The organism is Pseudomonas gingeri (genome assembly GCF_013385425.1).
GTDB lineage: Bacteria > Pseudomonadota > Gammaproteobacteria > Pseudomonadales > Pseudomonadaceae > Aquipseudomonas > Aquipseudomonas gingeri_D.
The window spans coordinates 267,661-322,537 of record NZ_JACAQA010000009.1 but is presented as its reverse complement, the minus strand read 5'-3'; the positions used below and the strand labels follow the sequence as shown (position 1 = coordinate 322,537).

General features: G+C 61.7%; 56 protein-coding genes and 1 pseudogene (2 of these 57 running past the window's edge). 31 read left to right on the top strand and 26 right to left on the bottom strand.

All coding sequences use genetic code 11. The features are described 5' to 3' along the window. Window positions 1-694, bottom strand: partial view of a type IV pilus twitching motility protein PilT gene (locus HX830_RS15190; protein WP_103494437.1) — the 5' portion only. 341 nt of this gene lie to the left of the window's left edge; 694 of the gene's 1,035 nt are visible here — the first part of the coding sequence; it begins with the start codon at window positions 692-694; the stop codon falls past the left edge of the window. 56 nt (window positions 695-750) lie between these two features. On the opposite strand from HX830_RS15190, the gene HX830_RS15185 reads away from it, so the two are divergent. The 9 genes from HX830_RS15185 to HX830_RS15145 all read left to right on the top strand — a co-directional run bounded on the left by HX830_RS15185 (window position 751) and on the right by HX830_RS15145 (window position 7,329). Continuing rightward, on the top strand, window positions 751-1,437 hold the full coding sequence (locus HX830_RS15185; RefSeq protein WP_152736823.1) for a YggS family pyridoxal phosphate-dependent enzyme: 687 nt from the start codon (window positions 751-753) through the stop codon (window positions 1,435-1,437). Window positions 1,438-1,470: 33 nt separating this feature from the next. After that, window positions 1,471-2,289 (top strand): pyrroline-5-carboxylate reductase, encoded by an 819-nt coding sequence (gene proC / locus HX830_RS15180; RefSeq protein WP_103494439.1) that lies wholly within the window; start codon window positions 1,471-1,473, stop codon window positions 2,287-2,289. A gap of 18 nt (window positions 2,290-2,307) precedes the next feature. Then, complete coding sequence (locus HX830_RS15175) at window positions 2,308-2,898, top strand: YggT family protein (RefSeq protein ID WP_103494440.1); 591 nt, start codon at window positions 2,308-2,310, stop codon at window positions 2,896-2,898. A gap of 77 nt (window positions 2,899-2,975) precedes the next feature. Beyond that, complete coding sequence (gene metX, locus HX830_RS15170) at window positions 2,976-4,115, top strand: homoserine O-succinyltransferase MetX (RefSeq protein WP_103494441.1); 1,140 nt, start codon at window positions 2,976-2,978, stop codon at window positions 4,113-4,115. A 7-nt stretch (window positions 4,116-4,122) separates the two neighbouring features. Then, a complete protein-coding gene (gene metW / locus HX830_RS15165; protein ID WP_103494442.1) occupies window positions 4,123-4,743 on the top strand; it encodes a methionine biosynthesis protein MetW in 621 nt (206 codons plus the stop codon). A 26-nt stretch (window positions 4,744-4,769) separates the two neighbouring features. Next, entirely contained in the window at window positions 4,770-5,204 is a 435-nt protein-coding gene (locus HX830_RS15160; RefSeq protein ID WP_177100992.1) for a DUF4426 domain-containing protein, read from the top strand. Continuing rightward, the gene (gene rdgB, locus HX830_RS15155; protein WP_103494444.1) at window positions 5,201-5,797 is read left to right on the top strand and encodes an RdgB/HAM1 family non-canonical purine NTP pyrophosphatase; all 597 of its coding nucleotides are present in this window, start codon (window positions 5,201-5,203) and stop codon (window positions 5,795-5,797) included. The genes HX830_RS15160 and rdgB overlap by 4 nt, the downstream gene beginning before the upstream one ends. Then, the gene (gene hemW / locus HX830_RS15150; protein WP_371317515.1) at window positions 5,794-6,996 is read left to right on the top strand and encodes a radical SAM family heme chaperone HemW; all 1,203 of its coding nucleotides are present in this window, start codon (window positions 5,794-5,796) and stop codon (window positions 6,994-6,996) included. Before rdgB ends, hemW begins: the two co-directional genes overlap by 4 nt. 9 nt (window positions 6,997-7,005) lie before the next feature. Continuing rightward, entirely contained in the window at window positions 7,006-7,329 is a 324-nt protein-coding gene (locus HX830_RS15145; protein WP_060781995.1) for a DUF3392 domain-containing protein, read from the top strand. Window positions 7,330-7,356: 27 nt separating this feature from the next. Here the strand turns inward: HX830_RS15145 and trmB are convergent, their stop codons facing one another. The 4 genes from trmB to HX830_RS15125 form a co-directional block, all read right to left on the bottom strand. After that, a complete protein-coding gene (gene trmB, locus HX830_RS15140; protein ID WP_103494446.1) occupies window positions 7,357-8,082 on the bottom strand; it encodes a tRNA (guanosine(46)-N7)-methyltransferase TrmB in 726 nt (241 codons plus the stop codon). 9 nt (window positions 8,083-8,091) lie between these two features. After that, window positions 8,092-8,886, bottom strand: a complete 795-nt coding sequence (locus tag HX830_RS15135) for a thiazole synthase (RefSeq protein ID WP_100944605.1) — start codon at window positions 8,884-8,886, stop codon at window positions 8,092-8,094. A 65-nt stretch (window positions 8,887-8,951) separates the two neighbouring features. Then, window positions 8,952-9,152, bottom strand: a complete 201-nt coding sequence (gene thiS, locus HX830_RS15130) for a sulfur carrier protein ThiS (RefSeq protein ID WP_100944604.1) — start codon at window positions 9,150-9,152, stop codon at window positions 8,952-8,954. Between the two features lie 87 nt (window positions 9,153-9,239). Further along, complete coding sequence (locus HX830_RS15125) at window positions 9,240-9,617, bottom strand: DUF423 domain-containing protein (protein WP_177100990.1); 378 nt, start codon at window positions 9,615-9,617, stop codon at window positions 9,240-9,242. 70 nt (window positions 9,618-9,687) lie between these two features. Between HX830_RS15125 and mtgA the strand changes: the two genes are divergently transcribed. Beyond that, window positions 9,688-10,410: a monofunctional biosynthetic peptidoglycan transglycosylase gene (mtgA, locus tag HX830_RS15120; protein WP_103494448.1), complete on the top strand. Its 723-nt coding sequence runs from the start codon at window positions 9,688-9,690 to the stop codon at window positions 10,408-10,410. A gap of 187 nt (window positions 10,411-10,597) precedes the next feature. Here mtgA and rpoH read toward each other — a convergent pair whose 3' ends face one another. From rpoH to ftsY, 4 genes are all read right to left on the bottom strand, one after another. Next, window positions 10,598-11,452 carry an RNA polymerase sigma factor RpoH gene (gene rpoH, locus HX830_RS15115; protein ID WP_100944601.1) on the bottom strand — a complete coding sequence of 285 codons (855 nt, stop codon included), beginning with the start codon at window positions 11,450-11,452 and terminating at the stop codon, window positions 10,598-10,600. A 129-nt stretch (window positions 11,453-11,581) separates the two neighbouring features. Next, complete coding sequence (ftsX, locus tag HX830_RS15110) at window positions 11,582-12,604, bottom strand: permease-like cell division protein FtsX (RefSeq protein ID WP_152736814.1); 1,023 nt, start codon at window positions 12,602-12,604, stop codon at window positions 11,582-11,584. Beyond that, window positions 12,601-13,272, bottom strand: coding sequence for a cell division ATP-binding protein FtsE (gene ftsE, locus HX830_RS15105; RefSeq protein ID WP_100944599.1), 672 nt, complete (start codon window positions 13,270-13,272; stop codon window positions 12,601-12,603). Before ftsE ends, ftsX begins: the two co-directional genes overlap by 4 nt. Then, a complete protein-coding gene (gene ftsY / locus HX830_RS15100; RefSeq protein WP_177100988.1) occupies window positions 13,269-14,747 on the bottom strand; it encodes a signal recognition particle-docking protein FtsY in 1,479 nt (492 codons plus the stop codon). Before ftsY ends, ftsE begins: the two co-directional genes overlap by 4 nt. A gap of 174 nt (window positions 14,748-14,921) precedes the next feature. Here ftsY and HX830_RS15095 point away from each other — a divergent pair, with 174 nt between their 5' ends. The 6 genes from HX830_RS15095 (at window position 14,922) to HX830_RS15070 (ending at window position 22,424) form a co-directional block, all read left to right on the top strand. Next, window positions 14,922-16,274, top strand: coding sequence for a M16 family metallopeptidase (locus HX830_RS15095; protein ID WP_103494451.1), 1,353 nt, complete (start codon window positions 14,922-14,924; stop codon window positions 16,272-16,274). Next, a complete protein-coding gene (locus HX830_RS15090; RefSeq protein WP_152736812.1) occupies window positions 16,271-17,761 on the top strand; it encodes a M16 family metallopeptidase in 1,491 nt (496 codons plus the stop codon). Before HX830_RS15095 ends, HX830_RS15090 begins: the two co-directional genes overlap by 4 nt. Further along, the gene (gene rsmD, locus HX830_RS15085; protein ID WP_152736811.1) at window positions 17,761-18,375 is read left to right on the top strand and encodes a 16S rRNA (guanine(966)-N(2))-methyltransferase RsmD; all 615 of its coding nucleotides are present in this window, start codon (window positions 17,761-17,763) and stop codon (window positions 18,373-18,375) included. Before HX830_RS15090 ends, rsmD begins: the two co-directional genes overlap by 1 nt. A gap of 112 nt (window positions 18,376-18,487) precedes the next feature. Then, window positions 18,488-19,834 (top strand): M16 family metallopeptidase, encoded by a 1,347-nt coding sequence (locus HX830_RS15080; protein WP_152736810.1) that lies wholly within the window; start codon window positions 18,488-18,490, stop codon window positions 19,832-19,834. After that, window positions 19,827-21,290 carry a M16 family metallopeptidase gene (locus tag HX830_RS15075; protein WP_152736809.1) on the top strand — a complete coding sequence of 488 codons (1,464 nt, stop codon included), beginning with the start codon at window positions 19,827-19,829 and terminating at the stop codon, window positions 21,288-21,290. The genes HX830_RS15080 and HX830_RS15075 overlap by 8 nt, the downstream gene beginning before the upstream one ends. A 36-nt stretch (window positions 21,291-21,326) precedes the next feature. After that, complete coding sequence (locus HX830_RS15070) at window positions 21,327-22,424, top strand: hydrolase (protein ID WP_370868265.1); 1,098 nt, start codon at window positions 21,327-21,329, stop codon at window positions 22,422-22,424. Window positions 22,425-22,451: 27 nt separating this feature from the next. Here the strand turns inward: HX830_RS15070 and HX830_RS15065 are convergent, their stop codons facing one another. The 3 genes from HX830_RS15065 to HX830_RS15055 all read right to left on the bottom strand — a co-directional run bounded on the left by HX830_RS15065 (window position 22,452) and on the right by HX830_RS15055 (window position 24,632). Beyond that, on the bottom strand, window positions 22,452-22,883 hold the full coding sequence (locus tag HX830_RS15065; protein WP_152736808.1) for a hypothetical protein: 432 nt from the start codon (window positions 22,881-22,883) through the stop codon (window positions 22,452-22,454). Window positions 22,884-22,958: 75 nt separating this feature from the next. Beyond that, window positions 22,959-23,813 (bottom strand): sulfurtransferase, encoded by an 855-nt coding sequence (locus tag HX830_RS15060; protein ID WP_177100986.1) that lies wholly within the window; start codon window positions 23,811-23,813, stop codon window positions 22,959-22,961. A 147-nt stretch (window positions 23,814-23,960) separates the two neighbouring features. Beyond that, entirely contained in the window at window positions 23,961-24,632 is a 672-nt protein-coding gene (locus HX830_RS15055; RefSeq protein WP_152736805.1) for a TetR/AcrR family transcriptional regulator, read from the bottom strand. A 174-nt stretch (window positions 24,633-24,806) separates the two neighbouring features. On the opposite strand from HX830_RS15055, the gene HX830_RS15050 reads away from it, so the two are divergent. From HX830_RS15050 to HX830_RS15030, 5 genes are all read left to right on the top strand, one after another. Then, complete coding sequence (locus HX830_RS15050; protein WP_152736804.1) at window positions 24,807-26,237, top strand: coniferyl aldehyde dehydrogenase; 1,431 nt, start codon at window positions 24,807-24,809, stop codon at window positions 26,235-26,237. 28 nt (window positions 26,238-26,265) lie between these two features. Continuing rightward, entirely contained in the window at window positions 26,266-26,808 is a 543-nt protein-coding gene (locus HX830_RS15045) for a twin-arginine translocation pathway signal protein (RefSeq protein WP_152736803.1), read from the top strand. A gap of 50 nt (window positions 26,809-26,858) precedes the next feature. Further along, a complete protein-coding gene (locus HX830_RS15040; protein ID WP_152736802.1) occupies window positions 26,859-28,454 on the top strand; it encodes a GMC family oxidoreductase in 1,596 nt (531 codons plus the stop codon). Window positions 28,455-28,571: 117 nt separating this feature from the next. Then, window positions 28,572-29,051, top strand: a complete 480-nt coding sequence (gene coaD / locus HX830_RS15035) for a pantetheine-phosphate adenylyltransferase (protein ID WP_100944586.1) — start codon at window positions 28,572-28,574, stop codon at window positions 29,049-29,051. Between the two features lie 135 nt (window positions 29,052-29,186). Next, window positions 29,187-29,438 carry a YfhL family 4Fe-4S dicluster ferredoxin gene (locus HX830_RS15030; protein ID WP_103494464.1) on the top strand — a complete coding sequence of 84 codons (252 nt, stop codon included), beginning with the start codon at window positions 29,187-29,189 and terminating at the stop codon, window positions 29,436-29,438. A 168-nt stretch (window positions 29,439-29,606) separates the two neighbouring features. Here HX830_RS15030 and HX830_RS15025 read toward each other — a convergent pair whose 3' ends face one another. From HX830_RS15025 to HX830_RS15015, 3 genes are all read right to left on the bottom strand, one after another. Continuing rightward, window positions 29,607-29,945, bottom strand: coding sequence for a multidrug transporter (locus HX830_RS15025; protein WP_152736801.1), 339 nt, complete (start codon window positions 29,943-29,945; stop codon window positions 29,607-29,609). A 69-nt stretch (window positions 29,946-30,014) separates the two neighbouring features. Beyond that, on the bottom strand, window positions 30,015-30,827 hold the full coding sequence (mutM, locus tag HX830_RS15020) for a bifunctional DNA-formamidopyrimidine glycosylase/DNA-(apurinic or apyrimidinic site) lyase (RefSeq protein WP_100944583.1): 813 nt from the start codon (window positions 30,825-30,827) through the stop codon (window positions 30,015-30,017). Window positions 30,828-30,876: 49 nt separating this feature from the next. Next, the gene (locus tag HX830_RS15015; protein WP_177101023.1) at window positions 30,877-31,689 is read right to left on the bottom strand and encodes an HDOD domain-containing protein; all 813 of its coding nucleotides are present in this window, start codon (window positions 31,687-31,689) and stop codon (window positions 30,877-30,879) included. Between the two features lie 199 nt (window positions 31,690-31,888). On the opposite strand from HX830_RS15015, the gene HX830_RS15010 reads away from it, so the two are divergent. From HX830_RS15010 to ilvD, 7 genes and pseudogenes are all read left to right on the top strand, one after another. Continuing rightward, on the top strand, window positions 31,889-33,085 hold the full coding sequence (locus tag HX830_RS15010) for a class I SAM-dependent rRNA methyltransferase (protein WP_152736799.1): 1,197 nt from the start codon (window positions 31,889-31,891) through the stop codon (window positions 33,083-33,085). A 451-nt stretch (window positions 33,086-33,536) separates the two neighbouring features. Then, a complete protein-coding gene (locus HX830_RS15005; RefSeq protein WP_177100984.1) occupies window positions 33,537-34,622 on the top strand; it encodes a SagB family peptide dehydrogenase in 1,086 nt (361 codons plus the stop codon). Then, complete coding sequence (locus tag HX830_RS15000) at window positions 34,619-35,584, top strand: diiron oxygenase (protein ID WP_177100982.1); 966 nt, start codon at window positions 34,619-34,621, stop codon at window positions 35,582-35,584. The genes HX830_RS15005 and HX830_RS15000 overlap by 4 nt, the downstream gene beginning before the upstream one ends. Then, window positions 35,577-36,788: a multidrug effflux MFS transporter gene (locus tag HX830_RS14995; protein WP_152736796.1), complete on the top strand. Its 1,212-nt coding sequence runs from the start codon at window positions 35,577-35,579 to the stop codon at window positions 36,786-36,788. The genes HX830_RS15000 and HX830_RS14995 overlap by 8 nt, the downstream gene beginning before the upstream one ends. A 65-nt stretch (window positions 36,789-36,853) precedes the next feature. Beyond that, window positions 36,854-36,958: pseudogene (locus tag HX830_RS32495) on the top strand (RlmI/RlmK family 23S rRNA methyltransferase); the annotation flags it as partial. 142 nt (window positions 36,959-37,100) lie between these two features. Next, a complete protein-coding gene (locus HX830_RS14990; RefSeq protein ID WP_152736795.1) occupies window positions 37,101-37,559 on the top strand; it encodes an REP-associated tyrosine transposase in 459 nt (152 codons plus the stop codon). A gap of 389 nt (window positions 37,560-37,948) precedes the next feature. Further along, entirely contained in the window at window positions 37,949-39,790 is a 1,842-nt protein-coding gene (gene ilvD / locus HX830_RS14985) for a dihydroxy-acid dehydratase (RefSeq protein ID WP_152736793.1), read from the top strand. 80 nt (window positions 39,791-39,870) lie between these two features. Here the strand turns inward: ilvD and HX830_RS14980 are convergent, their stop codons facing one another. Next, window positions 39,871-40,509: a hypothetical protein gene (locus tag HX830_RS14980; RefSeq protein ID WP_152736792.1), complete on the bottom strand. Its 639-nt coding sequence runs from the start codon at window positions 40,507-40,509 to the stop codon at window positions 39,871-39,873. Window positions 40,510-40,975: 466 nt separating this feature from the next. Here HX830_RS14980 and HX830_RS14975 point away from each other — a divergent pair, with 466 nt between their 5' ends. Beyond that, window positions 40,976-42,367, top strand: coding sequence for an L-cystine transporter (locus HX830_RS14975; protein ID WP_177100980.1), 1,392 nt, complete (start codon window positions 40,976-40,978; stop codon window positions 42,365-42,367). Window positions 42,368-42,534: 167 nt separating this feature from the next. Here HX830_RS14975 and HX830_RS14970 read toward each other — a convergent pair whose 3' ends face one another. Next, the gene (locus HX830_RS14970; RefSeq protein WP_103494485.1) at window positions 42,535-43,047 is read right to left on the bottom strand and encodes a dihydrofolate reductase; all 513 of its coding nucleotides are present in this window, start codon (window positions 43,045-43,047) and stop codon (window positions 42,535-42,537) included. Window positions 43,048-43,187: 140 nt separating this feature from the next. Between HX830_RS14970 and HX830_RS14965 the strand changes: the two genes are divergently transcribed. Both HX830_RS14965 and HX830_RS14960 read left to right on the top strand, forming a co-directional pair. Further along, window positions 43,188-44,567 carry a DUF2868 domain-containing protein gene (locus HX830_RS14965; protein WP_177100978.1) on the top strand — a complete coding sequence of 460 codons (1,380 nt, stop codon included), beginning with the start codon at window positions 43,188-43,190 and terminating at the stop codon, window positions 44,565-44,567. Further along, complete coding sequence (locus tag HX830_RS14960; RefSeq protein WP_177100976.1) at window positions 44,560-45,933, top strand: DUF3482 domain-containing protein; 1,374 nt, start codon at window positions 44,560-44,562, stop codon at window positions 45,931-45,933. The genes HX830_RS14965 and HX830_RS14960 overlap by 8 nt, the downstream gene beginning before the upstream one ends. Window positions 45,934-45,943: 10 nt before the next feature. Here HX830_RS14960 and HX830_RS14955 read toward each other — a convergent pair whose 3' ends face one another. From HX830_RS14955 to HX830_RS14915, 9 genes are all read right to left on the bottom strand, one after another. Beyond that, the gene (locus HX830_RS14955) at window positions 45,944-46,480 is read right to left on the bottom strand and encodes a hypothetical protein (protein WP_177100974.1); all 537 of its coding nucleotides are present in this window, start codon (window positions 46,478-46,480) and stop codon (window positions 45,944-45,946) included. A gap of 117 nt (window positions 46,481-46,597) precedes the next feature. After that, on the bottom strand, window positions 46,598-47,986 hold the full coding sequence (locus HX830_RS14950) for an efflux transporter outer membrane subunit (protein WP_177100972.1): 1,389 nt from the start codon (window positions 47,984-47,986) through the stop codon (window positions 46,598-46,600). Then, window positions 47,983-48,993: a hypothetical protein gene (locus HX830_RS14945; protein ID WP_177100970.1), complete on the bottom strand. Its 1,011-nt coding sequence runs from the start codon at window positions 48,991-48,993 to the stop codon at window positions 47,983-47,985. The genes HX830_RS14950 and HX830_RS14945 overlap by 4 nt, the downstream gene beginning before the upstream one ends. Continuing rightward, a complete protein-coding gene (locus HX830_RS14940) occupies window positions 48,990-51,155 on the bottom strand; it encodes a peptidase domain-containing ABC transporter (protein WP_177100968.1) in 2,166 nt (721 codons plus the stop codon). The genes HX830_RS14945 and HX830_RS14940 overlap by 4 nt, the downstream gene beginning before the upstream one ends. Next, complete coding sequence (locus HX830_RS14935) at window positions 51,152-52,432, bottom strand: HlyD family secretion protein (protein ID WP_248764294.1); 1,281 nt, start codon at window positions 52,430-52,432, stop codon at window positions 51,152-51,154. The genes HX830_RS14940 and HX830_RS14935 overlap by 4 nt, the downstream gene beginning before the upstream one ends. Window positions 52,433-52,626: 194 nt before the next feature. Continuing rightward, entirely contained in the window at window positions 52,627-52,779 is a 153-nt protein-coding gene (locus tag HX830_RS14930; protein ID WP_177100966.1) for a hypothetical protein, read from the bottom strand. A gap of 211 nt (window positions 52,780-52,990) precedes the next feature. Further along, window positions 52,991-53,554 carry a phosphonate degradation HD-domain oxygenase gene (locus tag HX830_RS14925; RefSeq protein ID WP_177100964.1) on the bottom strand — a complete coding sequence of 188 codons (564 nt, stop codon included), beginning with the start codon at window positions 53,552-53,554 and terminating at the stop codon, window positions 52,991-52,993. Beyond that, window positions 53,551-54,687 (bottom strand): TIGR03364 family FAD-dependent oxidoreductase, encoded by a 1,137-nt coding sequence (locus tag HX830_RS14920; RefSeq protein WP_177100962.1) that lies wholly within the window; start codon window positions 54,685-54,687, stop codon window positions 53,551-53,553. Before HX830_RS14920 ends, HX830_RS14925 begins: the two co-directional genes overlap by 4 nt. 148 nt (window positions 54,688-54,835) lie before the next feature. Continuing rightward, window positions 54,836-54,877 carry the end of a putative 2-aminoethylphosphonate ABC transporter substrate-binding protein gene (locus HX830_RS14915; protein ID WP_152736783.1) on the bottom strand. 981 nt of this gene lie beyond the right edge of the window, so 42 of the gene's 1,023 nt are visible here — the last part of the coding sequence; the start codon falls outside the window, past its right edge; the stop codon is at window positions 54,836-54,838.

The window sequence follows — 54,877 nt, the reverse complement described above, 5'->3', positions numbered from 1 at the left end:
AGGTGGTGTGCAGCGTGCCGAACACCAGGTGACCGGTTTCCGCGGCGGTCAGCGCCAGGCGGATGGTTTCCAGGTCGCGCATCTCGCCCACCAGGATCACGTCCGGGTCCTCCCGCAGGGCCGAACGCAGGGCCGCGGAGAAACTCTGGGTGTCGCGGTGCACTTCACGCTGGTTGACCAGGCATTTCTTCGACTCGTGGACAAATTCGATCGGGTCCTCGATGGTCAGGATATGGTGATGCTTGTTGTTGTTCAGGTGGTCGATCATCGCCGCCAGGGTGGTCGACTTGCCCGAACCGGTCGGCCCGGTCACCAGCACCAGCCCGCGCGGCACCTCGGTGATCTTGCGGAACACCTCGCCCATGCCCAGGTCGCTCATGGTCAGGACTTTCGAGGGAATGGTGCGGAACACCGCGCCCGACCCGCGGTTGTGGTTGAAGGCGTTGACCCGGAAGCGCGCCACGCCCGGCACTTCGAAGGAGAAGTCGGTCTCCAGGAACTCCTCGTAGTCCTTGCGCTGGCGGTCGTTCATGATGTCGTAGATCAGGTCGTGGACCTGCTTGTGGTCCAGCGCCGGCAGGTTGATCCGCCGTACATCGCCGTCGACCCGGATCATCGGCGGCAGGCCCGCCGAGAGGTGCAAGTCCGACGCGCCCTGTTTGGCGCTAAAGGCCAGCAGCTCGGTGATATCCATGAGGCTCCCCAATACAGGTAGAATGCCGCAGACTTTTGACCTGCTGGCGAATTTGAATGACCACGATAGCAGACAACATCACCACCGTTGCAGCCCGCATCGCTGCCGCCGCACAGGCCGCCGGCCGCGACAGCGCCAGCATCGGCCTGCTCGCCGTGAGCAAGACCAAGCCCGCCGCCGCCGTGCGCGAAGCCCATGCCGCGGGCCTGCGGGACTTCGGCGAGAATTACCTGCAGGAAGCCCTGGGCAAACAGGCCGAATTGACCGACCTGCCCTTGTGCTGGCACTTCATCGGCCCCATTCAATCGAACAAGACTCGCGCCATCGCCGAGCATTTCGATTGGGTGCACTCCGTGGATCGCCTGAAAATCGCACAACGCCTGTCCGAACAGCGCCCGGCTGACCTGGCGCCGTTGAATATCTGCATCCAGGTCAATGTCAGCGGCGAGGCCAGCAAGTCCGGCTGCACCCCGGCCGACCTGCCGGCCCTGGCCGCGGCCATCAGCGCCTTGCCGAACCTGAAGCTGCGCGGGCTGATGGCGATCCCCGAACCGACCGAAGAGCGTGCCGAACAAGACGCCGCGTTCGCCACCGTGCGGACTTTGCAAGACAGCCTCAACCTGCCGCTCGACACACTTTCCATGGGCATGAGCCACGATCTCGAGTCGGCCATTGCCCAAGGCGCCACCTGGGTGCGGATCGGTACCGCGCTGTTTGGCGCCCGCGATTATGGCCAGGCCTGACATGGCCTCACACACTCGTCTTAAGGATCCGTCATGAGCAAGAATCGAATCACTTTCATCGGCGCCGGCAACATGGCGGCCAGCCTGATCGGCGGCCTGCGTGCCGAGGGCCTGGACGCCGCGCTGATTCGCGCCAGCGATCCCGGTGCCGAGACCCGCGCCCGGGTCCAGGCCGAACACGGTATTGAAGTGTTTGCCGACAACGCCGAGGCCATCCTCGGCGCGGATGTGGTGGTGCTGGCGGTCAAGCCGCAAGCCATGAAGGCCGTGTGCGAAGCCTTGCGTCCCAGCCTGAAGCCCCATCAACTGGTGGTGTCGATTGCCGCCGGTATCACCTGCGCGAGCATGAACCGCTGGCTGGGCGAGCAGCCGATCGTGCGCTGCATGCCGAACACCCCGGCGCTGCTGCGCCAGGGCGTCAGCGGCCTGTTCGCCACTGCGCAGGTGTCCGCCGAACAGCGCCAACAGGCGCAAACCCTGCTGTCGGCCGTCGGCAGTGCCTTCTGGCTGGACGAAGAACAGCAACTGGACGCGGTGACCGCTGTGTCCGGCAGCGGCCCGGCGTACTTCTTCCTGCTGATCGAAGCCATGACCGCCGCCGGCGAGAAACTCGGCCTGCCCCGTGACATCGCCAGCCAACTGACCCTGAAGACCGCCCTGGGTGCCGCCCATATGGCCGTCTCCAGTGACGTCGAGGCCGCCGAGCTGCGCCGTCGCGTGACCTCGCCGGCCGGCACCACGGAAGCCGCGATCAAGACGTTCCAGGCCGGCGGCTTCGAAGCCCTGGTAGAAAAGGCGCTTGGCGCCGCCGCCCACCGTTCGGCCGAAATGGCCGAGCAACTCGGTCAGTAATCCTCGAGGGAACCCTTAATGTTTGCATTCAATAGCGCTGCCATTTTTGTCATTCAAACCCTGGGCAGCCTGTATCTGTTGGTGATCCTGCTGCGTTTCATCCTGCAACTGGTCCGGGCCAACTTCTACAACCCGCTCTGCCAGTTCACCGTGAAAGCCACGCAACCCCTGCTCAAGCCCCTGCGCCGGATCATTCCAAGCCTGTTCGGCCTGGACATGTCCTCGCTGGTGCTGGCGATTGTCGTGCAGATGCTGCTGATGGCGGTGATCCTGCTGCTCAGCTACGGCGTCACCGGCAATATCGCCTACCTGCTGATCTGGGCGGTCATCGGCATCACCTCGCTGTTCCTCAAGGTGTTCTTCTTCGCCATGATCATCAGCGTGATCCTCTCCTGGGTCGCGCCCGGCAGCCATAGCCCGGCGGCCGAGCTGGTATTCCAGATCAGCGAACCGGCCCTGGCGCCGTTCCGCAAGATCGTGCCGAACCTGGGTGGCCTGGATATCTCGCCGATCCTGGCGTTCCTGGTGATCCAGTTGATCCAGAGCTATGTGATTCCGCCGCTGGCGGTCATGAGCGGCATGCCGGAAGTGCTGTTCCGCTTGATCTGATCAACTGTGGGAGCGGCGCTTGCCGCTGCTCCCCCCGCTCATTAGACTTACGCCTCATTCAAGCGTGAGCAGGGTCGATGTCCACTGTCTTTCCCCACGATTCCGTCGGGCTGGTCGTGCCGCAAACAGCACATTTCAGCGAGCCCCTGGCCCTGGCCTGCGGCCGTTCCCTGCCGGCCTACGACCTGATCTACGAAACCTACGGCACCCTCAATCCCGCGGCGAGCAACGCCGTACTGATCTGCCATGCCCTTTCCGGCCATCACCACGCCGCCGGTTTCCACAGCCCCGACGAGCGCAAGCCCGGCTGGTGGGACAGCTGCATCGGCCCCGGCAAGCCCATCGACACCAACAAGTTCTTTGTCGTCAGCCTGAACAACCTTGGCGGCTGCAACGGCTCCACCGGCCCGAGCAGCATCAACCCCGAGACCGGCCGCCCCTTCGGCGCCGATTTCCCGGTGCTGACCGTGGAAGACTGGGTCCACAGCCAGGCCCACCTCGCCGACCGCCTGGGCATCGGCCAATGGGCCGCGGTGATCGGCGGCAGCCTGGGCGGCATGCAGGCCATGCAATGGAGCATCACCTTCCCCGATCGCGTACGCCATTGCGTCGCCATCGCCTCGGCCCCCAAATTGTCGGCGCAGAACATCGCCTTCAACGAAGTGGCGCGCCAGGCAATCCTCACCGATCCGGAATTCCACGGCGGCTCGTTCCAGGAAAAAGGCGTGATCCCCAAGCGTGGCCTGATGCTGGCGCGCATGGTCGGGCACATCACCTACCTGTCCGATGACTCCATGGGCGAGAAATTCGGCCGCGGCCTCAAGAGCGAAAAGCTCAACTACGACTTCCACAGCGTGGAGTTCCAGGTCGAGAGCTACCTGCGTTACCAGGGCGAGGAGTTTTCCGGGCGTTTTGACGCCAACACCTACCTGTTGATGACCAAGGCCCTGGACTACTTCGACCCGGCAGCCAACTTCAACGATGACCTGGCGCGAACCTTCGCCGGTGCCACGGCCCGCTTCTGCGTGATGTCCTTCACCACCGACTGGCGTTTTTCGCCGGCCCGCTCGCGGGAAATCGTCGATGCACTGATGGCCGCGCGCAAGGACGTCTGCTACCTGGAAATCGACGCACCACAAGGCCATGACGCCTTCCTGATCCCGATCCCGCGTTACCTGCAGGCGTTCGGCAACTACATGAACCGAATTACGCTGTGAGGACGCCATGAGAGCCGACCTGGAAATCATCCAAGACTGGATCCCCGCCGGCAGCCGCGTGCTCGACCTCGGCTGCGGCGACGGCGAACTGCTGGCCTGGCTGCGGGACAACAAGCAGGTCACCGGCTACGGCCTGGAAAACGACCCGGAGAACATCGCCACCTGCGTGGCCAAGGGCATCAACGTCATCGAGCAGGACCTGGACAAGGGCCTCGGCAACTTTGCCAGCAACAGCTTCGATATCGTGGTCATGACCCAGGCCCTGCAAGCCGTGCACTACCCGGACAAGATCCTCGACGAAATGCTCCGGGTCGGGCGCCAGTGCATCATCACCTTCCCCAACTTCGGTCACTGGCGCTGCCGCTGGTACCTGGCGAGCAAGGGTCGGATGCCGGTTTCGGAATTCCTCCCGTACACCTGGTACAACACGCCGAACATCCACTTCTGCACCTTCGAGGACTTCGAGGCACTGTGCCGCGAGCGGACCGCCAAGGTGATCAACCGGCTTGCCGTGGATCAACAGCACCGCCATGGGTGGGCCAGTAAGCTATGGCCTAATCTATTAGGTGAGATCGGCATTTATCGCGTCAGCAGCCCAGGTCTCAGCGATCACCAGATCGCGGTATAAACCGCACTGCCTCGAGGAGAATGATCATGCTGCGTTCAATTGTGTTTCTGGTGGCGGCCTGCTTCGGCGTCACGGCCATGGCCGCCGATGCCATCAAGAGCGAGCGCCAGGAAGTCTTCGGTGACCTCACCGTGCACTACAACACCTTCAACTCTACCTATATTCAACCGGACACTGCCCAGCGTGCGGAGTTGGTACGCAGCAAGGACCAGGGTGTGATCAACATCTCGGTGGCCAAGGCCGGCAAACCGCTGGTCGCCCAGGTCAGCGGCAATGTGAAGGACCTGACCGGCAAGAGCGTCACACTGAACTTCAAGCAGATTACCGAGCAGGGCGCCGTCTACTACCTGGCGCAATACCCGGTACCGCAGCAGGAAAACCGCATCTTCGAAATCACCGTCACCGCCGGCGGTGATGCCCACACTTTCAGCTTCAATCAGGAACTTTTCCCAGGCGAATGATGAACTTCAGCCAACTGGTACTGGCCAGCCACAACGCCGGCAAACTCAAAGAACTCCAGGCCATGCTCGGTGGGTCGGTGCAACTGCGCTCGATCGGTGAGTTCAGCAGCGTCGAGCCGGAAGAAACCGGCTTGTCGTTCGTCGAAAACGCCATCCTGAAAGCCCGTAATGCGTCACGCATTTCCGGCCTGCCGGCGCTGGCCGACGATTCCGGGCTGGCAGTGGACTTCCTCGGTGGCGCGCCGGGTATCTATTCGGCCCGCTATGCCGATGGCCAGGGCGATGCGGCGAACAACGCCAAGCTGCTCGAGGCCCTGAAGGACGTCCCCACCGCCGAGCGCGGCGCGCAGTTCGTCTGCGTGCTGGCCTTGGTGCGGCATGCCGATGACCCGCTGCCGATTCTCTGCGAAGGCCTGTGGCACGGGCGCATCCTCACCGCCGCCAGCGGCGAGCACGGTTTTGGCTACGATCCGCTGTTCTGGGTGCCGGAGCGTGACTGCTCCAGCGCTGAACTGGGTCCGGTCGAGAAAAACCAGCTCAGCCACCGCGCCCGCGCCATGGCCCTGTTGCGCCAGCGCCTGGGCCTGAAATGACCCAGCCCCACGTAGCGCCGCCGCTGATCCACGGCAGCGCGCCAATCCCTCGGGCGGCCATGGCGCAGTTGCCGCCCCTGGCGCTGTATATCCATATCCCCTGGTGCGTGCGCAAATGCCCGTATTGCGATTTCAACTCCCATGCCGCCAGCCCGGTGCTGCCGGAAGAGGAGTATGTCGACGCACTGCTGGCCGACCTCGACCAGGACCTGCACGCGGTGTATGGCCGTGAATTGAGTTCGATCTTCTTCGGTGGCGGCACGCCCAGCCTGTTCAGCGCCCCGGCGCTGGGGCGTTTGCTCAAGGGCGTCGAGGCGCGTATTCCGTTTGCCGGCGATATCGAAATCACCCTGGAAGCCAACCCCGGGACCTTCGAACAGGAAAAATTCATCGCCTATCGCCAGTTGGGCATCAATCGGCTGTCCATCGGCATCCAGAGTTTCCAGGAAGACAAGCTCAAGGCCCTCGGCCGCATCCATACCGGCGGCGAAGCCGTGCGGGCGGCGGATATGGCGCGCCAGGCCGGGTTCGACAACTTCAACCTGGACCTGATGCACGGTTTGCCGGACCAGTCCCTGGAAGATGCCCTGGCTGATCTGCGCCAGGCCATTGCCTTGAAGCCCACGCACCTGTCCTGGTACCAGCTCACCCTGGAGCCGAACACGGTGTTCTGGAACCAGCCGCCGACCCTGCCGGAAGACGACACCCTGTGGGATATCCAGGAAGCCGGCCAGGCGCTGTTGGCCGAGCACGGTTACGCCCAGTACGAAGTTTCGGCCTATGCCCAGCCCGGACGGGCGGCGCGGCACAACCTCAATTACTGGAGCTTCGGTGATTTCATCGGTATCGGTGCCGGTGCCCATGGCAAGCTCAGCCACCCGGACGGGCGCATCGTCCGGACCTGGAAAACCCGCCTGCCGAAGGACTACCTGAACCCGGCCAAGGCCTTCCAGGCCGGGGAGAAAGCCCTGGCCAACGAAGAGCTGCCGTTCGAGTTCCTGATGAATGCCCTGCGCCTGACCGAGGGCGTTGACGCCGTCTTGTTTGCGCAACGTACCGGGCTTAGTCTCGACAGCTTGAACGAAGCACGCGCCGAGGCCGAACAAAGTGGCCTGTTGCGGGTCGAACCGTCACGCCTGGCGGCCACCGACCGCGGGCAGCTGTTTCTCAACGACCTGCTGCAATACTTTTTGACCTAAGGAAACCCCATGGACCTGGTACTCGACCTGCTCGCCACGGTATCGCGTTGGAGCCGCAGCAACCTGTCGGAAATCGCCCTGGCGCTGGTGGGCTGCCTGCTGGTGCTGTTTGGCGCGGATATCAAGGGTTGGATCGATCAACGCCTGGGCAGCATTGCCGGTGCCTTGCGCGTACCGCTGCTGGCCCTGCTGTGCATGATCGGCAGCGGCGCGGCCTTGATCTACGCCACGCCCTGGGTGGTGCGCGGCTTGAGCCAGTTCAACAACTACAGCCTGGCGCCGGTGTTGTTGGTGGTGCTGGTATTGATCGGGGTGGTGGCGGATCGGCGCTGATTGGAACGCGCTTCACCGCCATCGGCCTCAGGCCAGTTTCTCGAACTTCAGGTCCCACACCCCGTGTCCCAGTCGTTCGCCACGGCGTTCGAACTTGGTGATCGGGCGTTCGGCCGGACGCGGCACGCATTTGCCGTCTTCGGCCAGGTTGCGATAACCCGGGGCGACGCTCATCACTTCCAGCATGTATTCGGCATACGGCTCCCAGTCGGTGGCCATATGCAAGATCCCGCCGACCTTCAGCTTGCTGCGCACCAGCTCGGCAAAGGACGCCTGGACGATACGCCGCTTGTGATGGCGGCTCTTGTGCCACGGATCCGGGAAAAACAGCATCAGCCGGTCCAGACTGTTGTCCGCCACACAGCGGTTGAGCACTTCAATGGCATCGCAGTCGTAGACCCGCAGGTTTTTCAAACCCTGGGTCAACACGCCATTGAGCAGCGCCCCAACACCCGGACGGTGCACTTCCACACCGATAAAATCCTGCTCGGGTGCCGCCGCCGCCATCTCCAGCAGGGAATGCCCCATGCCGAAGCCGATTTCCAGCGAGCGCGGTGCCGAGCGACCAAACACCTGGTCGAAATCCACCGGCGCATCGGCCAGCGGCAGGACGAACAGCGGCGTGCCCTGCTCCAGGCCCTTCTGCTGGCCTTCGGTCATGCGCCCGGCGCGCATCACGAAACTCTTGATACGGCGGTGTTGGCGCTCTTCGCCTTCTTCCGGCTGGATTGGCGTGTCGTTCGATTCAGTCATCAAAGGCTCTTACTTGATCAGACCATCCAGCGGCGAGGAAGCGCTGGCATAGAGTTTTTTCGGCATGCGACCGGCGAGGTAGGCCAGGCGACCAGCAACGATGGCGTGTTTCATGGCCTCGGCCATCAGGATCGGCTGCTGGGCGTGGGCGATGGCCGAGTTCATCAGCACCGCCTCGCAACCCAGTTCCATGGCGATGGTGGCGTCGGAGGCGGTGCCGACACCGGCATCCACCAGCACCGGGATCTTGGCTTCTTCGAGGATGATCTGCAGGTTGTACGGGTTGCAGATCCCCAGGCCCGTGCCGATCAGGCCGGCCAGCGGCATGACCGCGATACAGCCGATTTCCGCCAGTTGCCGGGCGATGATCGGATCATCGCTGGTGTAGACCATCACGTCGAAACCTTCCTTGACCAGCACTTCGGCGGCCTTGAGGGTTTCGATCACGTTGGGGAACAGGGTTTTCTGGTCGGCCAGGACTTCCAGCTTCACCAGGTTGTGGCCGTCCAGCAGCTCACGGGCCAGGCGGCAGGTGCGCACGGCTTCGATGGCGTCGTAGCAACCGGCGGTATTCGGCAGGATGGTGTAGCGATCCGGCGGCAGGATATCCAGCAGGTTAGGTTCGCCCGGGTTCTGCCCCAGATTGGTCCGGCGCACCGCCACGGTGACGATCTCGGCCCCCGAGGCCTCGATGGCCAGGCGGGTTTCTTCCATGTCGCGGTATTTGCCGGTACCCACCAAAAGACGGGACTGATAGGTACGGCCGGCCAGCACGAAGGGCTTGTCGCTGCGAACAGTGCTCATTCGGAAATCCTCTTGAAAGGTTGAGGGCTTGCAGGGTGGATCAGGGCGTGGGACTGCAGGGGCGATTAACCGCCACCGATAGCGTGTACCACTTCGACCTGATCGCCTTCACGCAGGGCGGTGTCGGCATGCTGGCTGCGCGGGACGATATCCAGGTTCAGCTCCACCGCCACCCGCCGCCCGACCAGGTCGAGCCGGGCCAGCAACGCCGCGACGGTCTCGCCATCGGGCAGTTCAAAGGGTTCACCGTTCAATTGAATGCGCATGCGCCGGGCTGCCATCATTTTTAGGGGTCAGCATTCTAGCCCGATCAGTCCGGGCGACCCAAGCCATTCGTCGACCTGGCGCTCAGCTCAAGCCGCCTGCAGGCGCCAGGCGGCCAGACCGAGGCAGAACCAGCCGATCAGGAAGCCCAGGCCGCCGAACGGGGTGATGATGCCCAGCTTGCTCACACCGGTCAGGGTCAACAGATACAGGCTGCCGGAGAACAGGATAATCCCGAAGGCGAACGACAGGCCGGCCCAGGTGACCAGACGCCCCGGAATATGGGTCGCCAGCAGCGCCACGCCGAACAGCGCGAGGGCGTGCACCAGCTGATAGGTCACCCCGGTGTGGAAGATCGCCAGGTACTCCGAGCTCAGGCGGTCTTTCAGGCCGTGGGCGGCAAAGGCACCGAGGGCGACGCCGGTAAAACCGAAAAAGGCGGCCAGCAGCAAAAAACCACGCAACATGACGAACTCCATTCAGGGGGCACAGGGTCTGTATAATGGCCCGCTCCCACGCCCCGGCCAAGCCATCTCTATGTTGTCATTCCTTTTCCGCCGCCTCGTCACCGTCCTGAAATGGTTCGCCATCGGCAGTGTGTTGCTGGTGCTGCTGTTTCGTTGGGTGCCGCCGCCCGGGACCGCGCTGATGGTCGAACGCAAGATCGAGTCCTGGACCGATGGCGAGCCCATTGACCTGCAACGCAGCTGGCGCCCGTGGGAACAGATCTCCGACGAGTTGAAAGTGGCGGTAATGGCCGGCGAGGACCAGAAATTCCCCGAGCACTGGGGGTTCGACTTTGATGCGATCCAAGCTGCGTTTGAACACAACGAGCGCGGCGGTTCGATTCGCGGCGCCAGCACCTTGAGCCAGCAGGTGTCGAAGAACCTGTTTCTGTGGTCGGGGCGCAGTTATTTGCGTAAAGGGCTGGAGGCCTGGTTTACCGCGCTGATCGAACTGACGTGGCCCAAGCAGCGGATTCTCGAGGTGTACCTGAACAGCGTGGAATGGGACGACGGCGTGTTCGGCGCGGAAGCGGCGGCGCGGCATCACTTCGGCGTGAGCGCGGCGGGCTTGTCGCGCCAGCAGGCCAGCCTGCTGGCGGCGGTGCTGCCCAATCCGCGGGAATGGAGCGCCAGTCACCCGAGCACCTACGTGGCACGCCGGGCGGGCTGGATTCGCCAGCAGATGAGCCAGTTGGGTGGGGATGAGTACCTGAGCGGGCTGAACAACTCGCGCAAGGCACCCTGGGCGTTGTGATCTCCAGGACCTGATCGCGAGCAAGCTTGCTCCTAACAGTGTTGGCGGCGAGCCACAATGTTGTGAACGAGGCTGGCCCTGTAGGAGCAAGCTTGCTCGCGATGAGGCCTGTCCAGACGCCGAAAATTTCGAACGTCGAAACAAAAACGCCCCGATCAGATCGGGGCGTTTTTTATTGCTTCAGCACTTAAGCGGCAATCGACAACTTCAGCTTGTTCATCGCGCTCTTTTCCAGCTGGCGAATCCGCTCGGCCGAAACGTTGTACTTCTGCGCCAGGTCGTGCAGCGTGGCTTTCTCTTCCGCCAACCAGCGCTGGTAGAGAATGTCGCGGCTGCGCTCGTCGAGCACTTCCAGGGCTTCATGCAGGTTGCTGTTGGAGTTTTCGCTCCAATCGGCATCCTCCAGCTGACGCGCCGGGTCATACCGGTGGTCTTCCAGGTAGTTGGCCGGAGACTGGAAGGCACTGTCGTCGTCGGCTTCCGCCGCCGGGTCGAAGGCCATGTCCTGGCCGGTCAGCCGGCTTTCCATCTCGCGCACTTCACGGGGTTCCACGCCGAGGCTTTCAGCCACGCGGTGGACTTCCTCGTTGTTCAGCCAGGCCAGACGCTTTTTCTGGCTACGCAGGTTGAAGAACAGCTTGCGCTGGGCCTTGGTAGTGGCCACTTTCACAATGCGCCAGTTGCGCAGGATGAACTCGTGGATTTCCGCCTTGATCCAGTGCACGGCAAACGACACCAGGCGCACACCCATTTCCGGGTTGAAGCGCTTCACGGCCTTCATCAGGCCGACGTTGCCTTCCTGGATCAGGTCAGCCTGGGCCAGCCCGTAGCCGGAATAGCTACGGGCGATATGGACGACAAAACGCAGGTGGGCGAGCACCATCTGCCGAGCCGCCCCAAGATCCTGCTCATAATAGAGACTCTCGGCCAGTTCACGCTCCTGCTCCGGCGTCAGCAAGGGAATGCTGTTCACCGTGTTCACGTAGGCTTCCAGGTTCGCACCCGGGACCAACGCGTAGACAGGTTGCAAAGAAGTGGTCATACGAAAAAACCTCCGACTCACATAACTCGTGCAGTGATGCACTGCGAAAATTGACCGGGAACCGTAGGACAAGTTCCCTAAACCACCAATACGGTCAATACAAACGAAACCACATTAATCTGACATTAACTACTTCGGTGCCAGCTCACGTAAATGCCGTGCGACCGCAATCCAAGCACCGATATACCCCAAGAGCACCGCCCCAAGCAACAATGACAGACCATCGGCCACCGGCACACCGGCCAGGGAAAAGTCGCTGCCGTAGAGACCGGCCAGCCCGACCACCGCGTCATTCAGCCAGTTCAGGCCGTAAGCCAGCACTCCCCAGGACAAAAACCCGGCACCAAAGCCATAAAGCGCGCCCATATAGAGAAAAGGCCTACGCACATAGCTATCAGTGCCGCCGACCAGTTTAATCACTTCGATCTCGGTGCGGCGGTTTTCAATATGAAGACGAATGGTATTGCCTATCACCAAAAGTAATGCCGACACCAGCAGCACCGTCAGGCCGAAGACAAACCGGTCGCCCAGCTTGAGAATAGCCGCCAGACGCTCGACCCAGACCAGGTCCAGTTGCGCCTGTTGCACCTTGGGCAACTCGGCCAGGCGCTGGCGCAGGGCTTCCAATGTCGCCTTGTCGACTTCGTTCGGCGTCACCAGCACCACCCCCGGCAGGGGGTTCTGCGGCAATTCCTTGAGGGCTTCGCCCAGGCCCGACTGCTGCTGGAACTCGTCCAGGGCCTTTTCCTTGCTGATGTACTCGGCATCCGCGACGCCGGGCATGGCCTTGATCTGTTCGCTGAGGTGCGCGCCTTCGGTCGGGCTGGCATCCAGTTGCAGGTACAGGGAGATCTGCGCCGCGCGCTGCCAGGAGCCACCCAGTCGCTCGACATTGTTCAGCAGCAGCGACAAGCCCATGGGCAGGCTCAGGGCCACGGCCATCACCAGGCAGGTAAAGAAGCTGCCGATCGGCTGCTTGCCCAGGCGGCGCAGGCTGTCCAACAGGCTGGCGCGATGGCTTTCGATCCAGGCGCTGAGCAGGGTGCCGAAGTCCGGACCGTCGTCTTCGTTGCGTTTTTTCTTCGGCGGCTGCGGGTCGCTGGCTTTCGGGGCCACGCGTTCGGCTACCTTGGGGCTGCGAGTCGCACTCATTCGCCTGCCTCCCCGTCGCCGATCAATCGGCCGCGTTGCAGGGTCAGCATGCGGTGGCGCATGCGGGCGATCAGGGCCAGGTCGTGGCTGGCGATCAGCACGCTGGTGCCCAGGCGGTTGATGTCTTCGAACACGCCCATGATTTCCGCCGCCAGGCGCGGGTCGAGGTTACCGGTGGGTTCGTCCGCCAGCAGCAAGGCCGGGCGATGGACGATGGCACGGGCAATACCGACGCGCTGTTGCTGGCCGGTGGAAAGATCGCCGGGGTAGAGGTCGGTCTTGTCCGAGAGCGCCACGCGCTCCAGGGCCGAATCCACCCGCTTGACGATCTCGGCCTTGGACAGGCCGAGGATCTGCAACGGCAAGGCGACGTTGTTGAACACCGTGCGATCGAACAGCAACTGGTGGTTCTGGAACACCACGCCGATCTGCCGGCGCAGGAACGGAATCTGCGCGTTGCTGATCTGGCCCAGGTCCTGCCCGGCCAGCAGCAGCTTGCCGGTGGTCGGACGCTCCATCGCCAGCAGCAGGCGCAACAGGGTACTTTTGCCCGCGCCGGAATGCCCGGTCACGAACAGGAATTCACCACGACGCACCCGAAAGCTCAGTTCATGCAAGCCGACATGACCGTTCGGATAGCGCTTACCGACCTGTTCGAAACGAATCATGAATGCTCCCGCTCCGCGAAAAGGGCCTGGACAAAGGGTTCGGCTTCGAAGGTACGCAGATCATCGATCCCTTCACCGACGCCGATGTAACGAATCGGCAGGCCAAACTGCTTGGCCAGGGCAAAGATCACCCCGCCCTTGGCGGTCCCATCGAGCTTAGTCAATGCCAGGCCGGTAAGCTGGACCGTCTGGTTGAATTGCTTGGCCTGGTTGATGGCGTTCTGCCCAGTCCCGGCGTCGAGCACCAGCAGCACTTCGTGGGGCGCCTCTACGTCGAGCTTGGCGATCACCCGACGGACCTTCTTCAGTTCTTCCATCAGATTGTCTTTGGTGTGCAGGCGACCGGCGGTGTCGGCGATCAGCACGTCGATACCGCGGGCCTTGGCCGCCTGTACCGCATCGAAGATTACCGAAGCCGAATCGGCACCGGTGTGCTGGGCGATGACCGGAATCTGGTTGCGCTCACCCCACACCTGCAGTTGCTCCACCGCCGCCGCGCGGAAGGTATCGCCCGCCGCCAGCATGACCTTCTTGCCTTCAAGCTGCAGCTTCTTCGCCAGTTTGCCGATGGTGGTGGTCTTGCCGGCGCCGTTGACGCCCACTACCAGGATCACGAAGGGTTTGTGCTGCGAATCGATCTTCAGCGGCTGTTCGACCGGCTTGAGCATCGCGGTCAGCTCGGCCTGCAACGAGGCGTAGAGCGCGTCGCTGTCGGTCAACTGCTTGCGGGCGACTTTCTGGGTCAGGCTCTGGATGATCACCGAGGTGGCTTCAACGCCCACGTCGGCGGTCAGCAGGCGGGTTTCCAGCTCTTCGAGCAGGTCGTCGTCAATGGCCTTCTTGCCCAGGAACAGGCTGGCCATACCTTCGCCAATGCTGGCGCTGGTCTTGGACAGGCCCTGTTTGAGGCGGGTAAAGAAGCCGACCTTGGTCTCTTCGGAAACGGGCTTGGCCGGTTCGGCAGTCACCGGTTCAGCCACCGCAACCGGCGCCGGAACAACCACAGGCGCCACGACCGGCGCGGGTGCCGGGACTGGTGCAGGTGCAGAGACTGGAGCTGGAGCTTCGACAATCGGCGCAATGACCGGCGCTGGCACCGGTCCGGCGATGAACGGTTCAGGTGCGGCCACTTCAGCGACCGGCGCAACAGCCGTCAGCGGGATCGGCGGGGTGATATGCGGTGCCTGAACATCCTCGACCAGAGCCACCGGCTCCTCGGCCACGGGCAGGCTCGGCCAGGGCTCATGTACCGGGGCAACCGGCGCGACGGCCGGCGTTTCAACCACCGGCACGCTGAACGGCAACGGCTCGGCAGCCACCGGCAGTGCCTCGCTCACTGGCGCGGGCGTGGCCTCGGGGGTCGGTTGTGGCTGTTCGACGACGGCTTCCTGCGGTTTTTTACGCAGCCAGCCGAACAGGCTTTTTTTCTCGCCAGCCGGGGCTGGGGTCTTCTTGTCGTCGTTGGAACCAAACATGGAGGACGGCTATCTCACGGTAGCGACGCGCCAAGGTGGCGCTTCGGCAAATAATATTCTGATGCGCAACAGACTGCCTTTTGACCAGATTGTTCGCGCGCAACGCAGTATCCTAGCACCTCCTCGCCCGCCGACGCTAAGATCACGCGGGCCGTACTACAGGTTTGAAAACGAATGAATGCTCTAGCCCGCCGTGCCGCTGGCCTGTTGCTCAGCACGCTTTGCCTACCCCTGGCCGCCTTGGCCGCCGACCCGCAACCGACCCACGAATTCACCCTCGACAACGGTTTGAAGGTCGTCGTGCGCGAGGATCACCGCGCGCCCGTGGTGGTCTCGCAGATCTGGTACAAGGTCGGCTCGAGCTACGAAACCCCGGGCCAGACCGGCCTGTCCCACGCCCTGGAACACATGATGTTCAAGGGCAGCTCCAAGGTCGGCCCGGGCGAAGCCTCGCTGATCCTGCGGGACCTCGGTGCCGAAGAAAACGCGTTCACCAGCGACGACTACACCGCCTATTACCAGGTCCTGGCCCGCGACCGCCTGGGCGTGGCCCTGGAACTGGAAGCCGACCGCATGGCCAGCCTGCGCCTGCCGGCCGACGAGTTCAGCCGGGAAATCGAAGTGATCAAGGAGGAGCGCCGCCTGCGCACCGACGACAAGCCCATGGGCAAGGCCTTCGAGCGCTTCAAGGCGATGGCCTATCCGGCCAGTGGCTACCACACGCCGACCATCGGCTGGATGGCCGACCTCGACCGCATGAAGGTCGAAGAGCTGCGCCACTGGTACCAATCCTGGTATGTACCGAACAACGCCACCCTGGTGGTGGTCGGCGACGTCACCCCGGATGAAGTCAAAACCCTGGCCCAACGCTATTTCGGCGCCATCCCCCGGCGTGACACACCGCCGGCGAAGATCCCGCGGGAACTCGACGAGCCCGGCGAACGCCTGATCACCCTGCATGTGAAGACCCAGTTGCCGAGCCTGATGCTCGCCTTCAACGTGCCGAGCTTCGCCACCGCCGAAGACAAGCGTTCGGTCACCGCCCTGCGCCTGATCGCCGCCCTGCTCGACGGCGGCTACAGTGCGCGCCTGCCGTCGCAACTGGAGCGTGGCGAAGAGCTGATCTCCGGCGGCTCGTCGAGCTACGACGCCTACACCCGTGGCGACACCCTGTTCCTGCTTTCGGCCACCCCCAACAGCCAGAAGAAAAAAACCCTGGCCGACACCGAGGCCGGCCTCTGGCGCCTGCTCGACCAACTGAAAACCCAGGCACCGAGCGCCGAAGAGCTGGAACGCGTACGTGCCCAGGTGATCGCCGGCCTGGTCTACGAACGTGACTCCATCACCAGCCAGGCCAGCGCCATCGGCATCCTGGAAACCGTCGGCCTGTCCTGGAAAATGATGGACACCGAACTGGCCGACCTGCAAAGCGTCACGCCGCAGGATCTGCAGAAAGCCGCCCGTACCTATTTCACCCGCGAGCGCCTCAGCGTCGCCCATGTATTGCCCGAGGAGAGCGCCCAATGAGTCAGTCCAAGGGGCCACGTTTCGCCCTGCTCGCCCTGACCCTCGCCGTCGCGGCGGGCGGTATCGGCTTTTATCTGTTCGATGCGCGTAATACCCAGGCCAGCCAGGCCCTGGACGCGGCCAAGTCCGGCCACAAGCTGCAATCGCTGGCGGAGCTGGACGGCAAGGCGCCGGCGCACCGCAGCCTGAACGTACAGACCTGGAAAACCGCCGAAGGCGCCAAGGTGCTGTTCGTCGAAGCCCATGAACTGCCGATGTTCAACCTGAACCTGACCTTCGCCGCCGGCAGCAGCCAGGACGGCAACGCCGCCGGCCTCGCCGCGCTGACCAACGCCATGCTCAATGAAGGCGTGGCCGGCAAGGACGTCGGTGCCATTGCCCAGGGCTTCGAAGGCCTCGGGGCTGACTTCGGCAACGGTTCCTACAAGGACATGGCGATTGCTTCGCTGCGCAGCCTCAGCGCCCCGGACAAACGCGAGCCGGCGCTGAAGCTGTTCGCCGAGGTGGTGGGCAAGCCGACCTTCCCTGCCAACTCCCTGGCGCGGATCAAGAACCAGTTGCTGGCCGGTTTCGAATACCAGAAGCAGAACCCCGGCAAGCTGGCGAGCCTGGACCTGTCCAAGCGCCTGTATGGCGATCACCCCTACGCGCACCCGAGCGAAGGTACGGCACAGAGCATTCCGCCGATTACCCTGGAACAGCTGCGCGCCTTCCATGCCAAGGCCTACGCGGCCGGCAACGTGGTGATCGCGCTGGTCGGCGATCTGTCCCGCAGCGAAGCCGAAGGCATCGCCAGCCAGGTCTCCGCCGCCCTGCCCAAGGGCCCGGCCTTGCCGAAGATCGCCCAGCCGGCTGAACCGAAAGCCAGCGTCGGGCATATCGAGTTCCCGTCCAAGCAGACCACCATCCTGATGGCCCAACAGGGCATCGACCGCACCGACCCGGACTACGCAGCCCTGTCCCTGGGCAACCAGATCCTCGGCGGCGGCGGTTTCGGCACCCGCCTGATGAGCGAAGTGCGGGAAAAACGCGGCCTGACCTATGGTGTCTATTCGGGCTTCTCGCCGATGCAGGTCCGGGGTCCGTTCCAGATCAACCTGCAAACCCGCGCCGAAATGAGCGAAGGCACGCTCAAACTGGTGGACGACGTGGTCGCCGACTACCTGAAAAACGGCCCGACCCAGAAGGAAGTCGACGACGCCAAGCGCGAAATGTCCGGCAGCTTTCCGCTTTCCAATGCGAGCAACAGCAGCATCGTCGGCCAGTTGGGCCTGATGGGTTTCTATGACCTGCCACTCGATTACCTGGAAAACTTCGTGCAACAAACCCAGGCGCTGACCGTCGAGCAGATCAAGTCCGCCATGAACAAACACCTGAGTGTCGACAAGATGATCGTCGTCACCGCAGGGCCCACGGTGCCGCAAAAGCCCCTGCCGCCACCGACTGACAAACCCGCCGAGCAGCCGCTCGGGGTTCCGGAGCATTAATGGCCAGCCCATCGCGTCCCAGCAAGAAACCCGCTCACCCCCATAACGGTGTGAATCAACTGCGTATCATCGGTGGCGAATGGCGCAGCCGACGCCTGAGCTTCCCGGATGTCCCGGGGCTGCGGCCGACCCCGGACCGGGTGCGCGAAACCCTGTTCAACTGGCTGGCGCCCTATGTCGCCGGGGCCAAGGTGCTCGACCCGTTCGCCGGTAGCGGCGCCTTGTTCCTCGAGGCCCTGTCCCGTGGCGCGGCCATGGGCCAGGCACTGGACGCCAGCAACCTGGCGGTGGCCAACCTGCGCGAACACCTGGGCACCCTGCGTTGCAGCGTCGGCCAGGTGCAGACCGCCGACGCCATGCGCTACCTGGAAACCCAGGCGGCCACGGCCTTCGACCTGGTGTTCCTCGACCCGCCGTTCAACCAGAACCTGCTGCCCGGCATCTGCGCCCTGCTGGAAGAACGCCAGTGGCTGGCCGACGACGCGTGGGTCTACACCGAAAGCGAAAACGCCCCCTCGGGCCTCGGCCTGCCGGGCAACTGGCGCCTGCACCGCGAGCAGAAGTCCGGGCGGGTCCACTACGCGCTGTGGCAGCGCAGCATAGCCAGCCAATAACCTGAGCGGCGGTTCGAGCCAAGCCTCAGACCGCCGTCACTATCCCGCTACCGCCAGCCCCTCCGTCATCCGGATCAAGGTGTTCCTTTGCAGCTCAAAAGGCCCCCGAAGGATGAAATGCCCCTACCCACGATGTGCACTCGGCCTGCTTTTCCTGCCGGTCATCGCCCTCGCCACCCCCTTGCCCAGCACCCACGAGCTGATGCTCGACAACGGTTTGAAAATCATCGTGCGCGAAGATCATCGAGCCCCCGTCGTGGCGGCCCAGCTCTGGTACAAAGTCGGCTCCAGTCACGAACCACCGGGTGAATCAGGGCTTTCCCATGCCCTGGAACACCTGTTGTTCCAGGGCAGCAGCAAAGTCTGCCCCGGCCAGGCGTTCGAGATCATGGAACGCCTGGGCGCGCGGATCAACGCCTTCACCAACCATGACAGCACCACCTACGAATACCTGATGCCACGCCATGCCCTGGGCGTCGCGCTGGAAATCATGGCCGACCAGATGAGCACCGCCCGACTTTCGCCAGCCGCCTTCCGGCGTGAAATCGAGGTGATCAAAAACGAGCGGCTGCAGAACGTCGATGACACCCCAGGGACACTGCTCGACGAGAAGATGCGCAGCATCGCCTTTACCACCAGCGGCTATCGCACCTCGACCATCGGCTGGCTACACGACCTGCAACGCATGAACGCCCAACAACTGCAACGCTGGTACGCCACCTGGTACGCGCCGAACAACGCCACCCTGGTGGTGGTCGGCGATATCACCCCCGGGGAGGTCGAAACCCTGGCCCGGCGCTACTTCGCCGACCTGCCCGGCCGAACGCTGCCAGAGACCAAGCCCCCACTGGAGCTGAACGAGCCGGGCGAGCGACGGATCATGCTCCAGACCCGTAATGAGTTTCCCAGCCTGATCATGGCGTTCAACGTGCCCAGCCTGGTCACCGCCGCCGATCCGCATACCGCGCACACCTTGCGCCTGCTCAACGAACTGCTTGGCGTCGGCTCCGGCTCGCGGCTTTTCAGGGAGTTGAAGTTCCATGAAGAGCTGGTCACCCGGGCTCACTCGCGCTATGAGGCCTTCAACCGGGGAGACGCCTTGTTGAAGATCGTCGTCGACCTGGACACTCTGAAAAATCCCAGCCTGGACGACCTTCAGACACGTCTGTGGCAACTGCTCGACGAGCTCAAACGCTCACCTGTCAGCGCCCAGGAGCTGGAGCGCGCGCGCACCCGGATAATGGCGAAACGCGTCTTTGCCCTCGACTCCCTGGAAAACCAGGCGCAGAAACTCGGCGGCCTGGAAAGCGTCGGCCTGTCGTGGCCCCTGGAGGAACTGGAAGAAGAACAACTGAAAGCCGTCACGCCCCTGGATATTCAACGCGCCGCGCAAACCTACTTCACCCACGAGCGACTCAGCGTTGCCCTGGCCAGCCCCGGGAAAACCCACCATGAATAAGACTAACCTGGTGTTATCGAGCGTTCTGCTGACATTCATCTGCACCCCTGCCACCCCCGGGCCGAGGGCATCCGCTGGCGGCGAGCTGTCGACCGTCAATCCCCTGCAATCGCTGAGCGCGGTCCAGTACCTGGCCCCCACCCCCACCACCCGCCTTGTTCGCGGCTGGAAAACCCTCAGCGGGAGCAAGGTGCTCTTCGTTGAAACCCATGGCCTGCCCTTGCTCGATGTGGCCGTGAGCTTTGCCGCCGGCAGCCGTTATGACGGCGAGCAACCCGGCTTGGCGGCCATGGCCCTGAGCCTGCTCAACGAAGGGTCGGAGGGCAAGGATGTCGACACCATCCTGACCGCGTTCGACAGCCTGGGGGTGAAGCTGGGCAATGGCATTGACCGCGACCATGGCTTTTTCACCCTGCGCAGTCTCAGCGACGAAGCTGTCCGCACACCGGCCCTGCAGTTGTTGAGCGAAGTGTTGAGCAAACCCAGCTTCACCCGCGACGCCATCCGCCGGGTCAAGAGCGAGATCATCGACCGGCAAATGCGCGAGGATGTCGCCATCGACACCTGGATCAGTCATCGCTTTGCACCGCCGCTCTACCCACGGCACCCGTATGCCCAGCCTCTCTATGGCACTCGGGAAAGTATCGGGGAAATCACTGCCGAGCAGCTGCGCAGCTTTCACAGCAAGGCTTACAGCGCGGGCAACGCCATTATCCTGCTGGTCGGTGATCTCTCATTGGAGCAGGCACAGAGCATCAGCGTGAAGATTTCCGACGCTTTGCCCAAAGGTCCGGCATTGCCACCCACCGCCAGCGCCCGGCCTGAAGACAGTGTCGTCGGTACCTTCCATATCGAACAGCCGACCACCCTGATTCATCTGGATTTCGCCCAGATCGCTCCGCCCCGGAATCATCCCGATTACGTCGCCCTCTACGTGGCCAGCCTGATTTTTGGCGGCGGCTTCGACAGCCGCCTGATGAAAGTCCTGCGCGAACAGCACGGCGTCACCTATTCGGCTGAGGCCCAACTCAAGAACTGGCAAGCCCGGGGCCCGTTCCATATCAACCTCTCGACCCCTCCCGAATACCGCGAAGCCGTTATCCGGCGGGTCAAGCGGATGTTCGAACAACTCCTGAAAGACGGCCCGACCGAGCAGGAACTGCAGAACATCAAGCTGAGCCTGCGCGGTGACATGGCCCTGAATGGCGCCAGCAATGCGGATATCCTCCAGGCGCTGCTGGTGATCGCGCGTCACGACCTGCCACTGAGCCTGACGGACTACGCCGAACAGGCCCAGCAACTGACCCGCGAAATGATCAGGACGGCCTTGAACAAGCACTTTGATGCCGAGAGCTGGGTGGTGACCAGCACCGGCCCGAGCGTCGCCCAGCAAGCGTTGCCCGATCTCCAGGTGCGGGGACCCAGTTGCCAGCCTCGCGCCCTGCCGCCCGGATAAAAAGCTGCGGCAATGGACAGGACTGTGGCAATTTAGATGCATCGCACGCACAAGCGTGGCCGCCATGGCGACTTGCTGATGGCAGCACCCGACCTGTCCATTCCCACTTCGAGACTCGCTGCGTTGCCGCCATTTTCCCAGCCCACTCATTTACCGGGTTTCACCCCTGCCACAGGCCTGGGCAACCCACACCTGCAGACCTTGTGGGGGCCGCTCTGGCGCAAGACCGTCCACCTTGACCGTCGGCGTGAACGCCTGTGGCTTGACGATGGCGACTTCCTCGACCTTGACTGGCACGGCCCGCATGCCGCCGAGACGCCGTTGGTGCTGATCCTCCACGGGCTCACCGGTTCGTCGAACTCGCCTTATGTCGCCGGCCTGCAACAGGCGCTGGGCAACCAGGGCTGGGCCAGCGTGGCGCTGAACTGGCGGGGCTGTTCGGGAGAGCCCAATCTACTGGCGCGCAGCTATCACTCCGGGGCCAGCGAAGACCTGGCAGCCACGATCGCCCACCTCAAGGCCCAACGCCCGCTGGCGCCGCTCTATGCCGTCGGCTACTCCCTGGGTGGCAACGTGCTGCTCAAGCATCTGGGGGAAAGTGGCCAGGACAGTGGCCTGCAAGGCGCCGTGGCGGTGTCGGTGCCGTTTCGCCTGGACCAGTGCGCCGACCGCATCGGCCAGGGCTTTTCGCGGCTCTACCAGGCGCATTTCATGCGCGAGATGGTGGCCTATATCAAGAACAAGCAGCGCCAGTTCCAGCATGACGGGCGGATCGAGGGCCTGGCGACCCTGAGCGACCTGGGACCGCTGACCGGCATGCGCACCTTCTGGGATTTCGATGGCCGGGTCACCGCACCATTGCACGGTTTTGCCGATGCCCAGGATTATTATCGCCGCGCCTCCAGCCGCTATTTCCTTGGAGCGATTCGCACCCCGACGCTGATTATCCAGGCCAAGGACGACCCCTTCGTGTTTCCCCACAGCCTGCCGGAGCCTGACGAATTGGCACCGGGCATCCAGTTCGAATTGCAGGCCAAGGGCGGGCATGTGGGGTTTGTCGACGGCTCGCTGGGCAAGCCGACTTACTATCTGGAGAGGCGCATTCCACAATGGCTGGCCGATAGGCAATATTGAGCGGAATGCGCGATGCCTTTCTATCGATCAGGCATATTCGTGGTAGCTGACAGCGCCAAGCGGCGTGGCGATATCATTCACGAGTGGCACCAGCACTTGCCCATCCGAATAGCCATCTGGCTGATCCTCGACCCAGGCAAAAACTTCGGCTTCGAGTTCCGCATCCACCAGCCAGTCTTCCAGCATTTCAATCTCACGGTCTTGCAAGGACGCTTTTTTGTCCAGCAGCACACTACGGCCCAGCGCGAGCATCTTGTGATGGGTATTGTTCGCCAGGGTTTCAAAGTGTTTGGCGAGAGGTTCCATCTGCCCGCTGTATCGTGGCTCGGCAGGGGTTCGCGCCCCTGCCGATTCGTCCATTTCCTCTACCGACCTCGGATCGAGTTGATTATTCAACACGGCCTGTCCCATAAAAATCTCCTGTATCCGTTCTATCAAAGAGGTTTCTACAGCGTGCATCGCTCCACGCTCATGGGGATTAAGCCGGTTACGGAGTCCGGCCTGTAGGTAGATAAATCTCGGCCGCCGGGATAATCAGTCGCCCGTCGCCACCGCTCGCTGCGGATCGGTAATCCACTCGCTCCAGGACCCGGCATACAACGTCCCCAACGGATAACCCGCCAGGCACAGGGCAAACAGGTTATGACACGCCGTCACCCCGGAGCCGCAATACGCCACCAGTTCCCGTGGCGAGCGATCCCCCAGCTTGGCGGCGAAACGCTGCTTGAGCTGTTCCGCAGGCAGAAAACGCCCATCCGCGTCCAGGTTCTCGTTGAACGCCGCACACTGTGCGCCGGGAATATGGCCGGCCACCGGATCGATCGGCTCCACTTCACCACGGAAACGCGGCAGGGCACGGGCGTCCAGCAGGGTCATCGACGGTTGCCCGAGGCGCTGCTGCAAGTCTTCGACGCTGATCTGCAGCGCCGCGTCCGGCGTCCCCTCGAAGGTTCCACGACCGGCGGTGGGTGGATTCAGGCTCAGTGGCTGACCGGCCGCATGCCAGGCTTTCAACCCGCCATCGAGCAGGAACACACCGTCGCGCTTGCCCAGCCAGGCCAGCAGCCACCAGGCCCGGGCGGCGTACATGCCCGGGCCATCGTCATAGAGCACGACCTCGCTGTTGGCACTGATACCCCAGGCCCGCAGGCGCTCGACCAGGGCCACCGGATCCGGGAGCGGATGACGCCCGGTCAGCCCCTTGATCACCGGGCCACTCAGGTCCCGCTCCAGATCGGCGTGGTGTGCGCCTTCGATATGCCCCTGGGCATAACTGCGCTGCCCGTAATCCGGGTCATCAAGGGCAAAACGGCAATCCAGGATCACCAACCCGGGCCGGGCCTGGCGTTCGGCCAGTTGCCGGGGGCTGATCAGCTGCGCAAGGGACATGGCGAACGCCTCCTAAGTGAAGTGAATACAAAACAATTGTAGGAGCGAGCTTGCTCGCGATGGTGGTCCAGGCGCCGCGGGGTGCCAGGACGCCCGCGTCATCGTTGACGTCCATCGCGAGCAAGCTTGCTCCTACAACACCATAACCTAGCTTCCCTCATCCAGGGCCTGGGCCAACGGCACATAAAACTCACTGAGCAACTTGTCCACCGCCGCCCGCGACTGCGCGGTGACAAAACCCGACTCCAGCACCAGCACCTGATAGACCCCACGCTTGATCGATTCTTCGCTCAGGTGATGGGCATTCTCGCGGGTAGTGCTCAGGAAACGCACCCAGGAGGTCAGGATAATCCAGGCATTGAGGGTCAGGGCCTCGATCTGCACGGCATCCATCCCCAGGATCCCGGCCGCGACAAAACCCGCGTAGATCGCCTGGCCCTGGATCAGGCAGCGCTGGGAAAAACGTCGGTAACGGGCGGCCAGTTCGGCATCGCTTTCCAGCAGATGTTCAAGATCACGGTGCAGGAAGCGATAACGCCACATCGCCGCGAGCAAGGCCTTGAGGTAGAAACGCTTGTCGTCGATGGTCGCGGCGCGACCCTGGGGCGGGCGCAGAAAACTGTCGACCAGGGCTTCGTACTCGGCAAACAGCACGGCGATGATCGCCTGCTTGTTGGGGAAGTGGTAGTAGAGGTTGCCCGGAGAAATGTCCATGTGCGCCGCGATATGGTTGGTGCTGACACTGCGCTCGCCCTGCAGATTGAACAGATCCAGGCTGTTCTGGACGATACGCTCGCTGGTTTTTATTCGAGGGGCCATGACTTCAGCTTTACTTCCAGAAGACGGTATCGGCCATCTTACGGCCTATCCGGCCGCGGATAAATCGCCATGATTCTCAGCCGCTATCAGAACGCACAGGCACTCCCTGTTGACTTTCTGGAGCATTAGCTCTAAACATTTGTTTAAAAATAAAATCACACACCGGAGCGCGCCATGTCTGCCGAAATAGCCTATCTGCAGGAGTCTCAGCAGCAACTGGACCAACTCCAGCGCCAGTTTCAAGCGCAGCGCCAGGCTTACGCCGCGCACCCCATGCCTCCCGCCGAGCAACGCCGGCAATGGCTCGACAGCCTGCGCCAACTGCTCAGCGACGAACGCCAGGCGCTGATCGACGCCATCAGCCAGGACTTCGGCAACCGCAGCGCCGATGAAACCCTGCTCGGCGAACTCATGCCCAGCCTGCACGGCATCCAGCATGCCCGCCGCCACCTCAAGGGCTGGATGAAACCGTCGCGCCGTCGGGTCGGGCTGGCCTTCCAGCCGGCCTCGGCCAAAGTCGTCTATCAACCATTGGGAGTGGTCGGCGTGATCGTGCCCTGGAACTACCCGCTGTTCCTCAGCGTCGGCCCACTGGTGGGCGCGTTGGCGGCGGGTAACCGGGTGATGCTCAAGCTCAGCGAGTCGACCCCGGCCACCGGCCTGTTGCTCAAGGAACTGCTGGGCCGGGTATTCCCGGAAGACCAGGTGTGCGTGGTACTCGGCGAAGCCGAGATCGGCATGGCCTTTTCCAAGCTGCCGTTCGATCACCTGCTGTTCACCGGTGCCACCAGCATCGGCCGACACGTGATGCGCGCGGCGGCGGAAAACCTGACCCCGGTGACCCTGGAACTGGGCGGCAAGTCGCCGGCCATCGTCTCCCAGGACGTGCCCCTCAAGGACGCCGCCGAACGCATCGCCTTCGGCAAGACCCTCAACGCCGGCCAGACCTGCGTGGCGCCGGACTACGTGCTGGTGCCGGAAGATCGGGTCGGGTCCTTCGTCGAAGCCTACCGACAGGCAGTGCGCGGCTTTTATCCGACCCTGGTCGACAACCCGGACTACACCAGCATCATCAACGACCGCCAACTGACACGGCTCAACGGCTACCTCAGCGATGCCACCAGCAAGGGCGCGCTGCTGATTCCGCTGTTCGACCAGGGCCAGGGTCGGCGCATGGGCCACAGCCTGCTGCTGAACGTCAGCGATGAGATGACCCTGATGCAGGACGAGATCTTCGGCCCGTTGCTGCCCATCGTGCCGTACAAGGGCCTGGATGAGGCCTTTGCCTACATCAATAACCGGCCTCGCCCCCTGGCGCTCTACTACTTCGGCTATAACAAGGCCGAACAGCAACGGGTGCTCGATGAAACCCATTCCGGCGGCGTCTGCCTGAATGACACCCTGCTCCATGTGCCCCAGGAAGACCTGCCCTTTGGCGGCATCGGCCCCTCGGGCATGGGCCATTACCATGGCCACGAAGGTTTCCTGACTTTCAGCAAGGCCAAGGGCGTGCTGACCAAGCAGCGCTTCAACGCGGCGCGGCTGATCTATCCGCCCTACGGCAAATCGATCCAGAAACTGATCCAGAAACTCTTCGTTCGTTGATGTTCCACTGCCCAGGTGAATAACAAGAATGCCAAGCCTGTCTGAATCCCCCGAACTGAGCCGTCGCGGCGTGCTGAAACTCGGTCTCTGCGCCGGCGCCTTCCTCAGCAGCGCCGGGCTTGTCGCCAGCCTCAGCGGCTGCTCGGCCGGCCATCCGGCCAGCGGTTTTACCGTGTTGCAGGCCAATGACCTGCCGTTTTTGCAGGCGCTGATCCCGGTGATGCTCGAAGGCGCTGTCGCCGCCGAGAAAATCCCCGCCGCCATCGACCAGACCCTGGCGAGCCTGGACTACAGCCTCGACCACCTGTCGCCGGAAATGCTCAAGCTGACCCGGCAACTGTTCGACGTCCTCGGCATGGGCATCACCCGTGGGCCGCTGACCGGCATCTGGGGCAGTTGGGAAAATGCCAGCAATGCGCAGATCCACGGCTTTCTCAAGCGCTGGGAAAACAGCTACCTGAGCCTGCTGCGCATGGGCCACGCGTCACTGCTGCAACTGGTGATGATGGCTTGGTACAACCGCGCCGAAGCCTGGGCGCACTGCGGTTATCCAGGCCCACCGAAAGTCTGATCCTTGTAGATGCCCGGTTTCTGACAAAACAACAATAAAAGAGGCTGCACATGCCCGTACCCGATCTGTTTCGCGAAGGCCTGGCCCGAGGCTGGAAAACCTACAACGGCTCTCGCCTGGAGCAGGACCTGACGCTGGAGGCCGATGTCGCCATTATCGGCAGCGGCGCGGGCGGCGGCACCACCGCCGAAATCCTCAGCGCCGCCGGCTACAAGGTCCTGCTGATCGAAGAAGGCCCGCTGAAAACCAGCAGCGACTTCAAGATGCTCGAAGACCAGGCCTACACCAGCCTCTACCAGGAAGGCATCGGCCGCATGAGCAAGGACGGCGCCATTACCATCCTCCAGGGCCGCGCCGTCGGCGGTACCACACTGATCAACTGGACCTCGAGCTTCCGCACTCCGGACCAGACCCTCGAACACTGGGCCAAAGAGCACAACGTCAAGGGCCATGGCAGCGCCGAGATGGCGCCCTGGTTCGAGAAAATGGAACAGCGCCTGGGTGTCGCCCCCTGGGTCATGCCGCCCAACGCCAACAACGACGTGATCCGCAACGGCTGCGAAGCCCTCGGCTACAGTTGGAAAGTCATCCCGCGCAACGTGCGCGGCTGCTGGAACCTGGGTTACTGCGGCATGGGCTGCCCGACCAACGCCAAGCAGTCGATGCTGGTCACCACCATCCCGGCAACCCTGGAGAAAGGCGGCGAGCTGCTCTATCTGGCCCGGGCCGAACGCTTGCAGATCGAAGGCGATCAGGTCACCGGCCTGCTCTGCGTGGCGATGGACGAACGTTGCGTGGCCCCCAATGGCCGGACAATCCAGGTCAAGGCCCGGCATTACGTGCTGGCGGGCGGCGGCATCAACAGCCCGGGACTGCTGTTGCGCTCCAAGGCACCGGATCCCAGCGGCCAACTGGGCAAACGGACCTTCCTGCACCTGGTGAATTTCTCCGCTGGGCAGTTTTCCGAAGTCATCAATCCGTTTTACGGCGCGCCCCAGTCGATCTATTCCGACCATTTCCAGTGGAATGCCGGCGTCACCGGGCCGATGTCCTACAAACTCGAAGTCCCGCCCCTGCAACCGGCCCTGGCCAGCACCCTGCTGGGCGGCTTCGGCACGCAAAACGCCCTGCGCATGCAACAACTGCCGCATACCCACATGATGCTGGCGCTGATGCGCGACGGTTTCCACCCGGACAGTCCCGGCGGCAGCGTGGAACTGCGCGGCGACGGCACGCCGGTGCTCGACTATCAGGTATCGGCCTATGCCTGGGACGGCCTGCGCCGGGCGTACCACAGCATGGCCGAGATCCAGTTCGCGGCGGGCGCCAAGTCGGTGCTGCCGCTGCACGCCGATGCCGACTACGTGAATACCCTGGCCAAGGCCCGGGAACTGATCGACGAACTGAGCCTGGAGCTGTACCGCACGCGCCTGGGCAGCGCCCACGTCATGGGCGGTTGCGCCATGGGCGAAGAGGCGAAAAGCGCGGTCACCGATAGCCTCGGACGCCACCATCAGTTGCGCAATCTGTCGGTCCACGACGGCTCGCTGTTCCCCACCAGCATAGGCGCCAACCCACAGCTTTCGGTTTATGGTCTGACAGCCAAGCTGGCGACAGCCCTCGCGGAGCGCTTGAAAAACCCGTGAAAAAGAGGACTATTCGTCGCGTCTATAGTGCTTTCTTCCCGGTATCCTGACTTGGCCGACCGGAAAGGCTGCGATACCATCCGACTCCCCTAAACGGATACCCGCCAGGACGACGCGATGAACCGAGTGTTGTACCCAGGTACCTTCGACCCGATTACCAAGGGTCATGGCGACTTGGTCGAGCGCGCCGCGCGCCTGTTCGACCACGTGATCATCGCCGTGGCAGCCAGCCCGAAGAAGAACCCGCTGTTCCCCCTGGAGCAACGTGTGGAGTTGGCCCGCGAGGTCACCCAGCACCTGCCCAACGTGGAAGTGGTGGGGTTTTCCACCCTGCTGGCGCATTTTGCCAAGGAACAGAACGCCAATGTCTTCCTGCGTGGCCTGCGCGCCGTGTCGGACTTCGAATACGAGTTCCAGCTGGCAAACATGAACCGTCAGTTGGCTCCGGACGTCGAGAGTCTGTTCCTCACGCCGTCGGAGCGTTATTCATTCATTTCGTCGACCCTGGTCCGGGAAATCGCGGCCCTGGGCGGCGATATCACCAAGTTTGTCCACCCGGCGGTGGCCGACGCACTGACCCTGCGCTTCAAGAAATAACGCCGGGCGCAGGCACTGTCGAGGCTGGCTATTGCGGCCGCCTCGACGGGCGCGCGTGCACTGCGCGCGCCAATGCGGCACAATTGGCGCATTAGTTTTCATGTTGCCCGGCCTGCCGCCCGGGCCGGAGTGCCCATGTCCCTGATCATCACCGACGATTGCATCAACTGCGACGTCTGCGAACCCGAGTGCCCGAACGCCGCTATTTCCCAAGGCGAAGAGATCTACGTGATCGACCCGAACCTGTGTACCCAGTGTGTCGGCCATTACGACGAGCCGCAATGCCAGCAGGTCTGCCCGGTGGACTGTATCCCACTGGATGAAGCCCATCCGGAAACCGAAGATGAGTTGATGATCAAATACCGGAAGATCACCGGTAAGGCTTGAGCATTGTAGCGAATCCAAGGCCCTTTTCGCGGGCAAGCTCCGCTCCCACAGGTTTTGTGTCATACACAATATTTAGTCTTGGCTCAGATATTGTGGGAGCGGAGCTTGCCCGCGAAAGGGCCATCACTGACGCCGCAGCCAGCAAGGGCTGTACCGGGCGCCAGCAGATTACTGGTCGCCGTCAAACCCTTCCGCCGTGCAACCCAGGCAACGGGCAAAGGCCGCTTTCCCGGGGGCGAGCACCAGTGATTTGCCGGCCTTGCCCATGCCGTCGACACCACCGAATGCGGTAAACGGCAACGACACCACAAACACCGCCGTACCCACCAGGGTCGCGCCCACCAGCAAGGGACGGGCGATGATCAGGTCGGCGATCATCGCGTAGGCCGGTGGGTTCTGGATCGAGTAGGTCGGGTCGCCACTGGTACCATCGTCCGCCAGCACCGGCAACGCCTGCAGACCAAAACTCAGGGCCACAACCAGGGCCAGGGTGCGAAACGGGTTCATGGCACTATCCTTCAACAAAGCAATGGATGGCAAAGTCTTAACTATAACAGCGTCCGCACGCTTGTCAGGTCAGCTCTGACAACGCGGGCAGTACACGCTGGCCCGCTGCCCCAGACGAATCTCACGCAAGACAGTGCCACAGACCTTGCAATGCTCGCCACCACGCCCGTAGACGAAGAGTTCCTGCTGGAAATAGCCGGGTTGGCCGTCGCCGCCGATAAAGTCGCGCAAGGTGGTGCCGCCCCGTTCGATGGCCGCTGCCAGGATGCGTTTGATCTCGATCGCCAGCGCCAGGTAGCGCCCTCGGGAAATACTCCCGGCCTCGCGGCGCGGGTCGATGCCGGCGGCGAACAGCGCCTCGGTCGCATAGATATTGCCGACCCCCACCACCACCGCGTTATCCATGATGAACGGCTTCACCGCCATGGAACGCTTGCGCGACAGCTGGAACAGCCGCTCGCCGTCGAACAGCTCGGTCAGCGGCTCCGGCCCCAGGCGCGCGAGCAATTCGTGATTGAGCGGGTCCAGGCTCCAGAGCATCGCACCGAAACGCCGTGGGTCGGTGTAGCGCAAGGCCAACCCGGATTCCAGCTCGATATCCACATGCTCGTGCTTGGCCGCCGGCAAGCCGGCTTCCACCAGGCGCAGGTTGCCCGACATGCCCAGGTGACTGATCAGGGTCCCGACCTCGGCATTGATCAACAGGTATTTGGCCCGCCGCTCCACCAGCACGATGCGCTGCCCGGACAGGCGCACATCGAGGTCTTCCGGGATCGGCCAGCGCAACCGACGGTCGCGCACGATCACACGGCTGACCCGCTGGCCTTCCAGATGGGGCGCAATACCGCGCCGGGTGGTTTCGACTTCAGGTAATTCAGGCATGGCGGCCCCAGGTCAGGCAATAACGGGCTCGGCGACGACGCTCGGACGCTTAGTGAGTACCGAGTTCGCGGATGTTCTCTCTGAGGTTCTCGAAGTCATAGTCGGACAGGCCGACATAATCGAGCACCAGATGGCCGATGGCGTTCCATTCGTGGTCTTCGGCTTCGTTGCCCAGCACCCGATGGGACGCACAGATATGTTCAGCCATTTTCAGGATGGCCAGCAGGTTCTTCAACTGGCTGTTGCGGGTCGATTCGTCGCTGAAGATCGCCAGGGCATTGTGGTGATTGGCGATGGCGTTGGTCACATGCTCCGGCAGGCGCCAGGATTTGGCCGTGTAGTAGCCGACCACCGCATGGTTGGTGTTCAACTCGGCGTTTTCCGTGTCCACCACGCGCTGCTCCGGGCTGGCATTGGCGTAGGCCCGCTCCAGCACCGCCATATAGTTGGGGAAACGCTTGATCATCAGCGGAATGCCGCAATCGTGGAACAGCCCCAGGGCATAGGACTCATCGACCGCCTGGGCGCCGGTACGCTTGGCCAGGGTCAGGCTGGTCATGGCCACGTCCTGGGCGGTGTCCCAGAAACGATTGAGGGTGACGATGGTTTCATCAGCCATCTCACCCTTGATCGATTGCGCGTTGATCAGGTTGATGATCGAGCGACTGCCCAGCAGATTCACCGCGCGCTGGATCGAGGCGATCTTGTTCGACAGGCCGTAGTAAGGCGAGTTGACGATTTTCAGCAGCGCGCCGGAGAGCCCCGGGTCCTGGCTGATCAGCCGGGCGATCACCTCCAGATCCGGGTCAGGCATGTACTGCTCCATCTGCAAATCCACCATGATTTGCGGCTGGGGAGGCACGCTAATGCCTTGCAGGGCCTGCTGGATCTGTTCAGGTGAAAGTTCTTGGGACATGGGTACACACTCCGGGCGAGTGAGGGATTCTAGCGGAAAACCTGTACGCCATGGGCCAAGTGTACAATCGCTTACATGAAACATCGCACGCCGGGGACGCCCAACTCCCGCTATAATCCCGCTCTTTTTTCCCCGGAGCGACGTCATGTCCCTGCCTAGCCTACGCCTTAAAGCCAACGCCGACCGACGCCTGCGCAACGGTCACCTGTGGGTCTACAGCAACGAAATCGACGTGGCGGCCACTCCACTTCACGGCTTCAAGGCCGGCGACCAGGCCCTGCTCGAAGCTGCCGGCGGCAAGCCGCTGGGCATCGTCGCCATGAGCCCGAACAACCTGATCTGCGCGCGCCTGCTGTCGCGCGACATCAAGCTGCCGCTGGACAAATCGCTGCTGGTACACCGTCTCAACGTGGCCCTGTCCCTGCGCGATCGGCTGTTCGACAAGCCGTTCTATCGCCTGGTCTACGGCGATTCCGACCTGCTGCCGGGGCTGGTGGTGGATCGTTTCGGCGATATCCTGGTGGTCCAGCTCGCTTCGGCGGCCATGGAGCAGCACAAGGATGAAGTGATCGCGGCGCTGGTCCAGGTCCTGAAACCGAGCGGCATCCTGTTCAAGAACGACTCCGCGGCCCGTGACGCCGAAGGCCTGGAGCGTTATGTCGAGACCGTGTTCGGCCTGGTGCCGGAATGGGTCGCCCTGGAAGAGAACGGCGTGAAGTTCGAAGCGCCGGTCATGGAAGGCCAGAAAACCGGCTGGTTCTACGACCACCGCATGAACCGTGCGCGCCTGGCGCCGTATGCCAAGGGCAAGCGGGTGCTGGACCTGTTCAGCTATATCGGCGGCTGGGGTGTGCAGGCGGCGGCGTTCGGTGCCAGCGAAGTGTTCTGCGTCGATGCCTCGTCCTTTGCCCTGGACGGCGTGGAACGTAACGCGGCGTTGAACGGTTTTGCCGAGAAGATGACCTGCATCGAAGGTGACGTGTTCGAAGCCCTCAAGGAACTGAAGGCCTCCGAAGAGCGTTTCGACGTGATCGTGGCCGACCCGCCCGCCTTCATCAAACGCAAGAAAGACCTGAAGAACGGCGAAGGCGCCTATCGCCGCCTGAACGAGCAGGCCATGCGCCTGCTGAGCAAGGACGGGATCCTGGTCAGCGCCTCGTGCTCGATGCATCTGCCGGAAGATGACCTGCAGAACATCCTGCTGACCAGCGCCCGTCACCTGGACCGCAATATCCAGCTGCTGGAACGCGGCGGCCAGGGCCCGGACCATCCGGTACACCCGGCAATTCCGGAAACCCGTTATATCAAGAGCATTACTTGCCGGTTGTTGCCTAACAGCTGACTTTTCCGCGGCGCGGAGCAGCCCTGCTCCGCGCCTTGAGGATAATTAAATACCCGCCCCAATCCTCATTCAAACACGCCCTCGTTCAATCACACCTCTTACAACATACATGCGTCAAACCCACACCCACAACAACAAAAACATATAAATCGTCCTACACGACAAAGATCCCCCTTACAAAATTACTGGAAGCTTCCTACTTATTTTTCCCTTGCCAACAACCACAACCAAACTACTATTGAGATAGTCATTTCACAAATGACTAAGACAGCAATATCAGCCATTCAACTCAATGGAGTAACACTCATGAAAAAAATTAATCTGGAAGCCAAAAAAATCGCCAACCTTAATTGCTTGGCAGCAACCAAGCAGCGCTAATATCAATGAGGGATCGGGAAGTGCCGGCGGCCCGACCCCCTCTTGTTAGCATTCCCCAACAAGGTGGCACACCATGCATATAAATCCGAATCTATTTATTATTGCTCGACCACCACACCAGATCGTATGGAACTATAAAACACACACCCAGTACGAATTAAACGTTCATTATGCAAAACGTCTGACCGAACTCATAGACAATCCCGACTCATTTGACGCCAATGCTTCGATGGACGCAGAATTTCTCGCATCCGGAATTATTAGCGCAACAAAACACACGACCCTTGACTGGAACTGGGATGAGCTGTCGAAGATATTCCATATCGGCACCAAGGACATTCCTTACGAACATGAGATCCAAGATATTCAAGAGTGGTCAGTTCACTATCTGGCACATTGTGATGAAGTATTGAAAAAGCCGGCACCTGACTTCCTCTCAGAGCCCCCCCCCACACCCCCTCTAATCCATCTGCCACCCCCATTGTCGGCAGGGTCATTAAAGATGTCGTTGACCCACAGCCTGATCAGTAGAAAAACCTGCCGATCATTCAGCGAAGACGAAATATCCCTCAACCACGCCAGCACATTACTCTATCTCTCACTCGGTTATCTGAAAGAACGCGAGCAGGATATAGATGAGTCCATTCCCGAGACATTACGATCACGACGCAGCAGCCCTTCCGGGGGTGGATTGAATGCCTGCGATGGCTTTATCTATGCTCGTAGGATCAAGGGGATAGATCCCGGGATTTATCGCTATCATCCAAACCACCATGCATTGAGCCTCACAAGCCCGTTGCCTGCCAAACCTCTGGGTCTATTCCTGGCTGGTCAGCATTTCATCAACGCGTTGCCTTTCGGTGTGTTTCTCACCTGTCGCTTTGACAAATTGTGGTGGAAATATGAGCACTCGCGAGCCTATCGGATGGCCTACGTCGAAACGGGTCACATCTCCCAAACGTTCCAACTGATCGCCACTGCACTCGGGCTGAAAACCTGGCTGACCGGCGCTATGGCTGACGAACGAATCGAGGATTTGCTGAATTTGGAAAACAGTCCTGAACAAGTCCTGTTTTTCGTGGGATGCGGAAAGGGCGATTCAGAAGCTCAGTGCAAAGAACTCCGCACGCTGATCGAGGAACGGAGTGTTCAACAATGACACTTTCCAGCTCCATGGCCAACTCGCCCCTCTTTACTTTGGGAGACTGGGATAACAAAGCCTGTGTAAGAACAAGAAAAAGCAATTTTCTTTTTCCTTCCAAGCGAGAGCTGGAGCTTGAACTAGAAAGTAAATACTGGTTCCCTCCAACCTTCATGCCCTATCTACAACACCCATTAACCGTTAACACAGACAAGAAACTCAAGCAAAGACTAACAGCCAACCACTTGATTCATTTTCTCGACTACACCACCGTACTAGAACACAAAATCGTCAATCGGTCTGTAGAAACTATTATCCATGGGGAATTGCAAGATGACATACCTGAGTCAATGAAGTCCGCCGCCTTACAACTCTATACCGATGAGGGCTACCATGCATATTTTTCTTATGAAATAGCCAAACAGGTTTCAGAATACTATTGTATTCAGAGCCAAAGTCCTAGACCACTACGAATCACTCTCTTGCTTGACCTTATCGATAGAGTCGAGACAGAGCACAAACCACTGGCATGGTTCCTGATTGGTTTTGTATCCGAGACAATCATTGCCAAAGAGCTACTCAACGTCACCTGTAACACCATAATTTCCAGCGTATACCAGATTCTACGACAGCATCTGGAAGACGAAGCTCGACACAGTCGATTTTTCGCAGATGCTTTCTGCTATTTTTGGCAGCGCCTTGAAGCCAACCAACAGCTACTCACAGTAGAACTGCTGAAAAACATCATTCTGATTTTTTCAGAAGTTGATGAGCCGTGGCTGACAGAAAGTCTCCTCAGCACAGGTTTCTCCACCTCTCAAATCCGTACTATCATCTACCCACTCTTGAATAAGTCTACCGCTATCCAACGCATCCGAGTCGGTGCCACGCCTACTTTCCTTGCTATGAAAAAAGCTGGTGTTTTCGACAACAAACATAACAAACTTCCTTTCAAGGAAGCGGGACTGATCGATGATTGAGTTAAGTCATACCATAGAGAAAAACAAGAAAATCTCGGCTATTGCGCTCTTACTGTCCATGGTGTTGCTAGGGGTATTTCCTATCGATGTGCTGCTCCCGTCTGTTCCTTCACTGTCCTCTCATTTCAATCGATCCCCTGCCGACATTGCCCTGTCCATCAGCCTGTTCGCCGTCGGCATATCCATTTCTCAATTATTCATCGGGCCATTATCAGACAAAATAGGCCGAAAAAACCTCCTTCTGACCGGTATGGCGATATCCATGCTGGGGGCGCTGGGGTGTGCGCTAGTCAACGAATACAGTCTGTTTTTACTTTTTCGCCTAATCCAAGCACTCGGGTGCGGCTGTTTTGTGCTCTCACAAGCCCTCGTCCAAGATCTATTCGAGGGCAAAGAGCGAGATCGGTTACGCATTCTCATCGTTACCGCCAGCGGTATTTTCATATCGCTATCACCCTTGGCCGGCGCCTCATTGCAGAACCGGCTTGATTGGCCAGGCAGTTTCTATATATTTACCATAGTCGCCGCGGTGGTATTTATCAAAGCCTACCTGCTCCTAGAGAATCCTATCCCTATAGTGGAGCGCGCCCCTCACCGCTCAATTTTCCAATCCTATCGCCATATTTGCACAGATATAAAGTTCCTTGGCTATTGGCTAATCGCTGCGCTGGTTTTTACTTGTCACTTTTCGTTCATCGTTGCTTCACCATTGATATTCATGGAGCATTTGCAACTCTCCGAGTACGAGTTCTCACTAACCCTGTTGTTCTACGGCGCTGCTTATGTCATCGGCGGTGCAGTCGCAGGACTTCTAAGCACCAAAATAACCGCCAACACCCAAATCACAGTGGGCCTATGCTTTATTTTCTGCGCGGGCATGATGCTATTTTACCTGTCACATCACTTCGGTTTGTCGACAATAACGATGCTGATACCGATGATCATTTGTACTGCGGGCACCACTATCACTCGTCCTGCTGCGACCTCAAAAGCCATGGAGTGTTTCCCGGACCAAGCTGGCGCAAGCGCCTCTGCTGGCAACACGTTGATTTTCGTTTGCGGCGGACTGATCAGTGCGCTAGTCAATCTCAGCCCAGTGGCACTCGAAGCGACACTCGCCTTGTCCTTTCTGCTATTGAGCACGACCGGACTTGGCCTGAACACGCTAATCCAGCGACGTAACCAGCGGCCGGTTTTCGAGTAACACGATCCCGGTCGTCATCCTTCATACTCCATAATCCCAGCCTCGGCAGTTGCACCCTTTTCCTGTTGCTGGAACGCGGTGGCCATGGCCCGGGTCATCCGGTACACCCGGCGATCCCGGAGACGCGCTATATCAAGAGCATTATTTGCCGGTTGTTGCCTAACAGCTAAGATCGTACCCAGCTCGCTCCCCCTGTAGGACCGAGCTTGCTCGCGATGCGTTCCAACGGACACATCCTGACCCACTGCCAGCAAGACAATCCGAACCTCCCTCCATTAACGTTGTTCCTCCACTTGCACAGAGGACAACGGAATGTCCAGCTTCCCTCACACCCATCGACTACGCGTCGGCCGCTTTTCGGAACCGGGGCGCATCTACCTTCTTACCGCAGTCACCCTGAATCGCCAGCCGATCTTTATGGATTGGCACCTGGGCCGACTGGTGGTGAATGAGTTCAAGCAGGCCGAGCAAACCGGTGCCGCGCAATCATTGGCCTGGGTCGTGATGCCGGATCATTTTCACTGGTTGCTTGAACTGCACAACGGCGACCTGCCCAGGCTGATGCAGTGCACAAAATCCCGCAGCGCCCGCGCCATCAACAAAATCAGGGGACTTCAGACACCACTCTGGCAAAAGGGCTACTTCGATCGGGCACTGCGCCGTGAAGAAGACTTGAAAGCCATGGCTCGTTACATTGTCGCCAACCCGCTACGAGCGGGACTGGCCGAGCATATCGGCGATTATCCGCTTTGGGATGCCATATGGCTCTGACAGTACGCCCCCGTCTGTAGGAGCGAGCTTGCTCGCGATGGGCGTCAACGATAACGCGGGGTACCTGGTGTCCCGCGGTGCCCGAACTTCCATCGCGAGCAAGCTCGCTCCTACAGAATATTCATATCCGGAAACCACCAGTCGTCATCCCACACGCGTTGTGACCCCTGACACAACACTTGCCGCGATTCCTTCCGTCCACGACCCGTGTAGAATCAGCTTATTCATCGCCAGTCATCCCCCGGCGGGTTTATGAGCTCAGGCTGAAACGCACGGCGATCCCGTGGTGTTATCGGCAGCTTTCGGACACACGGCCATTTCTGAGTGTTCCCAAGGTCCATAGAAGCTCACTCCCCATTTGATACCTGATTAGCCGCCCGGAGTGCTCCATGCCTGATTACCGCTCGAAAACATCCACCCACGGCCGCAACATGGCCGGTGCCCGCGCCCTGTGGCGCGCCACGGGGATGAAAGACGCCGACTTCAAGAAACCGATCATCGCCGTCGCCAACTCCTTCACCCAGTTCGTTCCCGGCCATGTCCACCTCAAGGACATGGGCCAACTGGTCGCCCGCGAGATCGAACGCGCCGGCGGCGTGGCCAAGGAATTCAACACCATCGCCGTGGATGACGGCATCGCCATGGGCCATGACGGCATGCTCTATTCGCTGCCGAGCCGCGAGATCATCGCCGACTCCGTCGAATACATGGTCAACGCCCACTGCGCCGACGCCATCGTCTGCATCTCCAACTGCGACAAGATCACCCCCGGCATGCTGATGGCCGCCCTGCGCCTGAACATCCCGGTGATCTTCGTTTCCGGCGGCCCGATGGAAGCCGGCAAGACCAAACTGGCCGCCCACGGTCTCGACCTGGTGGACGCCATGGTCATCGCCGCCGACTCCAGCGCCTCTGACGAGAAGGTTGCCGAGTACGAGCGCAGCGCCTGCCCGACCTGCGGTTCGTGCTCCGGCATGTTCACCGCCAACTCGATGAACTGCCTCACCGAAGCCCTGGGCCTGGCCCTGCCGGGCAACGGTTCGGCCCTGGCGACCCACTCCGACCGCGAGCAACTGTTCCTCCAGGCCGGCCGCACCATCGTCGAGCTGTGCCAGCGTTACTACGGCGACAACGATGACTCGGTGCTGCCGCGCAATATCGCCAATATCAAGGCGTTCGAAAACGCCATGACCCTGGACATCGCCATGGGCGGTTCCACCAACACCATCCTGCATCTGCTGGCCGCCGCCCAGGAAGCCGAGATCGATTTCGACCTGCGCGATATCGACCGCCTGTCCCGGCACGTGCCGCAACTGTGCAAGGTCGCGCCGAACATCCAGAAGTACCATATGGAAGACGTGCACCGCGCCGGCGGCATCTTCAGCATCCTCGGCGAACTGGCCCGTGGCGGCCTGCTGCACACCGACCTGCCGACCGTGCACAGCAGGACCCTAGCCGAGGGCATCGCCAAGTGGGACATCACCCAGACCAGCGATGAAGCGGTACACACCTTCTTCAAGGCCGGCCCCGCCGGTATCCCGACCCAGACCGCGTTCAGCCAGTCGACCCGTTGGGAAACCCTCGACGACGACCGTGAAAACGGCTGCATCCGCAGTGTCGAGCACGCCTATTCGAAAGAAGGCGGCCTGGCCGTGCTCTACGGCAATATCGCCCTGGACGGCTGCGTGGTGAAAACCGCCGGTGTCGACGAGTCGATCCACGTGTTCGAAGGCAACGCGAAGATCTTCGAAAGCCAGGACAGCGCCGTGCGCGGCATCCTCGCCGACGAAGTGCAGGCCGGCGACATCGTGATCATCCGTTACGAAGGTCCGAAAGGCGGCCCGGGCATGCAGGAAATGCTCTACCCGACGTCCTATCTGAAGTCCAAGGGCCTGGGCAAAGCCTGCGCCCTGCTGACCGACGGGCGTTTCTCCGGCGGCACTTCGGGCCTGTCCATCGGCCATGCTTCTCCGGAAGCGGCCGCGGGTGGCGCGATTGGCCTGGTCCAGGACGGCGACAAAGTGCTGATCGACATTCCGAATCGCTCGATCAACCTGTTGGTCAGTGATGAGGTGCTGGCGGCACGTCGCGCCGAACAGGACAAGAAGGGCTGGAAGCCGGTGGAAGTGCGTCCACGCAAGGTGACCACGGCCTTGAAAGCTTACGCGTTGCTCGCCACCAGTGCCGACAAGGGCGCGGTGCGCAACAAGGCGATGCTCGACGGTCTCTAAGACATATATATGTCAAAAAGAACCGGCGCCCAGGCGCCGGTTCTTTTTGAAAGCATGTTTCTGGAGCGTCGATGAGTTCATTACATCGCATCAAAACGCATAATATGCACGTTGTTTGTGCTCCCCGTATAGAGATCCATCACCTGCTTATTATTAAAGTATCCCGCTAACATTCTAATCATCCCATCGACACCACTAAACTCGGCCGCGCCCGCATTACAATCAAAGAAAACCGTCGAACCTGAGCGGCTGCAAACAGCTGTCACATAATGACCGGGAATACCTATCAAGTAATATCCCGGCTCAGACATGACAATTCTCGATATCCGTTCCTGGCAGGGCCATGTCAAGACAGGATACATTTTCACAAATTTCAAGCCAACGACAGGTCCCAAGCGAGTACAGTTAATTGCCAATGCCTGAGCACTTGCCTGGCTGGCCGTCTGACCAACACCATCGACATGAACCTCCGCCAATCCGTTTTGAATCTTGAGCCCAAATTCTAATAAAGCCGACCAACTATATGATTTTGCATCCGTCAAGCTACGCAGCCCATGCTTGGCATAGAGCCCCAAAAAAATCATGCTTATCCCGCCACAAATACCTTGGCGGATAATTGAGCTTTGCTCGGCCCTGATCAGTTTTCCTTGACTGAACTTTTCTTTTTTAATGGCACCTGCAGACTTGGCCGCACACAAGAACACATTCGAAACACCCACAGCTTATCGCCTCCCAGCTCAACTCAGCTCATTTAAAACTGAACAGTATCCCTATAAAATCAAAAGCGTTATAGACGCAGCGACCCTGGGCCTGCTCCGTACACAACACGGTCTAAAGCTCGAAATAAATATTATTTAGTCCTCACCCGAACTTCAAGCCTTCCGTCAGCCACCCAAAAAGAAAAGCAATACTTAATATTTATAAGATAAGTCCGATTGTGAACTTCCCAAGTTTCAATTTATTAGTATCAAACAGCAACAGCCCCTGGCAAATGTCTATGACAGTCTTCATCCATGCTTCCCCGTGTTCCGGTCACGTCACCACGCCCAAGCGCCAGCGGCTTATTCCAAAAACGATGGAAGCCATTCCACATCGATATTAAATCCATATTTATCAAGCTGTTAGGCTTACCGGTTCACAATTGCCGACCAGAGCAATTGGCACCTATCGTTTTCCGGAGCTTCAATGAATCTGCCGCTGATTCTCAACCTGCTGGTGTTCCTCGCCCTGCTGCTGGGCCTGGCCCAAACCCGTCGTACCACCTTCAGCCTGGCGAAAAAAGTGCTGCTCGCCCTGGTGTTGGGGGTGCTCTTCGGTGTCGCCCTGCACAGCATCTATGGTGCCGGCAACCCGGTGCTCAAGGCCTCCATCGGCTGGTTCGACCTGGTCGGCAACGGCTATGTGCAATTACTGCAGATGATCGTGATCCCGCTGGTGTTCGCCTCGATCCTCAGCGCCGTGGCCCGCCTGCACAACGCCACATCCCTGGGCAAGATCAGCTTCCTGACCATCGGCACACTGCTGTTCACCACGGCCATCGCCGCGCTGGTCGGTATCGGCCTGACCAACCTGTTCGGCCTGACCGCCGAAGGCCTGGTGGCCGGCACCCAGGAATTGGCCCGCCTGCAAGTGATCCAGAGCGATTACGCGGGCAAGGTCGCCGACCTGAACGTGCCGCAGTTGCTGCTTTCGTTCATCCCGCAGAACCCCTTCGCGGACCTCGCCCGGGCCAAGCCGACCTCGATCATCAGCGTGGTGATCTTTGCCGCGTTCATGGGCGTGGCCGCGCTGCAACTGCTCAAGGATGATGCCGAGAAAGGCCGGAAGGTGGTGAATGCCATCGACACCCTGCAAGCCTGGGTCACCCGTCTGGTGCGCCTGGTGATGAAACTCACGCCCTATGGCGTGCTGGCGCTGATGACCAAGGTGGTGGCCGGTTCCAACCTGCAGGACATCATCAAGCTGGGCAGTTTCGTGGTGGTGTCGTATATCGGCCTGGGCTTGATGTTTGTGGTCCACGGCCTGCTGGTGTCCCTGGCCGGGATCAACCCGCTGCGCTTCTTTCGCAAGATCTGGCCGGTGCTGACCTTTGCCTTCACCAGCCGCTCCAGCGCGGCGAGCATTCCGCTGAGCATTGAAGCCCAGACCCGCCGGTTGGGGATTCCACAGTCGATTGCCAGCTTTGCCGCCTCGTTCGGCGCGACCATCGGCCAGAACGGGTGTGCCGGGCTGTATCCGGCAATGTTGGCGGTGATGGTGGCACCGACGGTGGGGATCAACCCGCTGGATCCGCTGTGGATCGCGACCTTGGTGGCCATTGTGACCTTGAGTTCGGCCGGGGTGGCCGGGGTCGGTGGCGGGGCGACGTTTGCCGCGCTGATCGTGTTGCCGGCCATGGGCTTGCCGGTGTCACTGGTGGCGTTGCTGATTTCCGTCGAGCCGCTGATCGATATGGGCCGCACGGCGTTGAATGTCAGCGGTTCGATCACCGCCGGGGCGATTGCCAGCCAGGTGATGCAGCAGACCGACAAGGCGCTGCTGGAGGCTGAAGAGCATGGGGAATTGGCGCAGGCTTGAGTCTTTAGGCGTCTGTTCTAACGTCTTCGCGGGCAAGCTCCGCTCCCACAGGTTCTCGGTCGTACACAAGATTCGGGTACGACTCAAAACTCAATGTGGGAGCGGAGCTTGCCCGCGAAGAGGCCCTCAAGACCATGCTCAGCCTCGGCACCTCTTAGGAACAGCGTTTAACGCTTTTCCCACACCTCGAAACTGAACGCCGGCTTACCCTCAGCCGCCGGGTGCGGTTCATCCGACACCAACCTCCACAGGCTTTCATCGATCTGCGGAAACCAGGCATCCCCCTCCGGGCTCAGCGCCACACGGGTCAGGTACAGCCGATCCGCTTGTTCCAGCCCCTGGGTATACAACTGCGCCCCGCCGATCAGCATCAGCTCGCTCGCGCCCTGCTCCAACGCCCACTGTTCAGCGCGCACCAGCGCCGCCGCAAGGGACGGAAAAACCTCCGCGCCTTCCAGCTGCAAACCGGCCTGGCGACTGACCACCAGGTTCAACCGGCCCGGCAATGGCCGGCCCAGCGAATCCCAGGTCTTGCGCCCCATGATGATCGGCTTGCCGAGGGTCGTGGCCTTGAAGTACTTGAAATCCGCCGGCAAATGCCAGGGCATGCTGTTGTCGACGCCGATCACGCGGTTTTCACCGAGGGCCGCGATCAGGCTTAAAGGGAGAGTTCTGTTCATGCCACCGAGGATACCAGAGCCCATGGGCCGACTCGGACATACGCCGACAAAATTAACTCGCCCTTTCCACAAGGGACAGCGGGATGCAGCTACCCGCCGCAGCGGTTATGCTTCCAGCTCACTTGAGCCCAGGACGCCGCGTGACTGAACCGACTCCCCTGCACCGCCTCTGGCTGACCGAGACGGTGCGCCTGCGCGAAGAACAGGCAGGCCCGCTGGAAGACCTCGAAGCCAATCGCCGCGCCCGCGCCGCGGGGGGCGACCTGCCGACCCGCATCCAGAACCGCGCCCTCTGGCTGGCCGAGCGCGATGGCCTGCTCAACGCGTTACACCATTGGTTGCAGGGCGCGCGACTGGCGCTGCTGGTCCTCGCGGTGCTGGTGATGGTCAGTGGCGCCGGCATGGCTTTCGCCGCCCTGGGCAACGGCCAGACGCCGGTCAATGTGTTCTGGGCCCTCGGCAGCCTGCTCGGCCTGAACCTGCTATTGCTGCTGAGCTGGGCCCTGGGCCTGGTCTTCGCCGGTGAACACGCGGCCAGCTTCGGCCGCCTCTGGCTGTGGCTCAGTGAAAAACTCGCCCGCGATGCCCAGGCCGCGCAATTGGCGCCGGCCCTGTTGTTGATGCTCCAGCGCCGACGCCTCAATCGCTGGGCCATCGGCTGCGTGGTCCACGGCCTGTGGTTGCTGGCCATGCTCAGCGCCCTGGTCTTGCTGCTGATGTTGATGTCGACCCGGCGCTACGGTTTTGTCTGGGAAACCACCCTGCTGCGCGGCGACACCTTTGTCGTGGTGACCCAGGCCCTCGGCGCCCTGCCCGCCTTGCTCGGCTTCAACCTGCCCGACCCGGAGATGATCCGTGCCAGCGGCAATACCGCGCTGAACCTGGAGAACGCCCGGCACGCCTGGGCCACTTGGCTGGTGGGAGTGCTGGTGGTCTATGGCGTGTTACCGCGCCTGCTGCTGGGCGGCTTTTGCCTGTGGCGCTGGCGCCGTGGCAGCCGCGCCCTGAGCCTGGACCTCAACCTGCCCGGCTACGCGCAACTGCGTGAACGGCTGATGCCCAGCAGTGAACGCCTGGGGGTCAGCGATACGGCACCCGACGCGCTGCACAACGCCGAGACCGGCACCTCCGCGCTGGAGAGCGAAGGCGCCTTGCTGGTGGCCATCGAGCTGGACAACCAGCGCCCCTGGCCGCCGACCTTGCCGAAAACCGTCAAGGACGCCGGTATCCTCGACAGCCGCGAGTCGCGGCATAAACTCCTCGAACAACTGACCCGCTTCCCGCCCGCACGCCTGGCAATCGCCTGTGACCCACGGCGCTCGCCGGACCGTGGCAGCCTCGGGCTGATCGCCGAACTGGCCCGCAGCGCCGGCGCGACCCGGGTCTGGCTGCTGCAGGCGCCGCCCGGCCAGGCCCTGGATGCCGATCGCCTCGGCGACTGGCACAACGCCCTGCAACAACTGGAACTGCCCTTTGCCGACAGCGCTCCGCTGAACTGGCTGGAGACCGGTCATGACTAAAGCCCTGAAACTGGCCGTGGTCGGTCACACCAATGTCGGCAAGACTTCGCTGTTGCGCACCCTGACCCGCGACGTCGGCTTCGGCGAAGTCTCCCACCGCCCCAGCACCACCCGGCATGTGGAAGGCGCGCGGCTGTCGGTGGACGGCGAAGCCCTGCTCGAACTCTACGACACCCCGGGACTGGAAGATGCTATCGCCCTGCTCGACTATCTCGAACGCCTTGATCGCCCCGGCGAGCGCCTAGACGGCCCGGCCCGCGTCGCCCGTTTTCTCAATGGCAGCGAAGCCCGCCAGCGCTTCGAACAGGAAGCCAAGGTGCTGCGCCAGTTGCTGGCTTCGGATGCCGGGCTTTATGTGATCGACGCTCGCGAGCCGGTGCTGGCCAAATACCGCGACGAACTGAGCGTCCTCGCCAGCTGTGGCAAGCCGCTGTTGCCGGTGCTCAACTTTGTCAGCAGCGCCGAACAGCGCGAGCCGGAGTGGCGTGAAGCCCTGGCCCGCCTGGGCCTGCACGCCTTGGTGCGCTTCGACAGCGTGGCCCCGCCGGAAGACGGTGAGCGGCGGCTGTATGAAAGCCTGGCGCTGTTGCTCGAAGGCGCCCGACCGCAGCTGGAACGGCTGGTCCTCGACCTGGAGGCCCAGCGGCGGGCGCGGCGGCAGAGCGCCAACCGCCTGATCGCCGAACTGCTGATCGACTGTGCGGCCTGTCGGCGCAGTGTGGTCAGCGCCGCCGACGCGCAAACCCAAGCCATCGGCGAACTGCGCCAAGCCGTGCGCCAACGGGAGCAACGTTGTGTCGAGGCTTTGCTCAAGCTCTACGGATTCCGCCGTGGCGACGCGGCGGCCGGCGACCTGCCGTTACTGGACGGGCGCTGGGGTGACGATCTGTTCAACCCTGAAACCCTCAAGCAACTCGGTGTAAAGGTCGGTGGTGGGATTGCCGCAGGTGCAGCGGCGGGTGCTGGTATCGACCTGCTGGTGGGAGGTCTGACCCTAGGCGCGGCCGCCCTGGCCGGAGCCCTCGCCGGTGGCGCCCTGCAAACCGTCCGCGGCTATGGCAGCCGCCTGCTGGGCAAACTCAAGGGCCAACGGGAACTGACCGTCGACGACAACGTGCTGCGCCTGCTGGCCCTGCGCCAACGGCAACTGCTGCAAGCCCTGGAGGCACGTGGGCATGCGGCGATGGAGAGCATCAAGATGAGCCTGCCGGTGGATACCCGTTGGCGTGAGGGCAAGTTGCCCGAGGCCTTGCACAAGGCCCGGGCACATCCGCAGTGGTCGTCGCTCAACCCCCAGGCCCGGTTGAACCAGCCAGAACGCCAGGAGCAAATCGATTTGCTGTTACAGCGTCTGGCTGAGACCTGAAGCAGGACGTTCAGCTATACCACTTGAACTTCAGAAAGGTCCGGCCCATGGACTTGATCCACTCCTCTTCGGCCCGGCTGACAATACCCTCACCGTCGGCATCGAAATAAACCACCGAATCCAGCGTCCCATTATTGTCGGTGTCATGGGCCGAGGCCTTGAAGACCAGGGTCTGGTTTCTCGGCGTCCCCGTCCCTTCATGAAGATGCAACCTCACCACATTCGGTGACTTGTCGTGGTGGTAGTTCTCGGCAAACACCTTGATATAGCGCTGCCAGCTTTTCCCTCGATTGAACCAGCCAAGCTTCAGGAACTGGTTGGCAAAGGCCCTGAGCAGCTTTTCGTCCTTGGCGTTGTCCCTGCCATCACCGTTGACGTCACCACCGAACTGCAAGTCCGTCACCCCATCGGCGGTCATATCGACCGACGCCGCCTTGAGCACCAGCTTGTCAGGCTTGCCGGGCACTTCCTCATAAAAGCGCAGCAACACCGTATCGGCCCGACCATTGCCGCTGCGATCCTGGGCGGTCATTCTCAAATAACGCATAAACAACTCCTTTCCATGTGAGCCACTACCCTAGTGCAGCGCATCTTTCAGCCACCAGACCAGGATTCCTGAGCCTGTGTACGAAACCGCGCCCTGTGCTGAGAGGCACGGCAACGCTCAGGACCACCCACCGCCCAGGCTCTTGTACAGGGCGATACGGTTGCTCACCTGCAACAAACGGGTCCTGATCAGGGCTTGTTGCGCCGTGCTCAGGCCGCGTTGGGCATCGAGCACTTCGAGGTAGCTGTTCAAGCCATCCTGATGGAGCAGTTGCGCCAACTCGACGCGGCGCGACTCGTTCAGCACCAGCCGCTGCTGTGCATTGAGCTGCCGATTGAGCGGCTCGTTCGAAGCCAGCGCATCGGCCACTTCACGAAAGGCCTGCTGGATCGAACGCTGATACTCGACCACGGCAATCTCACGCTGCACTTTCGACAGCTCAAGCTGCGTGAAACGCCGACCGATATCGAACAGCGGCAAGGTCACGGCGGGGGTGAAGGACCAGCCCTTGGCCTCGCCGGAAAACAGCTCGCTCAACTGCGGGCTGCTGACACCGAAGAAGCCGGTCAGGGAAATGCTCGGCAGAAAGGCCGCCCGGGCGGCACCGATATTGGCGTTGAAGGCCTTGAGCCGGGCCTCGGCGGCGCGAATATCCGGGCGGCGCACCAACAATTCGGAAGGCAGGCCCGGGGCAATCTCCGGCAACGTTGGCCCTTCGCTCCACTCCCCGGAGGACAGACGCGCGGGATCAAGCGTCGTGCCCACCAGCAACTCCAGGCGGTTCAGCGCCAGCCCCTGTTGACGCGCCGCGTCGGCCATCTCGGCCTCCAGGGTCAACGCCAGCGTATCGGCCTGACGCAACTCCAGTTCGCTCGCCAGTCCCAATTCCTGGCGGCGGCCGATCAGCCGTTTCGACTGGCCCGCCCGCTCCAGCAACTGTCGGTTCTGCCGGTGCAATTCAAGATAGGCACGGTGTTCGTAGTAAGCCGTCGCGACCTCGCCGACCAGACTGATCCCCACACTCAGGGCATCTTCTTCACGGGCCACCAGGCGTTGCCCGGCTTCGGTTTTCAACGCCCGGACGCGGCCCCAGAGATCCAGTTCAAAGGCGGTGATCCCCAGCCTGAACTGCCCTTGTTCGCGGATCACCGCCTTGCCAGTGGGCGAGTCCGCGGCGGAAATCTTCTGCCGTTGCACCGAACCGTCGATCCCGCCACTGGGCCATTGATCGGCGGTGGAAATCCCATACAGCGCCCGGGCCTCGTCGATGCGCAGGACGGCCACCTGCAGATCATGGTTATGGACCCGCGCCAGCTCGATCAGCCTTTGCAGCTCGGGGTCGGGAAAAACCTTGTGCCAGTCCGGCAACGGCACGGCATCGCCCTGGGGACTCGCGTCTCGCCAGTGCTCGGCCACGGTTGGCGACGGCTGCTGGTAATCGGGAATAAACGAACACCCGGCCAATAGCAGGACAACCAGCGTCAGCCCCGGGCTGCGCCTCATCATCCGAGCCCCCGCCGTTGCAGCAGACCCGGCAGTCCCGAGGACTTCTCGTCCGAAGTCTTTTGCCGCTGATAGAAAGCCTCCAACCGCGACAAGTAGAACCAGTGCTCGGGAGCCTCGGCAATAAACGACTCCATCGCCCGCGCCCATTGCGCCTGCATATCCGGTGCGGCGGCCCGGGTGATCCACCGAATCACATGCAGCTCACCGCAGCCGCCAAGCTCGGCACGATGCCCTGCCAGCAGCACATCGCACTTCATTTTCGCCGCCAGGAACATCGGCCCCTTGACGAATTGCGCGGCACGGCCGAACAGGTGGCCGTCCACCGGCTCGCCGGAACGTACTCCACCGAAACTCACCGGCAGGTCGGCAAAGATGATCACCTGGTCGCCGCGCTTCAGCGCCCGGGCAATCGCCAACGCGGTCTTTGGCGCGTTGCTGTCGAGAATATCCACACGATGCCCGAAGGCTTCCAGGCTCTTGAGGGAGCGCCGGGTCAGGGGATCGTTGAAGTTCCAGATCGGAATGATGAAACGCTTCGGTGCCGGATAGCGCTCGATCATGCAGGCCACCGCCATCCAGTATTCCCCGGTGTGCGCCAGCACGATGATGGTCGAGCGCACCCGCGTACGCGGCCAGTGTTGCTGCGGATCGTTCCAGGCAATTGCCCGAATCCAGGCCCGCAACCGCTCGGGATAATCGCGAGGGTAAAGCACCTGGTAGATCGCGCACTGCAACTGGATGGCGCTGTAGCGACAAGCCACTAGCCGACAGGCGCGGGGCTCCAGTCCAAACAATTCGAGGTTCTGCCGACAGGCGTTGTAGTCCGGGCCGCGCCACGCGGAGGGCAGCCGCAGCAGCACGACCGGCAACAGCGGCAAGCAACGGTGCGCAACCTTCAGCCGAAAGATCAGCGCCAGTCCTTTCACCAAGCGCGCCCGCAACCCGGCCTTGCAGCGCATCCACCACAGCCAGCGGCGGATCGGCCAGCCCGGACGAAACGGAGTCATCGCGCCGCGCCGCTCAACGGCCGCAAACGCCCCTGGTGCATCAGCAATACCCTGTCGCAGGCCAGGGCCACGGCCTTGTCGTGGGTCACGATCACACACAGCATGGGCAAGCGGCGCACGGTCTCGATAATCACATCGCGGGCACTGGGGTCCAGATGGGAAGTCGGCTCATCAAGCAACAACAGTTCCGGGCGCCGATACAGTGCCCGGGCGATCAACAGGCGTTGCTTTTGGCCCGAGGACAATTGCACGCCCATGGGTCCGAGCAAGGTATTGAAGCCATTGCTCAGTTTCAGGATGCTTTCCAGCAACCCGGCCTGCTCGACACAGCTCTGCAAACGCGTGCCGTCCAGCGGGTCGCTGTCCATCAGGATATTCTCGATCACCGTCCCGGCGATGATTTCGTCGTGGGCCGTGACATAGGCCACGCTCTGGCGGTAGCGGCGCAAACCGAAATGCCGCATCGCCTGGCCGTTGATCCTGAAGCGCCCGGTGTCCAGGGCATAGAACCCGGCGAGCACTTTCAGGAAGGTGCTCTTGCCGCAGCCCGAAGGACCGAATATCGCGATGCGTCGGTTCGGGCTTTCCAGGCTGAAACTCAGGTCCTCGAAGGTCGGCCGGTCGAACGAGCTGTAGCGAAAGCGCGCGCCTTCGATCTGGATCGAGCGCAAGGGTTGCTGCTGGCCAAGGGGATCGGCGCTGTACACACTCGACTCCACCTGCTCGACCGGTTCATCGACGATTTCCTCGACCCGCTTGAGCTCGACCTTCACCAGCCGCAGGTTCATATAGCTGTCGACCACCTTCAGCGCGCAGCCCATGAACATGTCCTTGTAGAGGACAAAGGCGAACAGGTCGCCGACGCTGTTCTCGCCGTGGAGCACGGCCAGCGCACCGAGGGCGCTGACCAGCAGCGAATGGCCATGGGACAACCCTTCGTGCACCACCTGGTTCATCGCCTGCAAACGCTGGACGCCGGCGCGGGCCATTTCGGTATCGGTGTGCTGGTTGCTCCAGTTCGCCAGCTTGGCCGCTTCGTAGTTGTAGAGCTTCATCGACTCGACATTGCCCAGGGTGCCGAGCAGGGTCACGTTGCGCGCCGTCTCGGCTTCGATCGAGGTCTTGTGGTGTTTCTCCATGACCGGCAGGGTCACGCCGCGAAACAGAAAGAACAGCAGGCACAACAGCAACGACAGGGCCGCCAGCTTGGCGTTGATCAAAGCCATCAGTGCGAGAAACGCCACGCCGAAGGCCAGGTCGATGGATATGTCCATCCAACCGGCGGTGAACTGCACGAAGGCTTTGTCGGTGGCCTGGGTCCGCCGCAGGATATCGCCGGGGGCGCGGCGCTCGAAATAACTCACCGGCAAGCGCAGCAGCCAGGCGATAACGCCGGTGGACAGGTCCTGGCTCAGGGCAACGCGCAGGCGCATATCGAGGACCGCCCGCAGCCAGGCGGCGAGGCTCTTGAACAGAAAGATCCCGCCAAAGACATAGAGGATCAGAAACAGGAAATCCTCGTCGTTCTTCGCCACCACTTCATCGATGGTCAGGGAAAACAGCTTGGGCGCGGCGATGGCGCCGAAGTAGCCGACCACAGACAGCAGGCCCATGGGCACCAGGTAACGCAACAGCCAGGTGTTCTTGCGCAGCACGCCGAGCGGGCCGAAGGTACCGGGAACACGCCGATGGACCTGGGTGGTGAAGCCCAGCCCCGGCAGCATTTCCAACGCCGCGCCGCTGAACATCGACAGCGCTTCTTCCCAGGTATAGAAACGCCGCCCCACCGCCGGATCGACGATATGCAGTCCTTGGCGATTGGTGGATTGCAGCACGACGAAGTGCATATTGTTCCAGAACAGGATCGACGGCGTGCGCAGTTGCCGCACATCGTGCAGTTGCAAGCGCAGCGGGCGGCAGCTGAAACCCAGCTCTTCGCTGACCTTGATCACCTGGAACAGCGACATGCCGTCCCGCGCCACCCGGTAGCGCTGGCGCATCTCGCGCAAGCTCAGGGCCTTGCCGTGATAACCGGCGACCATGGCAATCGAGGCCATGCCGCATTCGGACATTTCGTCCTGGAGAATCACCGGGACCGTGCGCTGGAACAACTGCCGCGAGCGGGCCAGGGCCTCGCGCAGGGATCGCTTGAGGCGGCTCATGCGGATTTATCCACAGGCCGCGCCGGGGAGCCCAGCGTCGGCAGGTAGTCAGGATTGCCCGCCAGCCCACGGAGCACCGGCAGGAACAACCACTCCATCAGGTTCAGGCGTTCCAGACGCAATGAACCGCTGAGGGTCATGCCGTCCTTGAGCCAGTCCTGGCGGATCTTGGTCCGTGGGTCGGAAAAGTCGAGCTTCACCTCGGCGCGATAAGTCGGCCCCGGTTCCTCGCCATCGGTCCTGGCACCGGGCGCGGCTTCCAGGTAGGTACTGGCGGTGCTACGGACAATCTGCCCCCTGATCACGCCATAACGCTCATAGGGAAACGCATCGACCCGCACGATGACTTCGGTGCCAGCGCCGGCAAAACCGATGGCCGCCGGGCTGACATCGAGGACCACCACCGGCGCCTCGTGCAGCGCCCGGCTGATGCGCAGCAACATCATCGGCTGGCCGCCCTGGGCCCGGGCCCCGGGGAACACCGAGACGGCATCGACCACGCCCTCGACGGGGGACAACAGGACATATTCCTGGCTCTTGTTGAGGTTCTCCAAACGCTCGCGCAAGTCATGGCGTTGCCGGGCGAGATCGCTGAGGCGGCTGCTGAGAGTGTGATCGGCTTCGCTGCCGCGCTGCTCCAGTTCGAGGATCCGTTGCTGCGCGCTGGCCTGGGCCAGGTCGTTATTGGCCAGGTCCTGGAGCACAGCCTCGTGCTTGACGATCGCCTCGTTCAGCGCCGCCACGGACACCGCGCCTTCGGCGGCCAGGCGTTCATGACGCTGGCGATTTTCCTGGGCAATCGCGGCCCGACGCTGGATCGAGCGCTTGATGGTGGCGGTGAGTTGCAGATCCTTGTGCAGTTGTTCGATCTGCAATTGCAGGAGTTTTTTCTGGGTTTCATGGGCCGAACGGGCCTGGCGTTCATCGCCCGTGGCATCGTCCAGCAAGCTGCCCAGACGCTCGGCGCTTTGGGCGGAAAGGGGTTTGTCGCTGCCTTCGTTGAAGCTTTCCGGCTCCAGGGTGCGGATACGCACCAGGGGCTGGTCCTTGCTCACCGAGTCGCCGGCCTCCACCAGCACTTCGCGGATATGGGCGGGGCGTTCACTGGTGATGCGCACCACATCGCGGGTCAGGATCCGGCCCGGGACATCTTCTTTCTTCGCGTAGTTGCCGATAAACAGCAGGACCAGGCCACCGGCGAAAAACAGGCAGACGAACCAGGCGAAGACCACGGGTGCCAGCGCCGTTCGCGGCGCGACCTTGCCCAACTCAAGCATAGGTGAACTCGTGCATGGCAACCGACGCGACAGGGCTCGCGCCAGTGAGGGAATACAGCTCTGAGGACACAACGCACCCTGTAGGAACCGGCTGGCTGGCGACGCGACCGCAAGGTCTCGCGTTGCCCATCCGGACGCCATCGCCGGCAAGCCGGCTCCTACAATGGGCGATAGCTATCGCCCTGGCAGCGGGATCAGCTGGCTTTCTTCAGGCCTTCGGAGATCCAGTCGACCGCTTGGTCGAGGAGCGGACCGAAATCGGTGAAGAACCCGGAACCACGAACGTCCTGGGTCTCTTCGAGGGTCATTTCCTGAAGGGTGTTTTCTTGTTGGGTTGCTTCCAGCATAGATGTAGACCTCGGCATTATTATTGGATGAAGACAACATCGAGTCGTGCGGCGAGAGCACCGTCGAATCGAACTTTCAGACAGCTCCGCAACGGCGCGCCGTGCTTGAACTGCGAGAGTCATCTTCAGCCAAGGTCGTATTTATTTATATCCGAATAGTCTCTGGCATCCCACGTCAAATCCGCATGGACCTGTGGTCACTTTTCCAGAATCAACGTAGGAACTTCTCCGCCTTGTCGCGCAACAGCCGCAGATCAATCACCGGCACGGCCTTGAGCTTGGCCTGCTCGTCCCAATGGCGCATCCGCAGGCTCACGGCACACAGCGGATCCTGCTCGAACTGCCGAGCCTCTTCTTCCGTCATGACACCGCCCTGGTACTCCAGGGTACGCCGGCTCGCTTCGCTCAAGCAGTCGTAGTATCCGGGCTCACGCAATGTCAGAAAACGCTTGGCCTGGACGTGATATTCCACCAGTCGCGCCAGCCGTTCGCTGAAGCCCGCCCGACGCAGATAGTCCGCGCCGAGGCGCTCGTGACTGACCACGCCATAACCGCCCATATCCCCCGTCGGTTGCTCGCCGGACGGGCAGATATGCCCGATATCGTGGAAGAACGCCGCCAGCACCACTTCATCGTCGAAGCCCTCGGCCAGCGCCAGCTGCGCGGCCTGGGACATATGCTCCAACTGGGACACCGGCTCACCGATGTAGTCGGCGCTGCCGAACTGCTGGTACAGGCCGAAGACCTCATCCAGCACCTGCTCGACGGGCTTCATGCCGACTCCCCCAGCAAACGGGCGATATTGCCTTCGGCCAGGGCCGGACCGACGCTCATGCCAACCCCGGTGTGCATCAGCGCGGCACTCACGCCCGGCACGGCCCGGAGGAACGAAAAGGGACCCGGCCCCCTGGAGCCGTAGACCCCCTGCCAACGCTCCAGCACCTGCACCTTGCAGCCCAGGGTCTGCTCGGCCAGTTCCAGCAGCCAGGTATCGACCTGTTCGGCATTGAACGGCGAGGCATCGCTGCCGTAGTGGTGGGAGTCGCCGATGATCAGGTCGCCATAAGGCGTCGGGCTGATCAGCAGGTGGATACCGTGTTCAGGCAGGTGCGGGCTATCGCGCAGGATCTCGGCCTGGACGGCCGCCGCTTCCGGCAGATCGGCAAAGGCGCCGTAGTGCACGCAGCTGAGGCCCGTGAGCAGCGCGTGTTGCAGGTTCAGCTCGACCTGGGGTCGGGCGCGGAGCATTTGCAGGCGGCAGATGCCCGGTTGCAACTGGCTGATGGGCTCGGCCAGCAGGGTCTGATAATCGTGGCCGGAACAGACGATGATCTGTTCCCCACGGAAGGTGCCGGCGGTGCTGTGCAACTGGCCGGACTCGACTTCGCGGACCAGGGTCGAGAAGTGGAAGGTCACGCCCAGGTCCCGTTGCAGGTACTCGATCAGCGTCGGGATCGCTTCGCGGGAATAGAGCTGTTGGTCGTCCAGACCGTGCAGCGCGGCGCGGTGATGGCTGAATTGGCCGCCGTAGAGATCGTTCAGCGCGGCGCCGCGCAGCAGTTCGACGCGGTAGCCCTGTTCCCGGGCGCGGCCGACGCAGAAGGCGTCCAGCAGATGTTCTTCGGCTTCGGTGCGGGCAAACAGGTATGAGCCGTTGCGCTTGAGGGCGAAACCGGCCTGCTGCGCCCACTGGGACCAGATCTCACGGCTGGCGCGAGCCAGTTCGGACATGATGCCCGGCGGCTGGCCGGTGACCAGGGCCTGGCCGAAGTTGCGCACCGAAGCGCCCAGGGGCGTGGCGCTGCGCTCGAAGACCGTGACCTTGAGGCCGCGCCGGGCGGCGGCGTAGGCGTGGGACAGGCCGAGGATGCCAGCGCCGACGATGAGGATGTCGTTGTGGTTTGTCATGGGGTGGGTCCTGAGGGGAATGGCCGCTGCGCGGTTCGCGGGCAAGCCCTGCTCCTACAGGTTCGCGTCGTACGTACATGATGTGTCCGACACAGACTTGTAGGAGCAGGGCTTGCCCGCGAAGAGGCCCGCGAGTCAAACAAGGATGTTACTGAGGCAACTTCTCCGACTTGCCGTCATAACGCTTGCG

What these genes read in the sequence shown, in the direction of transcription:
- HX830_RS14975 (WP_177100980.1), top strand. Translation starts at nt 40,976, where the DNA reads ATGAATCTGCCGCTGATTCTCAACCTGCTGGTGTTCCTCGCCCTGCTG.
- mutM (WP_100944583.1), bottom strand. Translation starts at nt 30,827, where the DNA reads ATGCCTGAATTACCTGAAGTCGAAACCACCCGGCGCGGTATTGCGCCC.
- HX830_RS14940 (WP_177100968.1), bottom strand. Translation starts at nt 51,155, where the DNA reads ATGAGCCGCCTCAAGCGATCCCTGCGCGAGGCCCTGGCCCGCTCGCGG.
- HX830_RS15185 (WP_152736823.1), top strand. Translation starts at nt 751, where the DNA reads ATGACCACGATAGCAGACAACATCACCACCGTTGCAGCCCGCATCGCT.
- HX830_RS14960 (WP_177100976.1), top strand. Translation starts at nt 44,560, where the DNA reads ATGACTAAAGCCCTGAAACTGGCCGTGGTCGGTCACACCAATGTCGGC.
- HX830_RS15080 (WP_152736810.1), top strand. Translation starts at nt 18,488, where the DNA reads ATGAAATGCCCCTACCCACGATGTGCACTCGGCCTGCTTTTCCTGCCG.
- rdgB (WP_103494444.1), top strand. Translation starts at nt 5,201, where the DNA reads ATGATGAACTTCAGCCAACTGGTACTGGCCAGCCACAACGCCGGCAAA.
- HX830_RS14995 (WP_152736796.1), top strand. Translation starts at nt 35,577, where the DNA reads ATGATTGAGTTAAGTCATACCATAGAGAAAAACAAGAAAATCTCGGCT.
- thiS (WP_100944604.1), bottom strand. Translation starts at nt 9,152, where the DNA reads ATGCGCATTCAATTGAACGGTGAACCCTTTGAACTGCCCGATGGCGAG.
- HX830_RS14950 (WP_177100972.1), bottom strand. Translation starts at nt 47,986, where the DNA reads ATGATGAGGCGCAGCCCGGGGCTGACGCTGGTTGTCCTGCTATTGGCC.
- HX830_RS14990 (WP_152736795.1), top strand. Translation starts at nt 37,101, where the DNA reads ATGTCCAGCTTCCCTCACACCCATCGACTACGCGTCGGCCGCTTTTCG.
- HX830_RS15090 (WP_152736812.1), top strand. Translation starts at nt 16,271, where the DNA reads ATGAGTCAGTCCAAGGGGCCACGTTTCGCCCTGCTCGCCCTGACCCTC.
- HX830_RS15075 (WP_152736809.1), top strand. Translation starts at nt 19,827, where the DNA reads ATGAATAAGACTAACCTGGTGTTATCGAGCGTTCTGCTGACATTCATC.
- HX830_RS15010 (WP_152736799.1), top strand. Translation starts at nt 31,889, where the DNA reads ATGTCCCTGCCTAGCCTACGCCTTAAAGCCAACGCCGACCGACGCCTG.
- HX830_RS15030 (WP_103494464.1), top strand. Translation starts at nt 29,187, where the DNA reads ATGTCCCTGATCATCACCGACGATTGCATCAACTGCGACGTCTGCGAA.
- ftsY (WP_177100988.1), bottom strand. Translation starts at nt 14,747, where the DNA reads ATGTTTGGTTCCAACGACGACAAGAAGACCCCAGCCCCGGCTGGCGAG.
- HX830_RS15005 (WP_177100984.1), top strand. Translation starts at nt 33,537, where the DNA reads ATGCATATAAATCCGAATCTATTTATTATTGCTCGACCACCACACCAG.
- mtgA (WP_103494448.1), top strand. Translation starts at nt 9,688, where the DNA reads ATGTTGTCATTCCTTTTCCGCCGCCTCGTCACCGTCCTGAAATGGTTC.
- HX830_RS14920 (WP_177100962.1), bottom strand. Translation starts at nt 54,687, where the DNA reads ATGACAAACCACAACGACATCCTCATCGTCGGCGCTGGCATCCTCGGC.
- HX830_RS14930 (WP_177100966.1), bottom strand. Translation starts at nt 52,779, where the DNA reads ATGCTGGAAGCAACCCAACAAGAAAACACCCTTCAGGAAATGACCCTC.
- HX830_RS15065 (WP_152736808.1), bottom strand. Translation starts at nt 22,883, where the DNA reads ATGCACGCTGTAGAAACCTCTTTGATAGAACGGATACAGGAGATTTTT.
- HX830_RS15050 (WP_152736804.1), top strand. Translation starts at nt 24,807, where the DNA reads ATGTCTGCCGAAATAGCCTATCTGCAGGAGTCTCAGCAGCAACTGGAC.
- HX830_RS14945 (WP_177100970.1), bottom strand. Translation starts at nt 48,993, where the DNA reads ATGACTCCGTTTCGTCCGGGCTGGCCGATCCGCCGCTGGCTGTGGTGG.
- coaD (WP_100944586.1), top strand. Translation starts at nt 28,572, where the DNA reads ATGAACCGAGTGTTGTACCCAGGTACCTTCGACCCGATTACCAAGGGT.
- HX830_RS15040 (WP_152736802.1), top strand. Translation starts at nt 26,859, where the DNA reads ATGCCCGTACCCGATCTGTTTCGCGAAGGCCTGGCCCGAGGCTGGAAA.
- metX (WP_103494441.1), top strand. Translation starts at nt 2,976, where the DNA reads ATGTCCACTGTCTTTCCCCACGATTCCGTCGGGCTGGTCGTGCCGCAA.
- rsmD (WP_152736811.1), top strand. Translation starts at nt 17,761, where the DNA reads ATGGCCAGCCCATCGCGTCCCAGCAAGAAACCCGCTCACCCCCATAAC.
- ilvD (WP_152736793.1), top strand. Translation starts at nt 37,949, where the DNA reads ATGCCTGATTACCGCTCGAAAACATCCACCCACGGCCGCAACATGGCC.
- HX830_RS15160 (WP_177100992.1), top strand. Translation starts at nt 4,770, where the DNA reads ATGCTGCGTTCAATTGTGTTTCTGGTGGCGGCCTGCTTCGGCGTCACG.
- rpoH (WP_100944601.1), bottom strand. Translation starts at nt 11,452, where the DNA reads ATGACCACTTCTTTGCAACCTGTCTACGCGTTGGTCCCGGGTGCGAAC.
- HX830_RS15060 (WP_177100986.1), bottom strand. Translation starts at nt 23,813, where the DNA reads ATGTCCCTTGCGCAGCTGATCAGCCCCCGGCAACTGGCCGAACGCCAG.
- HX830_RS15025 (WP_152736801.1), bottom strand. Translation starts at nt 29,945, where the DNA reads ATGAACCCGTTTCGCACCCTGGCCCTGGTTGTGGCCCTGAGTTTTGGT.
- HX830_RS14935 (WP_248764294.1), bottom strand. Translation starts at nt 52,432, where the DNA reads ATGCTTGAGTTGGGCAAGGTCGCGCCGCGAACGGCGCTGGCACCCGTG.
- HX830_RS15145 (WP_060781995.1), top strand. Translation starts at nt 7,006, where the DNA reads ATGGACCTGGTACTCGACCTGCTCGCCACGGTATCGCGTTGGAGCCGC.
- HX830_RS15070 (WP_370868265.1), top strand. Translation starts at nt 21,327, where the DNA reads ATGCATCGCACGCACAAGCGTGGCCGCCATGGCGACTTGCTGATGGCA.
- HX830_RS15000 (WP_177100982.1), top strand. Translation starts at nt 34,619, where the DNA reads ATGACACTTTCCAGCTCCATGGCCAACTCGCCCCTCTTTACTTTGGGA.
- trmB (WP_103494446.1), bottom strand. Translation starts at nt 8,082, where the DNA reads ATGACTGAATCGAACGACACGCCAATCCAGCCGGAAGAAGGCGAAGAG.
- ftsE (WP_100944599.1), bottom strand. Translation starts at nt 13,272, where the DNA reads ATGATTCGTTTCGAACAGGTCGGTAAGCGCTATCCGAACGGTCATGTC.
- HX830_RS14970 (WP_103494485.1), bottom strand. Translation starts at nt 43,047, where the DNA reads ATGAACAGAACTCTCCCTTTAAGCCTGATCGCGGCCCTCGGTGAAAAC.
- HX830_RS15135 (WP_100944605.1), bottom strand. Translation starts at nt 8,886, where the DNA reads ATGAGCACTGTTCGCAGCGACAAGCCCTTCGTGCTGGCCGGCCGTACC.
- hemW (WP_371317515.1), top strand. Translation starts at nt 5,794, where the DNA reads ATGACCCAGCCCCACGTAGCGCCGCCGCTGATCCACGGCAGCGCGCCA.
- ftsX (WP_152736814.1), bottom strand. Translation starts at nt 12,604, where the DNA reads ATGAGTGCGACTCGCAGCCCCAAGGTAGCCGAACGCGTGGCCCCGAAA.
- HX830_RS15125 (WP_177100990.1), bottom strand. Translation starts at nt 9,617, where the DNA reads ATGTTGCGTGGTTTTTTGCTGCTGGCCGCCTTTTTCGGTTTTACCGGC.
- metW (WP_103494442.1), top strand. Translation starts at nt 4,123, where the DNA reads ATGAGAGCCGACCTGGAAATCATCCAAGACTGGATCCCCGCCGGCAGC.
- HX830_RS14955 (WP_177100974.1), bottom strand. Translation starts at nt 46,480, where the DNA reads ATGCGTTATTTGAGAATGACCGCCCAGGATCGCAGCGGCAATGGTCGG.
- HX830_RS15055 (WP_152736805.1), bottom strand. Translation starts at nt 24,632, where the DNA reads ATGGCCCCTCGAATAAAAACCAGCGAGCGTATCGTCCAGAACAGCCTG.
- proC (WP_103494439.1), top strand. Translation starts at nt 1,471, where the DNA reads ATGAGCAAGAATCGAATCACTTTCATCGGCGCCGGCAACATGGCGGCC.
- HX830_RS14925 (WP_177100964.1), bottom strand. Translation starts at nt 53,554, where the DNA reads ATGAAGCCCGTCGAGCAGGTGCTGGATGAGGTCTTCGGCCTGTACCAG.
- HX830_RS15045 (WP_152736803.1), top strand. Translation starts at nt 26,266, where the DNA reads ATGCCAAGCCTGTCTGAATCCCCCGAACTGAGCCGTCGCGGCGTGCTG.
- HX830_RS15095 (WP_103494451.1), top strand. Translation starts at nt 14,922, where the DNA reads ATGAATGCTCTAGCCCGCCGTGCCGCTGGCCTGTTGCTCAGCACGCTT.
- HX830_RS15175 (WP_103494440.1), top strand. Translation starts at nt 2,308, where the DNA reads ATGTTTGCATTCAATAGCGCTGCCATTTTTGTCATTCAAACCCTGGGC.